The 57,671-nt window shown below is 36.6% G+C and carries 49 protein-coding genes (1 of these 49 only partly in view); 39 read left to right on the top strand and 10 right to left on the bottom strand.

The features are described 5' to 3' along the window. Positions 1-256 precede the first annotated feature (256 nt). Positions 257-1,429, bottom strand: coding sequence for an MFS transporter (locus BLQ56_RS18600; RefSeq protein ID WP_090857960.1), 1,173 nt, complete (start codon positions 1,427-1,429; stop codon positions 257-259). A gap of 153 nt (positions 1,430-1,582) precedes the next feature. On the opposite strand from BLQ56_RS18600, the gene BLQ56_RS18605 reads away from it, so the two are divergent. From BLQ56_RS18605 to BLQ56_RS18625, 5 genes are all read left to right on the top strand, one after another. Next, the gene (locus BLQ56_RS18605; RefSeq protein ID WP_090857963.1) at positions 1,583-1,975 is read left to right on the top strand and encodes an OsmC family protein; all 393 of its coding nucleotides are present in this window, start codon (positions 1,583-1,585) and stop codon (positions 1,973-1,975) included. Between the two features lie 167 nt (positions 1,976-2,142). Beyond that, the gene (locus BLQ56_RS18610) at positions 2,143-2,781 is read left to right on the top strand and encodes a YczE/YyaS/YitT family protein (protein WP_090857966.1); all 639 of its coding nucleotides are present in this window, start codon (positions 2,143-2,145) and stop codon (positions 2,779-2,781) included. 54 nt (positions 2,782-2,835) lie between these two features. Beyond that, entirely contained in the window at positions 2,836-3,693 is an 858-nt protein-coding gene (locus BLQ56_RS18615) for a YfkD famly protein (protein ID WP_238457317.1), read from the top strand. Positions 3,694-3,774: 81 nt separating this feature from the next. Continuing rightward, the gene (locus BLQ56_RS18620) at positions 3,775-3,972 is read left to right on the top strand and encodes an SE1561 family protein (protein ID WP_090857973.1); all 198 of its coding nucleotides are present in this window, start codon (positions 3,775-3,777) and stop codon (positions 3,970-3,972) included. A gap of 672 nt (positions 3,973-4,644) precedes the next feature. Continuing rightward, positions 4,645-6,177: a fumarate hydratase gene (locus BLQ56_RS18625; protein ID WP_139163123.1), complete on the top strand. Its 1,533-nt coding sequence runs from the start codon at positions 4,645-4,647 to the stop codon at positions 6,175-6,177. Positions 6,178-6,228: 51 nt separating this feature from the next. Here BLQ56_RS18625 and BLQ56_RS18630 read toward each other — a convergent pair whose 3' ends face one another. Beyond that, complete coding sequence (locus BLQ56_RS18630; protein WP_090857979.1) at positions 6,229-7,014, bottom strand: formate/nitrite transporter family protein; 786 nt, start codon at positions 7,012-7,014, stop codon at positions 6,229-6,231. 181 nt (positions 7,015-7,195) lie between these two features. Between BLQ56_RS18630 and pdaA the strand changes: the two genes are divergently transcribed. The 9 genes from pdaA to BLQ56_RS18675 all read left to right on the top strand — a co-directional run bounded on the left by pdaA (position 7,196) and on the right by BLQ56_RS18675 (position 16,737). Further along, a complete protein-coding gene (pdaA, locus tag BLQ56_RS18635) occupies positions 7,196-7,978 on the top strand; it encodes a delta-lactam-biosynthetic de-N-acetylase (RefSeq protein ID WP_090858146.1) in 783 nt (260 codons plus the stop codon). A 106-nt stretch (positions 7,979-8,084) separates the two neighbouring features. Then, complete coding sequence (rlmD, locus tag BLQ56_RS18640) at positions 8,085-9,491, top strand: 23S rRNA (uracil(1939)-C(5))-methyltransferase RlmD (RefSeq protein WP_090857982.1); 1,407 nt, start codon at positions 8,085-8,087, stop codon at positions 9,489-9,491. 563 nt (positions 9,492-10,054) lie between these two features. Beyond that, positions 10,055-10,510 (top strand): hypothetical protein, encoded by a 456-nt coding sequence (locus tag BLQ56_RS18645; RefSeq protein WP_090857985.1) that lies wholly within the window; start codon positions 10,055-10,057, stop codon positions 10,508-10,510. 387 nt (positions 10,511-10,897) lie between these two features. Continuing rightward, on the top strand, positions 10,898-11,698 hold the full coding sequence (locus BLQ56_RS18650) for an SDR family NAD(P)-dependent oxidoreductase (protein ID WP_090857988.1): 801 nt from the start codon (positions 10,898-10,900) through the stop codon (positions 11,696-11,698). Between the two features lie 251 nt (positions 11,699-11,949). Further along, the gene (locus BLQ56_RS18655) at positions 11,950-12,507 is read left to right on the top strand and encodes a VanZ family protein (RefSeq protein ID WP_090857990.1); all 558 of its coding nucleotides are present in this window, start codon (positions 11,950-11,952) and stop codon (positions 12,505-12,507) included. Positions 12,508-12,525: 18 nt separating this feature from the next. Then, complete coding sequence (locus BLQ56_RS18660) at positions 12,526-13,209, top strand: response regulator transcription factor (protein ID WP_090857993.1); 684 nt, start codon at positions 12,526-12,528, stop codon at positions 13,207-13,209. Beyond that, entirely contained in the window at positions 13,199-14,305 is a 1,107-nt protein-coding gene (locus tag BLQ56_RS18665) for a sensor histidine kinase (protein ID WP_090857996.1), read from the top strand. Before BLQ56_RS18660 ends, BLQ56_RS18665 begins: the two co-directional genes overlap by 11 nt. 230 nt (positions 14,306-14,535) lie before the next feature. Continuing rightward, the gene (locus BLQ56_RS18670) at positions 14,536-16,146 is read left to right on the top strand and encodes an ATP-binding protein (protein ID WP_090857999.1); all 1,611 of its coding nucleotides are present in this window, start codon (positions 14,536-14,538) and stop codon (positions 16,144-16,146) included. 171 nt (positions 16,147-16,317) lie between these two features. Next, positions 16,318-16,737, top strand: coding sequence for a DUF3237 family protein (locus tag BLQ56_RS18675; RefSeq protein ID WP_090858002.1), 420 nt, complete (start codon positions 16,318-16,320; stop codon positions 16,735-16,737). A 70-nt stretch (positions 16,738-16,807) separates the two neighbouring features. Here the strand turns inward: BLQ56_RS18675 and BLQ56_RS18680 are convergent, their stop codons facing one another. Beyond that, positions 16,808-18,172, bottom strand: a complete 1,365-nt coding sequence (locus tag BLQ56_RS18680; RefSeq protein WP_238457318.1) for an MATE family efflux transporter — start codon at positions 18,170-18,172, stop codon at positions 16,808-16,810. A 572-nt stretch (positions 18,173-18,744) separates the two neighbouring features. On the opposite strand from BLQ56_RS18680, the gene BLQ56_RS18685 reads away from it, so the two are divergent. The 9 genes from BLQ56_RS18685 to BLQ56_RS18725 all read left to right on the top strand — a co-directional run bounded on the left by BLQ56_RS18685 (position 18,745) and on the right by BLQ56_RS18725 (position 35,179). Then, positions 18,745-19,509 (top strand): alpha/beta hydrolase family protein, encoded by a 765-nt coding sequence (locus BLQ56_RS18685; RefSeq protein ID WP_175490380.1) that lies wholly within the window; start codon positions 18,745-18,747, stop codon positions 19,507-19,509. Positions 19,510-19,809: 300 nt separating this feature from the next. Next, positions 19,810-22,317 carry a GH39 family glycosyl hydrolase gene (locus tag BLQ56_RS18690; protein ID WP_090858008.1) on the top strand — a complete coding sequence of 836 codons (2,508 nt, stop codon included), beginning with the start codon at positions 19,810-19,812 and terminating at the stop codon, positions 22,315-22,317. A gap of 341 nt (positions 22,318-22,658) precedes the next feature. Further along, on the top strand, positions 22,659-25,427 hold the full coding sequence (locus BLQ56_RS18695) for a glycoside hydrolase family 3 protein (RefSeq protein WP_090858011.1): 2,769 nt from the start codon (positions 22,659-22,661) through the stop codon (positions 25,425-25,427). Continuing rightward, the gene (locus BLQ56_RS18700) at positions 25,428-27,773 is read left to right on the top strand and encodes a beta-glucosidase (RefSeq protein WP_090858014.1); all 2,346 of its coding nucleotides are present in this window, start codon (positions 25,428-25,430) and stop codon (positions 27,771-27,773) included. A gap of 259 nt (positions 27,774-28,032) precedes the next feature. Further along, complete coding sequence (locus BLQ56_RS18705) at positions 28,033-29,979, top strand: oxidoreductase (protein WP_090858017.1); 1,947 nt, start codon at positions 28,033-28,035, stop codon at positions 29,977-29,979. Between the two features lie 319 nt (positions 29,980-30,298). Next, the gene (locus BLQ56_RS18710; protein ID WP_090858020.1) at positions 30,299-32,083 is read left to right on the top strand and encodes a methyl-accepting chemotaxis protein; all 1,785 of its coding nucleotides are present in this window, start codon (positions 30,299-30,301) and stop codon (positions 32,081-32,083) included. Between the two features lie 53 nt (positions 32,084-32,136). Further along, entirely contained in the window at positions 32,137-33,591 is a 1,455-nt protein-coding gene (locus BLQ56_RS18715; RefSeq protein WP_090858023.1) for a family 43 glycosylhydrolase, read from the top strand. A gap of 176 nt (positions 33,592-33,767) precedes the next feature. Beyond that, on the top strand, positions 33,768-34,259 hold the full coding sequence (locus tag BLQ56_RS18720) for a hypothetical protein (RefSeq protein WP_238457319.1): 492 nt from the start codon (positions 33,768-33,770) through the stop codon (positions 34,257-34,259). 98 nt (positions 34,260-34,357) lie between these two features. After that, entirely contained in the window at positions 34,358-35,179 is an 822-nt protein-coding gene (locus BLQ56_RS18725; RefSeq protein WP_175490381.1) for a methyl-accepting chemotaxis protein, read from the top strand. Positions 35,180-35,273: 94 nt separating this feature from the next. On the opposite strand, the gene BLQ56_RS18730 is transcribed toward BLQ56_RS18725, so the two are convergent. Next, positions 35,274-35,900 (bottom strand): spore coat protein, encoded by a 627-nt coding sequence (locus tag BLQ56_RS18730; RefSeq protein ID WP_090858035.1) that lies wholly within the window; start codon positions 35,898-35,900, stop codon positions 35,274-35,276. A gap of 219 nt (positions 35,901-36,119) precedes the next feature. Between BLQ56_RS18730 and BLQ56_RS18735 the strand changes: the two genes are divergently transcribed. The 3 genes from BLQ56_RS18735 (at position 36,120) to BLQ56_RS18745 (ending at position 38,020) form a co-directional block, all read left to right on the top strand. After that, the gene (locus BLQ56_RS18735; protein WP_090858038.1) at positions 36,120-36,308 is read left to right on the top strand and encodes an aspartyl-phosphate phosphatase Spo0E family protein; all 189 of its coding nucleotides are present in this window, start codon (positions 36,120-36,122) and stop codon (positions 36,306-36,308) included. 464 nt (positions 36,309-36,772) lie between these two features. After that, positions 36,773-37,585 (top strand): recombination regulator RecX, encoded by an 813-nt coding sequence (recX, locus tag BLQ56_RS18740; RefSeq protein ID WP_090858041.1) that lies wholly within the window; start codon positions 36,773-36,775, stop codon positions 37,583-37,585. A 114-nt stretch (positions 37,586-37,699) separates the two neighbouring features. After that, on the top strand, positions 37,700-38,020 hold the full coding sequence (locus BLQ56_RS18745) for a YfhH family protein (RefSeq protein WP_090858043.1): 321 nt from the start codon (positions 37,700-37,702) through the stop codon (positions 38,018-38,020). A 28-nt stretch (positions 38,021-38,048) separates the two neighbouring features. Here the strand turns inward: BLQ56_RS18745 and BLQ56_RS18750 are convergent, their stop codons facing one another. Then, positions 38,049-38,207 carry a small, acid-soluble spore protein K gene (locus BLQ56_RS18750; RefSeq protein WP_090858046.1) on the bottom strand — a complete coding sequence of 53 codons (159 nt, stop codon included), beginning with the start codon at positions 38,205-38,207 and terminating at the stop codon, positions 38,049-38,051. A gap of 144 nt (positions 38,208-38,351) precedes the next feature. Between BLQ56_RS18750 and BLQ56_RS18755 the strand changes: the two genes are divergently transcribed. Continuing rightward, positions 38,352-38,597: a YfhJ family protein gene (locus BLQ56_RS18755; protein WP_090858051.1), complete on the top strand. Its 246-nt coding sequence runs from the start codon at positions 38,352-38,354 to the stop codon at positions 38,595-38,597. 227 nt (positions 38,598-38,824) lie between these two features. On the opposite strand, the gene BLQ56_RS18760 is transcribed toward BLQ56_RS18755, so the two are convergent. Continuing rightward, positions 38,825-39,805: a metal-dependent hydrolase gene (locus tag BLQ56_RS18760; protein WP_090858055.1), complete on the bottom strand. Its 981-nt coding sequence runs from the start codon at positions 39,803-39,805 to the stop codon at positions 38,825-38,827. Between the two features lie 76 nt (positions 39,806-39,881). On the opposite strand from BLQ56_RS18760, the gene BLQ56_RS18765 reads away from it, so the two are divergent. Next, positions 39,882-40,190: a hypothetical protein gene (locus tag BLQ56_RS18765; RefSeq protein ID WP_090858059.1), complete on the top strand. Its 309-nt coding sequence runs from the start codon at positions 39,882-39,884 to the stop codon at positions 40,188-40,190. A gap of 48 nt (positions 40,191-40,238) precedes the next feature. Further along, positions 40,239-41,336: an A/G-specific adenine glycosylase gene (gene mutY / locus BLQ56_RS18770; protein WP_175490382.1), complete on the top strand. Its 1,098-nt coding sequence runs from the start codon at positions 40,239-40,241 to the stop codon at positions 41,334-41,336. Between the two features lie 198 nt (positions 41,337-41,534). On the opposite strand, the gene BLQ56_RS18775 is transcribed toward mutY, so the two are convergent. Next, positions 41,535-41,759, bottom strand: coding sequence for a hypothetical protein (locus tag BLQ56_RS18775; protein WP_090858065.1), 225 nt, complete (start codon positions 41,757-41,759; stop codon positions 41,535-41,537). A gap of 108 nt (positions 41,760-41,867) precedes the next feature. Here BLQ56_RS18775 and fabL point away from each other — a divergent pair, with 108 nt between their 5' ends. The 5 genes from fabL (at position 41,868) to BLQ56_RS18800 (ending at position 46,218) form a co-directional block, all read left to right on the top strand. After that, positions 41,868-42,617, top strand: coding sequence for an enoyl-[acyl-carrier-protein] reductase FabL (gene fabL, locus BLQ56_RS18780; RefSeq protein WP_090858069.1), 750 nt, complete (start codon positions 41,868-41,870; stop codon positions 42,615-42,617). A 100-nt stretch (positions 42,618-42,717) separates the two neighbouring features. Beyond that, complete coding sequence (locus tag BLQ56_RS18785) at positions 42,718-42,909, top strand: gamma-type small acid-soluble spore protein (protein ID WP_090858072.1); 192 nt, start codon at positions 42,718-42,720, stop codon at positions 42,907-42,909. Between the two features lie 401 nt (positions 42,910-43,310). Then, a complete protein-coding gene (locus BLQ56_RS18790; protein ID WP_090858075.1) occupies positions 43,311-43,565 on the top strand; it encodes a YgaB family protein in 255 nt (84 codons plus the stop codon). A 220-nt stretch (positions 43,566-43,785) separates the two neighbouring features. After that, a complete protein-coding gene (gene ntdP, locus BLQ56_RS18795) occupies positions 43,786-44,316 on the top strand; it encodes a nucleoside tri-diphosphate phosphatase (RefSeq protein WP_090858078.1) in 531 nt (176 codons plus the stop codon). Between the two features lie 180 nt (positions 44,317-44,496). Further along, a complete protein-coding gene (locus tag BLQ56_RS18800; RefSeq protein ID WP_175490383.1) occupies positions 44,497-46,218 on the top strand; it encodes an ABC transporter ATP-binding protein in 1,722 nt (573 codons plus the stop codon). A gap of 72 nt (positions 46,219-46,290) precedes the next feature. Here BLQ56_RS18800 and BLQ56_RS18805 read toward each other — a convergent pair whose 3' ends face one another. The 3 genes from BLQ56_RS18805 to BLQ56_RS18815 form a co-directional block, all read right to left on the bottom strand. Further along, positions 46,291-47,364 (bottom strand): FUSC family protein, encoded by a 1,074-nt coding sequence (locus tag BLQ56_RS18805; protein WP_090858085.1) that lies wholly within the window; start codon positions 47,362-47,364, stop codon positions 46,291-46,293. 480 nt (positions 47,365-47,844) lie between these two features. Further along, a complete protein-coding gene (locus BLQ56_RS18810; RefSeq protein ID WP_090858088.1) occupies positions 47,845-52,317 on the bottom strand; it encodes a glutamate synthase-related protein in 4,473 nt (1,490 codons plus the stop codon). Between the two features lie 341 nt (positions 52,318-52,658). Beyond that, a complete protein-coding gene (locus BLQ56_RS18815) occupies positions 52,659-53,954 on the bottom strand; it encodes a glutamate-1-semialdehyde 2,1-aminomutase (protein ID WP_090858090.1) in 1,296 nt (431 codons plus the stop codon). A gap of 153 nt (positions 53,955-54,107) precedes the next feature. Here BLQ56_RS18815 and BLQ56_RS18820 point away from each other — a divergent pair, with 153 nt between their 5' ends. The 5 genes from BLQ56_RS18820 to bcp form a co-directional block, all read left to right on the top strand. Continuing rightward, a complete protein-coding gene (locus tag BLQ56_RS18820; RefSeq protein ID WP_090858093.1) occupies positions 54,108-55,121 on the top strand; it encodes an ABC transporter ATP-binding protein in 1,014 nt (337 codons plus the stop codon). A gap of 109 nt (positions 55,122-55,230) precedes the next feature. Next, positions 55,231-56,022: an ABC transporter permease gene (locus BLQ56_RS18825; protein ID WP_090858096.1), complete on the top strand. Its 792-nt coding sequence runs from the start codon at positions 55,231-55,233 to the stop codon at positions 56,020-56,022. Between the two features lie 3 nt (positions 56,023-56,025). After that, positions 56,026-56,811, top strand: coding sequence for an ABC transporter permease (locus tag BLQ56_RS18830; protein WP_090858099.1), 786 nt, complete (start codon positions 56,026-56,028; stop codon positions 56,809-56,811). A gap of 82 nt (positions 56,812-56,893) precedes the next feature. Next, positions 56,894-57,307 carry an ion channel gene (locus BLQ56_RS18835; RefSeq protein WP_386756436.1) on the top strand — a complete coding sequence of 138 codons (414 nt, stop codon included), beginning with the start codon at positions 56,894-56,896 and terminating at the stop codon, positions 57,305-57,307. 57 nt (positions 57,308-57,364) lie between these two features. Further along, a protein-coding gene (gene bcp / locus BLQ56_RS18840; RefSeq protein WP_090858101.1) for a thioredoxin-dependent thiol peroxidase crosses the window boundary here: on the top strand, positions 57,365-57,671 show its 5' portion. It continues 167 nt past the right edge of the window; 307 of the gene's 474 nt are visible here — the first part of the coding sequence; it begins with the start codon at positions 57,365-57,367; its stop codon lies beyond the right edge, outside the window.

Here is a 57,671-nt window from a genome sequence, read left to right on the forward strand (position 1 = left end):
ATTCGCGGGATTATCGTTCTATTTCGCGGGATTCGGTGCGAAGTTCGTGGGAAAAATAAGGACGCGCGCAACCGAAAAGGGGTTACGTGGGAATAAGTTTGAAATTCGAGGGATTACCGTTCTATTTCGCGGAATTCGGTGCAAAGTTCGCGGGAAAAAAGACCACCCCCCTCGAGAGCTTCAAGCCCCGTCAAATCTTGCTTCCTAATCAGGGTCAGCAGGATATGTCGGGGCTTGCAATGTTCTTAAGTCTGTCTTAATGTTCTACCTGTGAATATGCTTTTTTACCATTTGTTATCATGACAAGAAACATCATGAAAAATAGGGAACTAATAATCACAAAAAAACTAATATTTTTAAAGAATTGGATAAACAATCCACCGACAGAGGGTCCAACTAAACTTCCTAGACTAAAGAAGATACCACACATTAAATTTCCTGTAGGTAGTAAGTGTTTTGGCATTAAATCTGCCATATAAGAGATTCCAAGAGAGAATGTCGAACCTACGAACATACCAGCGATAAACAAACATAATACGAGACCGAAAAATGATTCCTCTAAAAAACTTGCAGAGGTGAAGCTTAAAAATCCGAGTAATAGAATAAAACTCAATATTCTTTTACGTCCGAATTTGTCACTTAATATCCCTAATGGCAGTTGAAAGACAATTCCGCCTATGGCAAATGATGCTAGTAGAACAGAAACACTACTTACATCAATTCCAATTCTGAGTGCATAAACTGGAAAGCTCCCATTTAAGGAGGATTCTAAGAACCCATAAGCAAGTGGAGGGAGAAAAGCAACCCATCCGTATTTCCAAGCTTGTGAAAATCTCTTTAACGTATCAAAAAATGAACTCATTTCTATATCTTGTTGCTCTGGGTGTTCATTTTTAAGTGCAAATAAGAAGAGCCACCCTATCAAGCACAGTACCGAGGATAATATAAATGGAAGTGCCTCATTTATTTGGATGAGCGGTGTCATAAGGGGACCAACTGCAAAACCTACTCCGAAAAATAAACCATATAGAGATATATTGCGTCCTCTTTTATTCTCGGGAGAAAAGTCAGTGATCCAGGTTTGCGTTCCGAAATGTAATGCATGATCACCGATTCCAATTAGTAAACGAAGAAAGAACCAAAACCAAAACGTCTTCCACAATGGAAAGAGTGCAAGTGCTACAAAAACTAATAATCCTCCAGCGATAATGATTGGTTTATATCCAAAGCGTCGAAGCGGCGCTTCCATGAATGGTGATGCGAGCAAAATACCTATGTACAATGCAGTGGCATTAAGTCCATTTAAGAATGAAGAGACTCCACTGTTTTCAAAGATAACAGCAATCAATGGTAACAGTAGTCCTTGACTGAAACCAGATATTGCTACAATACTAACTAATATCCAAAAGCGCGAATTTGTGTTTTTCATCTGTAACCCCAATATCTGTTATTTTTCTTCCAACATCCATCATACAAAATTCAGGAGTGTTAGTCACCATCTAAAGACTTATTTGTTAATAGTTGTATTTGTGAAGAAATCCTTTAAAATAGATAGTACTTTAACCTGATATGGAGGATGAGTATGGAATTTAAAATGAAAGAAGTTGGCTTCACAAGCGAATTTGAATTTGGTGAACTACATGTTGCAGGCGATGAGCAATATGGGTATAGACCTTTTCAATTGATGGTATCTGCAATTGTCGTATGTAGTGGTGGAGTATTAAGGAAAATTCTTGAAAAGAAAAGAATACATATCGAGGATATTACAATTAAATCAGAAGTAGAACGTAATGAAAGTGAAGCAAATCGGATTGAGAAAATTTCTATTCATTATGTTATAACTGGAAAAGATTTAAATGAAGGAAAGATATCACAGGCGATTGAACTTGCTAACAAAAACTGTCCGATGACGCAATCTGTTAAGGGTAGTATTGAAATTGAGGAAACGTTTGAATTAGTCCAAACTAATGGTTGAATTACAAAACGTTAGGTGAAGCAGCCTAACGTTTTTTGTTGTCTACCTGAAACTGTGAGTTGGATGTGTATTCATCTTACCTACTTAAGAGACAATAATCTATAACTAACCTTAAAAAGAAGAAAAACAACCATTGCATAAGCAGAAGTTAGGGGAATGATTTTAAAATGAGGCAATATCTTTGGAGAAGTATATTTTTTATAATTGGATTGTTTACGATTTCCTTAGGGATAAGTTTAACCATTAAAGCAGATCTAGGAGCAGGTGCATGGGATGCTTTAAATGTTGGATTATCAAACATGATTGGTTTGACAGTCGGAAGCTGGACAATTATTGTTGGTATTTTGCTAATTTTTTTAAATGCTTATTTATTAAGAGCAAAACCAGCATATTTGGCAATGCTGACTATAACACTTATAGGTTTTTTTATTGATTTTTGGCTTATCTATATGTTTGATGCTTGGGATCCATCTGGGTATGTTATTCAAGCCATTATCCTAGTAGTAGGAATTATTGCGTTGGCGCTAGGAATCTCTACATATTTGCAAGCTCGTTTTCCACTGTCACCAATTGATCAGTTAATGATCGCGATTAGGGAACGTCTAAATGTTAATTTAATGATTGCCAAAACAATTGGCGAACTAACCGCTTTACTTCTTGCGTTTATTTTCAAAGGGCCAATCGGTATTGGAACAATTGTTATTACTTTTTCCATCGGACCATTAATCCAAGTGTTTTTTCCAATTTTAGAAAAATTTTTGCGTATTCTCAGTAAAAATGGTCATTTAGAAAAAAAGAATGGATAATAAATCTTACCTTCGAAAAAACTAATAGCAAAGAATATGAAAGGAGTAAATTATATGAAATTTCTACTTCATTGCATTGCTGTTATCGTCCTTTTATTCAGTAGTTCTATCACTACATTTGCTGATAAAGTGAAAGAAGAACCAAAGGAAGAGAAGAAAGAAAATCAAGTAAATGAGAAAAAGTCTTCTGATGACAGTGAAAAATACCAAATTCCAAACTCTGTCATGGATATCTCAAAAGAGAACACTTATCCAAATCCAACACAGGATTTACCATATTTACAACCAAGTGAACTAACAAAAGAATTGATTGAAACCGCTCAAGTGAATATTGAGAACCCTGATTTAATCAAAATTCTGAATGAATCATCGATTTCAACAACACCTTTAGCGATTGGGTACCGTGCAACGATTTATCTTGGACAATGGGCATTGAATTATGAATCAACAGAAACAAATGTGAACTGGGAATATCAGAAGATAAATACAAATTACTATGATAATCGTGGAGGAAAAGCTCCATATCAAATTCACTATAATCAAGAAGCACAGAAACAAGTTAAAGGCGGTTTAACTGCAAAAATTGAAAGTGCTGATGAAGTGAAAAAAATGATGTTAATCACCGCAGCTAATAAAACAAAGCTACCACTCTCGTTTGAGACGATTATAGGTGCAGGTACGAAAAAAGACCAGGTATATAATATTCCACCGAAAAGATTAGGCTATTTATATGCCTATGCACCTGCAGTGAATGAAAAAGGGAAGGTAACCTATGGAGAGGTATACCTTGTCTTGAAGGGTAGTAAGAAAAGTATCGTTGTTAAAAACGTGACACATCAAGGGATTGGAGCATGGATACCTGTTCAGGATCATGCGTCATATGGATTTGTTGCTTCTGAGGTCCCTAAATAAGATCAAAACTTATCCTACTATCATAAAGATTTGTCATTTTAAAATAAATCAAATACGATAGTACAGAAGGGAGAGGTTATTTTGGGTAACGCTATACACGACAAAGATTCACAGATCAATTATTTGAAAAATCGTCTAAACATGTTTATAGATGTTATCGATTCTCTAGATCCCGAAAATACTGAATTAGAAGATATAGATCGTCTAATCAAGATGCTTGATGACCTAGAGTTTAAGTATGACCAGTTTAAAAATGATTGGGAAGAAGACCAAAAATAAAACCGCTCTCTGAGCGGTTTTTTATAGTTTATGGCGTTGTTAAAAGTCATGATTCCTGTCCGAAGTCAGGTCAGGTTCAGACTCGGTCGCGTTAGTAATAATAGACTCTGTCTGAAGTCAGTGCAGGTTTCGGACTCGATCGCAATAGTACTCATAGATTCTGTCTGAAGTCATTGCAGGTTCGGACTCGATCGCAGTTGTAATGGTAGATCCTGTCTGAATTCAGGGGATGTTGGGGACTCGATCGCAGTAGTACTCATAGACCCTGTCCGAAGTCAGGTCAGGTTCGGACTCGGTCGCGCTAGTAATGATAGATCCTGTCTGAAGTCAGTATAGGTTCAGACTCGGTCGCAGAAGTAATGATAGATCTTGTCCGAAGTCAGGTCAGGTTCAGACCGGGTTTCATCAAAAATTACAAATCCTGTCCGAATTCAGACCAAGTTCAGACTCGGGAGCATCTGAATTCACTCAGTGCTGAACAATGTGCTTTCCGCTCTTCATAATTATGAAAAATCTGTAATCGTTTGCATATGTCTTTCGTAATATCCTATTAGAAGTTATAATTGTTATTGAAGAAAATGGTCAGAAAAGTTGCACATTAATGCATGTGTATGGCAACGTAATTTCATTAATGATTCAATTCTATAGGGGAACAGGGGAGAGGTTATTACGATGGAAAAACTTCAAGAAAGTATGTACAAGTTAATTGTAGAAACATCAACAAGACTTCCAAGAGATGTACGAAGAGCAATTGCTAAAGCGAAAGAACTTGAAAATGCTGGTACGCGTGCAGCCATGTCATTAGATACAATTACAAATAATATTAAAATGGCAGACGATAATGTTTCACCAATCTGTCAGGATACAGGATTACCTACATTCAAAATAAAAACACCAGTTGGAGTTAACCAACTAAAAATAAAGGATGCCATTTATGCTGCCATTGCACAAGCCACTAAGGATGGAAAACTTCGTCCAAATTCAGTAGATTCATTAACTGGCGAAAATAGTGGAGATAATTTAGGATATGGTACACCTGTTATTAAGTTTGAGCAATGGGAAAAAGATTATATCGATGCACGCTTAATTCTTAAAGGTGGAGGCTGTGAAAATAAGAACATCCAGTATAGCCTACCATGTGAGCTAGATGGTCTTGGAAGAGCCGGACGTGATTTAGACGGTATCCGAAAATGTGTGATGCATTCAGTATACCAAGCACAGGGTCAAGGCTGTAGTGCCGGCTTTATAGGAGTTGGTATTGGAGGAGATCGCACATCAGGCTATGAGCTTGCAAAAGAGCAATTATTCCGTAGTGTAGAAGATGAAAACACGCACGAAGATCTAAAGCAACTGGAAGAGTACGTGATGGAAAATGCCAATAAGTTAGGTATCGGTACAATGGGTTTTGGTGGGGAAACAACATTACTAGGCTGTAAAGTTGGCGTAATGAATCGAATTCCAGCAAGCTTCTTTGTTTCGGTTGCTTATAACTGTTGGGCTTTTCGTCGCCTCGGAGTTACAATTGATCAGCAATCAGGAGAGATCAACGATTGGTTATATCAAGAAGGAGACGAAATCGATTTTACTAAGGAAGCAGAAACCAATACAGATCAAGAGGATACAAAACTTGTAGATCTTCAAGCACCAATTACAGAAGAACAAATTCGAGAATTAAAAGTAGGGGATGTTGTTCGTATTAATGGACGGATGTTTACTGGACGTGATGCCATTCATAAGTACTTAAGCGACCATGACGCGCCTGTTGATCTAGATGGGCAAATTATTTATCACTGTGGTCCGGTTATGCTGAAAGATGATGAAGGAAAATGGCATGTTAAAGCAGCAGGGCCGACAACTAGTATTCGTGAAGAACCTTATCAAGGTGATATCATGAAGAAATTCGGAATTCGAGCTGTAATTGGAAAAGGCGGAATGGGCCCTAAAACGCTTGCTGCATTAAAAGAGCATGGTGGTGTGTATCTTAATGCAATTGGTGGTGCTGCCCAGTACTATGCGGACTGTATTAAGGGTGTAGACGGTGTTGATTTAATGCAATTTGGAATACCAGAAGCAATGTGGCACTTACAGGTTGAGGGCTTTACAGCAGTTGTGACAATGGATTCTCACGGTAACAGCCTACATGAAGATGTCGATAAATCATCATTAGAGAAATTGGCTCAATTTAAGGAGCCAGTATTTAAATAAATCAAAATCAAAAGTGCTTAGCTCTTTTTTATGAGTTAAGCACTTTTGCTTTTAGTGAGTATCATCTAAAAATGGTTTGTTCACATAATGATACATGAATCCCATGAAAATCGAACCGCCAATTAAATTGCCAATGGTTACTGGGATTAAATTTCTTACCACGCCATAAAAAGAAATACTTTCAGGATGATCGAGAACTAGCGCAATGGCAAAGGTGCACATATTTGCAATACTATGCTCATAGCCAGAAATGAAGAAGCAAAACACAAATAAGACCATTGAAAATAATTTAGGTCCATCACTATCAAAATTCATTGGGATAAAGAAAGCTAAACAAACGAGCCAATTACATAGAATTGCTCTAAAGAAGAGTTCCATGATTGGAGCACTAACTTTTTTTTCAACAACACTTAATAAAAAACCATTAACAGAAGATTCATTAAAGAGACCAGTCGTATAAATTAGAAGAGCAAAAGCGATCGCACCAAGAATATTCCCAATATAACTATAAGTCCATAATTTCCAAACTGCACTCCAAGCCATCTTCTTCCTTAGTGCTGCATATGTAAAGTAGAAGGTGTTACCGGTAAATAAGTCTCCACCTCCATAAGCAATTAAAATAATTGCGGCCCCAAATGTTAGAGCTGCCATTGGATAGGTCAAAGGTGAGTGCTCAAGGAAGAAAAAACTACCTGTTTTAAAAGCAACAATAACACCAAATCCTATAAACATACTTGCAAGCATTGACCTTGCTAAATAACGTAAACGACTATTTTTGAAGATTTTATGTTTTTTTAGCGCAAGTTCTTCTACACCTTGTAATGGTTTTATCTCCATACACTATCTCCCTTTTTGAACTATTTTTATTATATCCACTGATGTTTAATTTATGTTTTTACTATATCATAGATGGAAAACTCTTCCCTGAATGAATTTGTCTGCTTTTGCAAAAAATAACCATAATATGCTGTAGTTTAGGGAGGGTCTTTTGGTGAAAAAGATCATTAGTATACTTGCAATGCTGGTAATAGCAATGTCATTTCAATCAAGCGTAAAAGCCAGCTATTCAAATCAACCAATTCACTGGGGATTTAAGAAAAGTCAGAACCATGAACCACCAAGTGCTGGAGAGGAACTAAATTTATTACTTGAGAACTATGGAACCTTTTATCTAGGTGATACCTCAAAGAAAGAGATCTATTTAACCTTTGATAATGGGTATGAAAATGGTTATACAGGACAAATTCTTGACGTTCTTAAGGAGAAAAATGTTCCTGCAACTTTTTTTGTAACAGGTCATTATTTAAAGGACCAACCAGATTTAGTCAAACGAATGGCTGAAGAGGGTCACATTGTTGGAAATCATTCATGGCATCATCCAGATTTAACAAAAGTTAGCGATAAACGACTTAGAAAAGAACTTGATTCAGTCAAAAATGAAACAGAACGATTAACCGGGCAAAAAGATGTTGCTTATCTTCGTCCACCGAGAGGGGTTTTTAGCGAAAGAACCCTTGCCTTATCGAAGGACCTTGGATATCAAACGGTTTTTTGGTCGTTGGCTTTCGTGGACTGGCATGTCGATCAGCAAAGAGGCTGGGAATATGCTTATGATAATATTATGAAACAAATTCATCCTGGAGCTATTCTTTTACTTCACACGGTATCAAAAGATAATGCAGAAGCGCTTGAAAAGGCGATTGATGAATTGCATGAACAAGGATATAGCTTTCATAGTCTAGATCATTTAATGGCAAGTAAAATGAATCTAGATGAACCTTATCTCTTTGAATTGGACTAATTCTCACACCTTTTGGGGCTAACCAAAAGGTGTTTTCGTATCTCATGAAGTATTTTTTGTTATACTAAAGAGTAGGAATAGGTCAAATTAAAAATGGAGTTGTCATATGAGTGGTCAAATAAAGAATCAAAATAATACATCAATTAAATTAGCGGAGGGACAAACCTTCCCTTTAACAATAAAAAGATTGGGCATTAACGGAGAAGGGGTTGGCTATTTCAAGAAGCAGGTTGTGTTTGTTCCAGGTGCACTACCAGGTGAAGAAGTAGTCGTTGAAGCGACAAGAATACATCCTAAATTTGCAGAGGGAAAAATAAAGAAAATCCGAAAGAAATCGGTGCACCGAGTCATGCCACCATGCCCGATTTATGAACAATGTGGGGGCTGTCAATTACAGCACTTAGATTATGGGCAGCAATTAAAAGAAAAACGTGATATTGTGGTCCAAGCATTTGAACGATATATGAAAAATGAAGTTGAAGGTTTAAAAATCAAAGAAACAATTGGAATGGAAAACCCGTGGAATTATCGGAATAAGAGTCAATTCCAAGTAGGGTTACAAAAGCAAAAAGTAATAGCGGGGTTATATGGGATTGGATCACACTCACTGATTGATATTTCTGACTGTATGGTACAGCATGAAGCGACAAACAAGGTAACTCAAGTTGTAAAAGCTGTGTTACAAAAGTTGAATATATCAATCTACAATGAACGAACTCGAAAAGGCCTTGTGCGAACGATTGTCACACGAGTGGGCGTCACAACAGGTGAAGTACAAGTGGTCCTAATCACTGCGGGTAAGGAGTTGCCACGCAAGCAAGATTTAATAACAGCTATTACAAATAAATTGCCTGAGGTAAAATCGATCGTTCAAAATATCAATGGAAACAAAACATCTTTAATCTTTGGTGATGAGACCAATCATATTCATGGAAGTGAAGTCATTCAAGAAACCCTTGGTGACCTTTCATTTGAATTATCAGCTAGAGCGTTCTTTCAATTAAATCCTTATCAAACAGTAAAGCTATATGATGAGGTGAAAAACGCTGCCCAATTAACAGGTAAAGAAAAAATTGTGGATGCATATTGTGGTGTCGGAACCATTGGATTATGGTTGGCACAAAATGCCTCAGAGTTAAGAGGGATGGATACAATTGCCGAGTCAATTGCGGATGCAAAGAAAAATGCGAAAAGACATCAAATAAAAAATGCTACATATGTAACTGGAAAAGCAGAAGAATGGCTTCCTAAATGGGTGAAGGAAGGCTGGAAACCAGATATCGTTGTCGTTGATCCACCGAGAACTGGATGCGATACAAAACTGTTAGAAACAGTTCTAAAAGTAAAGCCAAAGAAATTAATCTATGTTTCGTGTAATCCATCGACTTTGGCGAAGGATTTAAGTATGTTATCAAAACAGTACAAAGTAGAGTATGTTCAGCCAGTTGATATGTTTCCGCATACGGCGCACGTCGAGGCGGTTGCGCAACTCATTTTAAAAGAAGGCAACTAACCCTTGTGGGTGTTGCCTTTTTACGTTTACTTCGCATAATAGTTTGATGATATTCACAATTAATCTCAAATTCCTTCCATACCATGATGAGTATGTGATCCACAGTTTTTTGATGTTATCCAAGGGGGATTGGCATGGGAGAGTTTTATCTGGGAAATAGTTTGTATTGTGCGAATGCCTAATTTTTTTTTTATTTTTCTGGTCAATTTACCCAATGTTTCTAGTGCCTTTTTTTAGTTAAATAATAATATAGAAAATAATCAGAAAAAGGTGGGGGTTTGAAAATAGTCGTTGCTCCTGACTCTTTAAAGGGAGTTTGGCCGTGTTACTGGTTGGAAGATTATTCAGAATGTTCTTGGTAAAGAAATTCCAGATGTTCAAGTTGAGGTGAATCCAATGGCTGATGGGGTGAGGGGACTCCTGAGAAATTAATGTTTACTATAAAAAGTAAGCGCTTACCAATGTCTTCATCAGGTCCACTATTGGTGCATGCGAAAAGAAATAGCAAGTATTAAAAGCGTGTAATAAAAAACTAATAATATATTATTTAGGGGGATATTTAAATGAAAAGATTTAGCAAAAGTATCGGAGTGTTAATGGTTGTTTTAAGTTTAGTTTTAGCACTTGCAGCATGTGGTGGAGATAGTGCTAAGGAATCAAGTGCTAAGGAATCAAGTGAAGGTTCAAAGTCTTCAGAGAAAAAAGAAGTTGTTGTTCCAGAAGGTGAAGCTGAAATAGTTTTTACAGGTGGTACATCAGCAGCGTTTGGTCAAATGGATGCAACGCTTGACCTTTATGATGGTGGCACAGCTATTTTGACCACTGCATATGCAAAAAGAGAGACTGTGTTTGATGGTTCATGGTCTATGAGTGAGGACCAAAATACGATTAGTCTTAACATAAATGATAATGATGGCACTTCTTGGGAAGCAGTAAAAGGTGATGACGGAACCTATGCATTTGAATATAAGACCTTTGATGGTAAAGGTGAAGCAGTTATACCATTTACAACGAAGTAAACTAAGTACAGAGTCAGTAAAAGTGCATAACCTATTGTAAGGTTATGCTTTTGCGATAGGGACTTTATAAAATCTATGAAAAGCAAGAGCATTTAATTATGTTCTTGCTTTTCTTTGTGGTAAAAGTCAATACGGATAAAAATCGTTAAGTCCATGTGATTCATCTCCATTTACGAAAATGATCTTATAAATCTATTAATAATACTAAAATAAATACCAAAATACCATAATGGTATAGAGAATGATGCTACAATTACTATTAAACAAGAAATCCAAAGGAGAGCTAACCTTCTTAGGACGTATCAAAAATTTGAACTTTTAGGATGGGGAGCCGAGTTCAAATATAAATATTAATTAAAAAATAATAGGTGAAAAGGGGTAATAAATATGAAAGTTTTAGACAAGGTTGTTGTTGTAACAGGTGCTGGTGGCGGTATCGGACGAGAATTAGTTCTTAATCTCCTTTCAAAAGGAGCAAGTGTTGCAGCTGTTGATATTAACAAAGATGCCTTAGATGAGACAGTAAAACAAGCTGGGGAGAAAGCTGGAAAGTTATCAACACATATTGTGAATCTAACAGATAGAGAGGCAGTAGAGGCACTGCCAGACAAAGTAATTGCTCATCACGGTGCTGTAGACGGCATCATTAACAATGCGGGTATCATTCAACCGTTTGTAAATATCAACGATCTTGATTATGAAAAAATCAAACTAGTAATGGATATAAACTTTTATGGTACGCTTTACATGACAAAAACATTCCTACCTTATCTATTAGAAAGACCTGTAGGACATATCACAAACGTTTCCAGTATGGGAGGGTTCTTACCTGTACCTGGTCAGTCAATTTATGGAGCATCTAAAGCCGCTGTAAAATTAATGACAGAGGGGTTACATGCAGAGCTAAAAGATACAAACGTTAATGTAACAGTAGTGTTCCCTGGTGGTGTTGCGACAGATATTATGAAAAATTCTGGAGCAGAAGGATCAAGAAAATCAGATGCAAGTGAACAAGATATGTCCAAGCTATTAACACCTAAAGAAGCAGCAGAAATTATTGTAAATGGTACGGAGAATGATGAATATCGTGTATTGGCTGGTAAAGACTCGAAAGTAATGGACAAATTTTATCGTATAAGCCCTAAAAAGGCAGCTGAATTGATTGCTAACAAAATGAACAAAAAATAAAATCAATGTAATAATGAGGTAGTCTAACTGGACTGCCTCATTTTAGATTCGTACTATACTTCTACGAATGGTACACAGAGTCAAATATTATCGTCATGTAGCATTTCTGCCCTCCTTATCCTCTAGATGAGATTTCCCCTTTAGAGAAATAATTAGTAAATTATTAAACTCCTCTTTAGAAATTCTTTAGAACTCCAGACTATACTGAGGCTTGTAAAACAAACAAGGTCTTTATAGGAGGAGTTATTTTCATGGTTGAGTCAGTTATGTTTACTATTGAATCGTGGTATGTGTTAGGTCCTGTTGCAATGTTGGGTTTGATATGGTTAGTTTTGTGGTCAAGAAAAAGAGAGAGTGAATTGAAGCTAGGGCAGGTGGCAATGATCGTTTCGTTTGGAGTATACTTGCTTTGTGTCCTGCATCTTGTGTTCTTTCCGATTGATGTGAACATAGGGGAGTATGCGAATCAAACTCCGTGGTACAAAACGATTAACTTTATCCCCATTTTAACGATTGACATCCAAACATTTTTGCTTAATATCATTATGTTGATCCCGTTTGGAATGTATCTTCCTGTCCTATTTAAGGTCAAAGAGTCAGTGAAAAAGGCAGCAACTCTTGGGTTTATTTTTAGTATTTCCTTAGAGGTAGTCCAATTAGTAATTCGAATTACTCTAGGAAGTGGAAGAAGTACCGATATCAATGACTTAATAGCGAATTCCCTAGGGGCAGCGATCGGATTTATAATGATGAAAAAGTTGCTTAAATTCTCTCAATTAAAAAATACATTAAAATCATTTCAGCTTTAAGAAGAAGGAGGGGTGTAGGTGACAACTATTTTAATCGTAGATGATGATCCCCACATTGCCGAATTAATTGAGGTCTATCTGTTAAACGAAGGATTTTCAATCAATAAAGCAAAGGATGGGATAGAGGCTATAGATCTCTTTAACCGTGTCCCAGTGGATTTGATTATTTTAGATATAATGATGCCAAGAATGGACGGCTTTGAGTTTTGCAAAAAGGTTCGCAAACAGCATCAGGTCCCCATTCTGATGGTTAGTGCCAAGGTGGAAGATATGGATAAAATCGTTGGCTTGATGACGGGGGCAGATGATTATATGACCAAACCATTTAACCCTCTAGAGTTAATGGCGAGAGTCAAGGCGTTGCTTCGGCGAGCGAACTACAAACAAAGTGGTCAAGATGATGGTATATTGAAGGTTGGTTCATTTGAAATTGATAAGAATAGTCATACTGTCAGTGTGGAAGGCGAACAAATCAAATTGACTGCGCGTGAATTTGAGATTTTATATTTATTAGCAAAGCACCGTGGACGAGTGTTTTCCTCTGATGAAATATTTGAAAAGGTGTGGAATGAGCCGTGTGAGGGTGCAAATAAAACGGTGATGGTTCATATTAGTAATCTTCGTGATAAGTTGAATGCGGCAGTCCTAAGTGAGACCGTCATTCAAACGGTGTGGGGAGTGGGGTATAAAATTGAAAAATAACCTCATCAATATCGTCAAGTTTTTGCCGAAGTGGAAAATAGCGCTATATGTGATGCTCGCATTTTTTCTTGCATTTGTTACAGGAATTATTCTTCTACCAGCCATTTGGTTTCTCGAGGATCAATCACGTTTTTTCGAAAGTGTTCTATTTATCTTGTCTTACTTTCGAGAGGGAATCATTATCGTTTTTTATTTGATAACGGTGTTGATCTACTTGTTTCTATTTTATCAGTACGAGAGAAAAAGATACTTATCGTTTCATATTAAAAAGATATCATTGGATATGAAGCGGTTGATTCAAAAAGAGATATCAGCTGAGCAACTAGAGGCTCCCTTGGAGTTTAAACAGTTGAGTGAGTGTTTGTTAATGATGATAGAGAAGTCAGATGAGGCTATAACAGAGGTCCGGAGAGTTGAACAGTTAAAAAACGAGCTCATCACGAGTGTGGCACATGATCTTAGGTCACCGCTCACATCTGTAATTGGCTACTTAGATCTTATTAATGATGATCGCTACCGCGACGAAGTAGAATTACGGTATTATGTACAAATTATTCATGATAAGGCAGCACATCTCCATACCTTAATTAATGATATGTTTGAATATACGTATATGCAGAATCAGCATATCATGCTTGCAAATGAGGCGATTGACATGGAGGAGATGCTAAATCAACTCATTGTTCAATCAAGAGTTCAAATAGAAGAAGCGGGGATGGAGTGTCGATTTTCAACGGAAACTACAGATCCCAAAATTAATGGTGATGGTGCAAAGTTAGCTAGAGTATTTGAAAATTTGATTCAAAATGCCATTCGTTATGGGCAAAATGGTAAATATATTGATATACACTTAAGTGATTCAAACAACATGGTTGAAATTAACATGATCAATTATGGTCCTCCAATCCCAACAAGAGACCTTCCACATATTTTTGACCGATTTTATCGTGTGGAAAAGTCACGTTCTCTTTATACTGGGGGATCTGGGTTAGGATTAGCGATTGCAAAAAGTATTGTGGAACAGCATAGAGGTCAGATTGACGTGAAAAGTACAACGGGTAGCACCATTTTTACAGTAAAACTTGCAAAAGGATAGACTGCCTTCATAGAAATTGCCTAAAAAAGGTGGCTGTTACGAAAATAGCCTAAATGAAGAGGGAGCCTAATAGGGCTTCTTTTTGCTTATGTAGAGTAATTAAAGGTTCGGTAATCATTCAGAATTTTGATCCTTTTGGTAATTACTACGAGAATAAAATCCCTGGGATAAAAGATAAGTGATTCATGTTATAATACATATGCATTTATTACTTTTTGAGGTGTTACTAGATGAACGAAAAGGAACCAGGTTATATCACACTTTCCAAGCAAAAGTGTAAAGACATAGGGATGGATCCAAATGAGGTCGTTCGTCCCATAGTAACTTTATCCAAACAACAGGTTCAAAGCAAACAAGAAGCCTATAATGAAATTTTGTCTGTTGTTCGCTTCTTTTCAGAAAAACTACTTCATTCTTTACCAGAAACTCCTATATTAGTCGTAATCTCTGATTCTGACGGTTACTTATTAGAATTAGCAGGGGACGAACAAATGAAAGCTATTATCGATCATTATGGCATCACACTAGGAAGTTTGTTTAGACAAGAAGATACTGGAACTAATGTAGTTAGTTTGGCTTTAGAACAACGACATCCTGTACAGGTAGTTGGTGAGAATCATTACCATACGTTTCTTCACGAAATTGCGTGTTACGGTGCTCCGTTTCATTACACAGACGAGGATAATTTACTCGGAAGTATAAGTATTATGGTCCCAATTTCTTTTCATAACAGCTTGTTTATGCCCATGCTTAGTCAACTAGTGGATTCCATTGAACGAGAGTTGCTATTAAGAAAACATAATCGAAAGCTTAATATTTTCAATCAAGTGTTGCTAAGTGGAGCTAGAAACGGAATCATTATTACGAATGAAACTGGGGTTATTATAGATATTACTGACTTTGCGAAGGAAATCTTTTATCATGATTTTCCTAATTCTAGTAGTTATGAACTTCCTATTATAGGAAACGATTTCAAAAATGTCCTAACTGCTGAAGTAAGTTATGACAGTAAAGAAGTAGTTTTTCAAAACTCTAATGGTGACCCCATCATTTGTCTCTTTGATGCACAACCTATTTATGAGGGGAAGAAGGTTATTGGTGCATACGGCCAACTCCGTGACATGACTGATCGCTATATAATGGAGGAAAAGATTAAGGCAGCTGAAAAGCAAGTACTAGCAGGTCGCATTGCTGCGGGAATTGCTCATGAAATTAGAAATCCCCTTACAACTGTACGAGGGTATCTTCAATATTTTGAAAGAGAAGTAGAGAGAGACATCGGGCAAACAATTACCGAATTACTTATTCCCGAAATTGATCGTGCAAATAAAATCATTACTGATTTTCTAAGTATTGCAAAGCCTTCCGAAAAAGCGTTTGAAAGAATCCAAATTAAACATTTTTTTACAGATTACTTATGGAATTTCCTTAAAAGTGAAGCTCTGCTATACAATGTAGTATTAGATTTTGATATACCTTCACATACAGAAAATCACTATATCCTTTGTAATCGTGAAGAACTTCTTCAAGTATTTATTAATCTATTTCAAAATTCATTACAAGCAGAAGGTGATAACCCACTTTCTGTAAGAATCTGTACCGAAATCATAGATAATACAATCCAAATTAGGTTCAGTGACAATGGGAAAGGTATTCCAACAGCTATCCTAATGAATATTTTTGAACCTTTCTTTTCAACAAAGGATATAGGAACAGGTTTAGGACTTTCTGTTTCTCAAAAAATCATTGAGAACCATGGTGGTCAAATAACTGCTAAAAGTATTGAAAATACAGGTACTACGTTTGTAATTGAACTTCCCCTTCACAAGGAAATAAAGTAAAATTATCCTAACTTTTAATAAGGTATATGTTAGATTAAGGAGTTCAGTGATGAACTTCTTTATTTGTGTTCCAAAGAGAAGTTGTTTAGTTTATGAAACGTTTCATAGTCTAATCCGTAATATAGGTATTATCCTAGCATCTGCATGAGTGGAAAAAGGAGGTCTAGAAAAATGGAGTTTGAAGAGGTATTAACTGTACATGTCCAATTAGAAAAAACGACCGAACTGAAAAGTGATGATGGAGATTCAGTTATAATGATCTCTTTTAAAGGAAATGCCACTGGAAAGTACTTCGAAGGTGAAATCCTTGAGGGAGGAATCGATACTCAAATTATTGGAAAGTTGGGTGATCGACATACGTTATCAGCAAGATATATGCTAGAAGGAAAGGACTATACAGGGGAGACCTGCAAAATGTATATAGAGAATAACGGAAATGCTAATTCAAAATTAGAAGATGCTCTATTTATCACCTCCCCAAAAATAATTACGAATAGCAAAGCGTTATCTTATTGGAATGATCTGGTTTTAGTAGGGAAAGGACTGCCAACAGAGACTGGTTTAGATATAAAAATATATAAGGCGATATAAGAAATTACTAGGTTTTTAGATTAAAAAGGTAGATACAAAATTGTATCTACCAATTAAGAGTGTAAACCAATTATGATGCTTGAATAGAGTCAATATGATGGATAAGCTTCCTTTCCCACTTTCTTCCTGTCCAACGTCTGTAATGAATAACTCCTCTGACCCATTCGTCACAAGCGTGAGCGATCCAAACACCTAATACTCCAAAACCTAAGTGGATACCAAATAGATAGGCTAATGGAACTTTTAGTCCCCACATCGAAATGATTGCCATTACTAATGGAAACTTCACATCTCCGGCCGCACGGAGTGAATTAATGATTACATGGTTAAACACTCTGCCTGGCTCAAGAAGGATACAGAATAACAGGATCGCTGATCCAACTGTAATAATCTCTAAATCATTTGTGAAAATTAGAAGAACCTTTTCACGGAATAGGGATACAATTAAAATAAGTCCGACTGTTATGCCAAAAGCCCATCTTAAACTACGTAATAATTGTTTGTATGCTTTTTCAACTTTTTTGGCACCAAATAATTGAGCTACAAGAATTTCCGTCCCTTCCCCAATCGCCATGCTGAATAGCATGAAGAATAACACAATATTTGAGGCGTAAATATGTGTTGCTAAGGCCGTAGCGCCTAAAGTTGTTACCATTTTGGTCACCATCATTTGGCTAAAGTGAAACGAAAGCCATTCGAGACCAGAAGGAACACCAATCTTCAGAGTCATTATAATTTCACGCCACTTAATTTGAATATAATCTCTCCATGCAATTGGAACCTGAATACGTTTGTATAAAAGGAATACTAGGAAGATAAAACCTAAGATTCTACTAAACGCCGTAGAAATTGCAACGCCCATGACACCAAGTTCAGGTAAACCAAATAGCCCATAAATTAATAGTGCATTACCAATTACGTTAACCACGTTCATACCGATACCAACATACATTGTGTCCATCGTAAAACCATGGGAACGGATCACTGGACCGATTGTAAGCATGATTGCTTCTAAGAATAAGGTTCCCCCAACAATAAGTAGGTAAATTTGCGCAAGGTCATTTAATTCTGGTGATAAGTGATAGAATGACAGAAGCAAGTCTCGGTTTAGAACAAACAGAATACTAATAGCAATCCCAAATGCGAAATTTAGGGTGATTGCTGATGCAGCAATTTTACTAGCATAGTTGAAATTTTTTGCACCAACATATTGAGCAATTATAACTCCAACACCTAGGCCTAATAGATTAAATAAGATGATTGAAAAATCTAATAACTGCCTTGTTACTCCAACTGCTGCCACTGCATCGTCCGAGACATGGCTTAACATAAACGTATCGACATTCCCCATTAAAATATGAGTAAGCATCTCTACAAAAATCGGCCATGTAATGGCAAAAGCAGTAAGTTTTTTTAGTTTAGTCTTGTTGTTCACACTACCATTCCTCCAAAAGTAAAAACGAATCATTTATGCAGTAAGTATCTCCATAATAGGAGTAATCTAAAGTGCTTTCAGATTCATATCTACTCCCAATATTATAATTTCATTCTACGAGAATTTATTCATTAAGGAAAGTGTTAATTAGATAACATTTATAAATAGTAAAGCATGTTGATTAAATGCTCTCTAGACTTTTTTATGGCTGCTTTCGTATAGATTGTTGCTTTTAAAAGCCGCAGGCCGAATACACTCCGCGTCCGGCGGGTGACCAGTGAGCCTCCTCGTCGCTGAATCTCCTTTGGTGTATCACTCTGGCCACTGGTCCCGCAGGAGTCTACGTGTATTCAGCCTGCTTGTAACTACTATTTCTTGTTTTATGTCAAAAAAAAAACTTTGAGAAAACAGCCTTTTTCATTTAAATTTATTCAGTGAATGAGAAATGTAGACTGTTATAATAAACTAAAAGTATCAAAGGATAATTGATAGCAGATAAAGAATATTAACCTATAACTCTAAAAAAAGATGTAGTTAAACGTTACCAAATACAGTGTTGGAGGGTATTAAAAATGAGTGAGTGTATAAAGGAAGTTGTAAAGATTAAACATCATGGAAGGGAGATTTATGGTGTCTCCTACATGCCAAATAACGGAGAAAAATGCCCTTTCGTTATCTTCAGCCATGGTTTTAATGGAACAAATGAGGACTTTGCTAAGAATAGTGAATATTTAGTAGCTAACGGTGTAGGTGCATATTGTTTCGATTTTTGTGGTGGATCTGTGAATTCAAAAAGTGACCTTTCGACTGCTGAAATGTCTATATTCACTGAGAAAGAAGATTTATCAGCTGTTATTAATACTATTAAGGATTGGAATAATGTCGATCAAGATAATATTTTTCTATTTGGAGGTAGTCAAGGAGGACTGGTTACTGCATTAGCAGCGGAGGAATATATAGACGAGATCAAAGGAATCTTATTGCTATTTCCAGCATTTTGTATTCCTGATAACTGGACTGAAAGGTTCCCGACACTTGATAGTATCCCTGACACAGCTGAGATATGGGGAGTAACATTAGGGAGAGTATTTGTTGAATCTATTCATGGGTACAATGTATTTGACCATATCGGAAAGTATCATAAAAATGTATTGATTTTTCATGGTGATCAGGATGAAATCGTGCCACTTGAGGATGGGGAGAGAGCGACAAAGTTGTATCCCCATGCAAGACTGGAAGTGTTTCCGGGAGAAGGACATGGTTTTTCAGAAGAGGGTAATAAGAAAGTGATGGAAATGACTTATGAATTTGTAAAGGCAAATGCTTTAGATTCTTAGCAACTAAATATAAAACGTAATTTGTTAGGCATTAGTCCATTAAGTAAATGGTTAATGATTTTCTTAAAAGATAAAAGTATAAAATTTTATACTTAGTTTTAGTGTCCAGCTCCAGGCGCCATCGGCTCGGGGTCATAAGCCAATCCCCAAGAAGGTTAAAAAGCAACCTTCCAGCCGAATCGTCTTATGCCTGTCGCCGATAAGCGGCGCTTTGTGCTTTTCTTAGTCGCCCCAAATTGTAACCGAATTTCTTTTATGCTAGAGTAGATTTACTATTTCACAGGAAGAGGCTTAGAAAGTATGGACTACCAATACGAGCAAATTGATTATAAAACAGATATACCAGTCAATGTGTTTACTCATACGGTTGAACGATTTCCTTATCATTGGCATGAGGATATGGAGATTTTATTTGTTCTTGAAGGTAGACTTGAAATAAGGGTAGGCAAGGAAAGCTATGAATTAGAAGTCGGAGACATTTTCTTGATTAATGGTAGTGAATTGCACTTTATTAACTCTCGAACAGACTTTGGAAAAACACATATTTTGGCACTTCAAATTGATCATCGTTATTTAAAAAAACATAACATTGATACCGAGCAGAAACGATTCTTTTTATATTCAAGAGAAAGTGAAAAGGTCTCGGTTGAGGTGATGAATGAGATTAGACATGTCCTAGCAAATATGATGGACTTGGTGATTAATAAGAAGAATCTTTATCAGCTTAAAGTAAAAATGTGGTTGTTGGAACTCATCGTTATTCTTATTGAGCATTTTGAAATACCAGCAAAAGAGAACAATAGGCAAATAGATAATGACCAAAGATTACTAGAAATTCTCAAGTACATGAATAATCATTACATGAAATCGGATTTGGGATTACAGGATATTGCGGATGAATTTTCATTGAACTCTCAATATTTATCAAGATATTTTAAAATGAAAGTCGGAATACCTCTAAAAAAGAAATTAGATAGTATGCGTTTGAACAAGTCTTTGATAGCACTTCAAACCACAGATGATACGGTAACGGAAGTTGCATTAAAATATGGGTTTCCTGATAGTAAGGCTTATTACAGGGTATTCAAAGATGTTTTAGGAATGACGCCAAGTGAATATCGAGAAAGCTTTAAGATTGAAATTGAAAATAACATGTCTAAGGATTATTTAAGTTTAAATAGCAGGGAGTCACTTGCCAATCTGTTTAAGCATCTAGATCGAGAGCGTACCCATCAAGAAGTAATGAGAATTGAAACACAAACGCTTACCGTAGATCTTACTCAACCTTTGAGAAAGATAGCGCACACGTTTACAAATTTATTAACATTTGGTTATGCACCGCTTGCGTTAAGGAGTGATTTTAAAAATCAACTTCATCAGATACAAAAGGAAATTGGATTTAAGTACATTCGGTTTCATGGAATATTTGCAGATCAATTGCTTGTTTACAATGAGGGCAGTGACGGATCTTACTATTTTAATTTTAATAACGTTGATGTGTTGCTTGAGAATTTACTTGAAGAGAATATAAAACCATTTATTGAGATTGGATTTATGCCAAAGCAATTAGCATCAACAGATCAAAAAATTTTCTTATGGGATGCACATGTTTCACCGCCGAAATGTATGGAGCGGTGGAAAGAGTTAATCAATGCTTTTATTAGACACTTAATCAATCGTTATGGGATCGATGAAGTAAGAACTTGGTATTTTGAATTTTGGAATGAACCTGAAGTTGAATTTTTCTGGAGTGGTACAAGAAAAGAATTCATATCCCTCTATGCGGAAACGTATAAATCGATCAAAGTGATTGATACAGAAATAAAAGTTGGGGGATTTAGTAGCATTAATTTAACTAATTATCAACCTTGGATCGATGATTTTAATGCACTAGCAGCGATAGAAGGGGTCGCGTTAGACTTCTTTTCTTTTCATGTATACAATCTTGCAAGAAAGCCTAATGTGGAAATCGAACATGATGGAATTGTATCTAACCAACCAATTGAAAGTGTTATGCAATTTAGAAACATCATCATGATAGGTGATGAACATAACCTTTCTAAAAATATTGACTTAGGCGTCAACAAGAGCAAAGGGTTGTTTAATGTTTCTAAGGAAATTTGGATAACAGAATGGAATGCAAATAGTGATAGTAAAGATTTACTCCATGACACTTGTTACATGGCTGCCTTAATCGTAAAAAATTCAGTAGAAAACTTCGAAAAAGTAAATGGATTGGGATATTGGACTTTCACTGATTTATTCGAAGAATTTCAACAGCAAATGCCTCTGTTTCATGGAGGATTTGGTCTGATGACATATAACGGGATTAAAAAGGCTGGGTACCATGGATACTCTTTTTTAAACAAATTAGGAGATGAGTTGATTCTAAAAAGGAAAGATATGATTGTAACCAAAAGAGGAGCAGACTATCAAATCCTACTTTTTAATTACAGCCATCCTAATTGGTTATATCGCACATTTGATTATTCACAGTTGTCTGCAACAAGTCGTTATACTGTATTTGAAAAAGAAGAAGTGACTGGATTTAACATCGTCTTAAACGGGATTTCTGGAAACTATCGTATGAAAAAGCAGTATGTGAATCGGGAGAAAGGTTCTTCTTTTGACGCATGGATAGATATTGGAGCCCCGAGTGAACTAGATGATGAAACAATACGTTATCTAAAGGGAAGAGCAGAGCCGGGGATTCATATAGAGGATATAACTGTTAAACAGGAGTATACTCTGACTACAGAGCTACAACCGCATGAAATTCAGTTTATTGAACTTAAAAAGCGATACTAATTACTTAGAAATAAAAGTTAGGGAAATAAATAACTAGGATAAAAAGTCACTTGCTAGAGGAGCGAGTGACTTTTTTATATTGAATTGTCACTCATCTTCCTATCAGTTTGTCAAAAATCGTAATATACACACAATAAATCTATTATTTTAATGGGGTTATTTTCCAATTTTAATTTAAAAGAGGTCAATTATCGGAACATCATTTCTCCTATATTGGAATGATGTTTGTGTGAAAGCGGTATATATTATATTTACCTAGTCAATAGGTACGCAATTATATGGTATCGTTTTCACTTATTTTAAGAAACAAACAAATATAGGTAAGAGGAAGTGTGATTGATATGGCAAAGTCTAAATATAGACAACTAGTAAAGACTTACAAAGAAGAAGCCAAGGAGAAGTCCAAGCAATTAAGTTTGGCGAAGAAAGAAAGGAAGAATCTTTCCAAAGAGGAAAAGAAAGACTTAAAGCTAGAGGACAAGAGAAAGATAGAAGCCTGGAAGCAAGAGATTAAAGAAACCGAAGACAAGAAAGAACGAAAAGCAAAGAAAAAAGGATTCAAAAAATATAAGAAGATTAGAAGACGTCCTTACGTATTAGGAACATGGGCTGCAATTGTCCTTCTTATAGTCGGCTCCTATACTACTTTTTATGTGAGTAGAACAGCATCAATGAATGCTCAGCAAGCAGAAGCGGCTGAATTTTCTAAAGATGTTGCCGAGCAGGTGATGGCAGAAAGTATTGTACTTTTGAAAAATGAAAACGATATCCTACCGCTTCAAGAAACAAAAATTAATGTGTTTGGTGCCGGAGCTGCTAAGCCTGTGTTCGGTGGTGGTGGAGCTGGAGCAATAGACAGCTCAACTGTTGATGACCTATACCTTGCGTTTGATCAACAAAAGATTGAATACAATCCAACACTTTATAATCTTTACAGCAACTTTATCTATGGAGATGAAGCGAGCACAGAGAAATTTCAAAAGCCAGATAAGACACTTATTCAAAAGTTATTTCCGAACGTGATTGGATTTATCCCACAATCAACAAAGGAAATGCCAGCCAAGGAGCTTTCAGACAAAGTTGTAAAAGAAGCAGTTGAATATTCAGATACAGCTTTATATGTTATTTCCAGAACAGGTTCTGAGGCGATTGATTTATCAGTAGAAGATGTAAGATTGAACCAAGAAGAACGAGATACATTGGATATTCTAGATCAAAATTTTAACCACATTATTTTATTAGTAAATACGGTGAATGCATTTGAATTAGGTTTTATCGACGAGTATGAGAATATTGATGGTGTAATGTGGGTAGGTGCACCAGGACAATATGGTACCCATGCGATTTCAAAGGTTTTAACTGGTGAAGTAACACCATCTGGTAAGTTAGTAGATACCTATGCTTATAATGTCGAAAGTAACCCTGCTGTTATTAATACTGGTAATTTTGAATATGTAGACCAAAACGGGGAAGCGACAGGACGTTATTTCACGAACAACCTAGAAGGAATTTATGTTGGGTATCGATATTATGAAACGTTTTTAAACGAAGAAGAATATAGCGAAACGGTTCAGTTCCCATTTGGTTATGGCCTATCGTATACAGATTTTGATTGGAAAGTAGTTGGAACAAACTTTAATGAAAATCAGATTTCGGTAGATGTAGAGGTAACTAATACTGGTGAATTTACAGCGAAGGATGTTGTACAAGTTTACTTTACTGCTCCATTTACGCAAGGCGGTATTGAGAAATCAAGTATTGAACTTGGTGGATATGTGAAAACAAAGGAATTGGCTCCCAATGAGTCAGAGGTTGTGAAAGTAAACTTTGCAACAAATGAAATGTCTTCTTATGATCAGGAAAAAGAAGAAGCTTGGGTATTAGAAGCAGGAGAGTATCAAATTAAAGTAGCGCGACATATTCGCGACATTGTTGAACAGTTCCCTTATACTGTTGAAGAAACGATTGTGACAAAAATAGATGAAGTAACTGGTACGGAAATTGAGAATCTATTTGAAGATGCAGATGGAGATTTAATCTACTTATCTAGATCAAATCCTAAAGAAACATTCCCAACAGCACCATCTGAACAAGAGTATCTTATTCCAGAAGAAGTGGTAGAGACTGCTGAATACAAAGTGGAGCCATCCACTCAGGAAGCACCAACTACTGACGCAGACAATGGTGTCAAGTTAGAGGATTTAAAAGGGTTGGATTATAATGATCCACTTTGGGAGAAATTCCTTGATCAATTTACTGCAGATGAGATGATAAAGCTTGTAGGTGATGGTGGTTATTGGACTGAGCCTGTAAAACGACTTGGAGTACCAGAAACGACGATGTATGATGGTCCAGCAAGTATTCGTGCCTTCTTTGATAGTTGGGCATCAGTAGCATTTCCAGTAGGAGTTAATGCAGCAAGTACATGGAATGACATGTTAATTGAAGAAATGGGTGTAGCGATGGGACAAGAGGCAGTGGCATATGATGTAAATGCTGTATATGCACCATCAATGAATATGCACCGTTCACCTTTGGGTGGAAGAAACTTTGAATACTATTCTGAGGACCCTTATATCTCAGGTAAAATGTCTGCCGCTTATACGAGAGGCTTGCAAAGCACTGGAACAGTCGCGGTATTTAAACACTTTGCTGCGAATGATCAAGAAACGAATCGTGCTGCTAACGGACTATATGTATGGGCTACTGAACAAGCGTTAAGAGAAATCTATTTTGAGCCATTTGAGATAGCTGTTAAAGAAGGAAACCCTTATGGTGCAATGTCTGCGTTTAATCGAATTGGCACAACTTGGGCTGGTGGTAGCCGCGAGTTGCTTACCGACTTACTAAGGGAAGAGTGGGGATTTGAAGGCTTTGTTATTACAGATGCAGGTATTGGGCCTCAAGGACATCATTTTAATACACACCAAGCAATTTCAGCTGGTAATGATTTGATGCTGGCATTCCCGATTAACTTTAGTCAGCCTAATGGATTTGAAAAAGAACTACAAGAATATTTAATAGAAGATGAAGCTGGTACGCTTCTTGGACTTAGAAATGCTGTCCACAATATTAGTTACTATATACTGCAAACGAATAAGGTGGAATAAATGACTAACTACAAAGAATTAATAAGTAAAATGACACTAGAGGAAAAAGCGTCTTTGATGTCTGGGGACAACTTCTGGAATACGAAGCCGATTGATCGGCTTGGTATTCCTTCTATCATGCTTACGGATGGACCACATGGTTTACGTAAGCAAGGTGGAAAGGCCGATCATTTAGGTCTGAATAAAAGTATTCCGGCAACCTGCTTCCCGCCTGCTGCAACGTTAGCAAACAGCTGGGATTTAGAATTGCTCAATGAAGTAGGAACGTATTTAGGAAAAGAAGCGGCAAGTGAGCAAGTTAGTGTGCTACTTGGGCCGGGCTTAAATATTAAGAGGAATCCTCTTTGTGGACGGAACTTTGAGTATTTTTCAGAGGATCCATATTTAAGTGGAAAGCTAGCAGCCAATATGGTTAAAGGGATTCAGTCTCACGGAATCTCAGCTTGTCCAAAGCATTACGCAGTTAATAGCCAGGAACATATGCGGATGACGATTGATGAAGTTGTGGATGAACGTGCTTTACGTGAGGTTTATCTGGAGGGATTCCGATATGCTGTGGAGGAAGGTCAGCCGAAAACGGTGATGTCCTCCTACAACAAGGTAAATGGTGAATTCGCTAATGAAAATAAGCATCTTATGCAAGATATTTTGTATGGTGAATGGGATTACCAAGGGGTTGTCGTGACCGACTGGGGAGGGAACAATGATCGAGTTGAGGGGCTTAAGGCAGGAAATCAACTCGAAATGCCGTCTGCTGGTGGAATTACCGACAAAGAAATCGTCGATGCAATCAAGACTGGAAAGCTTAGTGAAGACGTTCTGGATGAAGCAGTGGAGCGCATGCTTACATTAGTTTTTGATACAAAAGAGGCTTTAAGGAATACAGAAAAGGTTGATTATGAAGAGCACCATAAAAAAGCAATTGATGCAGCAAAAAGATCAATGGTTCTGTTGAAAAACGATGAGAGTCTTCTTCCATTGAGACAAGGCCAACGGGTTGCCGTTATCGGTGATTTTGCCAAAGCTCCACGATATCAGGGTGCGGGAAGCTCTTTGATTAATCCGACAAAAGTAGATAATGCATGGGATTTGTTAGCTGAAACGGAATTAAAGATTGTTGGTTATGAACAAGGATTTAATCGTTTTGGTGGTAAAAATGAATCATTAAAAAATAGTGCGTTGAGATTAGCTAGGCAGGCAGATGTTGTTCTATTATTCCTTGGACTTGATGAAGGCAGTGAGGCTGAAGGTGTCGATCGTCAGGATATGAGGTTAAGAGGTAATCAGTTAGAGTTGGTTAATGAGCTATCAAAAGTCCATGATAATATTGTTGTTGTGTTATCGGGTGGTTCCGTGATCGAAATGCCTTTTGTGAACGATGTTAAGTCCATTTTACATGGTTATCTCGGTGGACAGGGGGGAGCTTCTGCTGTTCGTGATATTCTAATTGGTGATTATAATCCAAGTGGGAAGCTTGCAGAAACATATCCAATAAAATACGAGGATGTTTCATCAGCCCCATATTATCCAGGACTAGAGGCAACAGCAGAGCACAGAGAAAGTATATTCATTGGATATCGTTATTTTGACACGAAACATGTTCCAGTCCTTTTTCCTTTTGGACATGGTTTATCATATACCCAATTTGAATATAGCGATTTAGAGGTTACTGAACAGTCAATTTCATTTAAGGTCAAAAATGTCGGAATGCTTGCTGGAGAAGAAATTTCTCAGGTGTATATTAAGTCGACCAATTCAAGTGTGTTCCGTGCTAACAAGGAACTAAAAGGTTTTTCAAAAGTACATCTAGAACCAAGTGAATCCAAAGAAGTAAAAATAGAATTAGATGACCATGCGTTCGCATATTACAATTCATTCATCAATGGATGGTCAGTGGAAAGTGGTTTGTATGAGATTCAGGTTGGTAGCTCAATAGAGGACATTCGATTGACTGAAACGTTAGAGTTGCAAGGTGATGATGCCCCACATCAATATGATCAAGAAGTGCTCAAGCATTATTATCAGGGAGATGTTCATCAAATTACTGATACAGAATTTCATCAACTATTAGGATACACTCCACCGAATCCATTGTGGGATCGTAAGGGAAAGCTTGGATATAATGATACAATTGCTCAAGGACGATATAAAAAGGGGTTTGGAAAAGCTCTCTATTTAGTTGTTTTACTAACAAAAAAAGTCTTACATGTAATGGGCAAACCATTGCAGGCGAATAATGTAATGTTTGTCATGAATATGCCATTCCGCCAAATTCCAAGGTTTTCTCAAGGGAAAGTAAGTGAAAAGATGATTGATCGGTTGTTGAAATTGATTAATCTTTGGTAGAGTTGAGCTTATCTTTAAAAGAAATGTATTTTCGAAATGCAATGTGATTAGAATAAGCAGAACTTGATGTTTTAACTAAAAAAGAAATCTTGCCTAGCACTGCCGGACACTTGGAGAAATCTTCTCAACTGGTGTCCGGGGGTGCTCGGCTTTTTTTATCACAAAAACGACAAATAATCTAAAATTCATTTGTGTTTTAATTAGAGTTAGGGCTTTTATTGTGAAACTGTGAGCATTATGAAGTGGAGGGAATTAGAAGATGAACTATCAACATATGCTTAGTAAAGGTAAAGTAGGGACTTTAACATTAAATAATAGAATTGTAATGCCTGCTATGAGTACAAATCTCGCAGGCCCAAGTGGTGAGGTTACAGATCAACTCATACGTTATTATGAAGAAAGAGCGATGGGGGGAACTGGTTTAATCATTACTGAATTTACTTCAATCGATTATGAATTGGGAAGAGGCGCGGTTAATCAATTAAGGATTGATGATGATCGCTTTATACCTGGGATCAAACGGCTAGCGAATACAATCCATAAATATGGAGCAAAGATTTTTGTTCAACTTCATCATGCAGGCAGAGAATCAAATTCGATGCTGACTGGTGGGAAACAAATTGTTGCACCAAGCCCAGTTACTTGTGAAGTAATCGGTGAAGAACCGAGAGAATTAACAATTGAAGAGATCAAGGAAATCATTAATAAGTTTATTGCAGGGGCATATCGATGTAAAATGGCAGGCATTGATGGTGTTGAATTACATGGGGCGCATGGATACTTAATTAATCAGTTTCTAAGTCCAAATACAAATTTACGTTCTGATGAGTATGGTGGTAGTTTTAAGAATAGAATTAGGTTCCTAGAAGAAATCATTGTTGGAATTAAACAACTGTGCGGACATGATTTCCCGGTGACTGTTCGACTTAGCGTGGATGAATTTGAAAAGGGTGGAACGGATATTACATTAAGTCGAGAGATTAGCGTCTATTTGGAAAAATTAGGCATAGATGGCCTACATGCTAGTGCAGGAAACTATAATACGATGGATAAAGTAATTGAATCCCCGTTAGTCGAGGAAGGCTGGAGAGTTTACCTAGCCGAAGAGATAAAGAAAGAAGTAAACATCCCAGTCATTACAGTTGGTAATATACGTGATCCTCAATTTGTAGAATCCATTTTAGCGGAGGGAAAAGCAGACTTTGTAGCGATTGGACGGGGCCATCTTGCAGATCCTGAATGGGTTCGGAAGGTTTCTGATGGACGTGAAAAAGAGATTAGAATGTGTATTTCCTGCTTGCATTGCATGTATTCAAAAGGACATGTGGAGTGCTCAATTAATGTTAGGGCAGGAAGGGAACTTGAATTTACAGAAATGACCCAAGTTGATGAAAAGCGCCCTGTATTAATTATCGGTGGTGGACCTGGTGGACTGGAGGCAGCAAGAGTACTAACGATTAAAGGGTATCATGTCATCTTATTTGAGAAAAAGGACACTCTTGGTGGGCAGCTTAACCTTGTTACAGATCCTGTGTATAAGAAGAAAATGAAAAGATACGTAGATTACCTTTGTCATGAGATGGATCGATTAAAGGTAGATATCCGCCTTAATCATGAGGCTTCTGTTGAATTGATAAAATCCTATGAACCATATGCTGTTTTACTAGCAACAGGAGGAGTGCCACTTGTTCCAAACATAGAAGGCTATGATCTTCCGAATGTATGTAGCTATCGGGATATTAAACTTCAAAGCAATGCATTCTATGACAAGAAGATTGTTGTATTGGGAAGTGGGATGGTTTGCCACAGTACTTGTAGGAGACTTGCTGAAGAAGGAAATGAAGTGACTTTGATTGAATTACCTACTAAATCAGGCCGTAAAATAAGCCCTGAAACGAGAGTAAGGCTGCTTGAGAAGTTGAAAAAAGAAAATATTCAAATCATTACAGAGCATAAAGTAAGTACAATAACAATGAATGAGATTTTTTTGGAAAAGAAGGAATCGGAAGAGAAAGTTAAAATGGCGATTGACCATGTTGTCATTGCTATGGGGGTACAAGCGTATAACCCATTAGGGGATCGATTAAGTAAAGAGATGGATAATGTTTTTATAATTGGAGATGCAGCGGGTCATACCTCTCTAGCGGATGCTACGAAAGGCGGATTTGAAACGGCATATGTTCTTGAATCACTTGTGAACAGTTAAAAAGAATGAGATTACTAAGGTAGTGGGTTCGGTTTAAAAACCAAAAAGCAGTCCAATTAGCACAATAATTGGACTGCTTTTTTTTATGTTATAAACAACACCTTTCTTTTGGTAAAAAATTATTTTACCCCTGCAGCAAAGAAATGACCAGATTGTAACGGTTGATAGAATATGAGCCATTTCTTAAGGTGAACCTTATCATAAAAGAAAGATTTCTTTATTTAGTATCAAAAATGTAAGGGGTAACAACTTTTAGTTGATGGACAGTTAGAATGCAAGGCTACTATACTTATTGTATTAAACATAGGAGTTGACTATTTTGCGAAAATCGATAGCAAATCGGATTTTATTTATTTTAATTTTTTTAACATTTTTATTCACTTTGAACACAATCCTAAGTGGAATTACTAATTCACAGGTTCAATTATCAGCAAATTTAATTTCTGAGTCTTTTGTTAATCTTGAAGCTGAGCAGGTGAAATTAGCAAAAGAAGTGGGGCAAATTGAATTGTCTATTCAAGCATATTTATTGAATGACAATGATAGCAAGGAAGCAGTGTCAGAAACAATTCTAAGTAGTGTTGAAAAGTCTACTATTAGCATGAATGAAATCGCTAACATATCTAATGAGTTTTCTGAAAAAGCAATGAACAGTGCTCTTAGCAACGCATATAAGCCTTACATGAAGGATATGGAAGCCTATCTCCAACAAGCTTCCTTAATCGTAGAATTCATTAAACAAGGGGATACGGCGTCTGCAACTGAGGGCTATGAAGCATTTCAAACCTTATCTGACTCTATGATTAAAACAGAGAGTGGTTTTCAAACAGTTTTAAATGATAGTATCGACCATGAAGTTGAGCTTATAAATTCAAGAGTCGCCAGATCGACTATGATTATTTGGGGAATGGCAGTCATCTTTATTTTATCTGTTGCTATAGCTTTTTGGATCTCGATGAAGACGATTATTGCACCACTTAAAAAAGCAAACAAAAGTCTTGGTGATATTATTCAGAAGTTAGAAAATAATGAAGGTGATTTAACAGCACGAATAGAGAGTCATTCTGAAGATGAAGTGGGACAGATGGTAAAAGGCATCAATCGATTTTTAGAGACTTTGCAGCATACCATGATTTCTATCAAATCTGGTTCTCGAATAATTTTTAAGTCAACGGAAAACATTGGAAGTAACATTATGGGAAGTAAAGATGCTACTTCCAATATTTCAGCTAGCTTGAATGAATTGTCGGCAGGGATGCAAGAAATCAGTAGTACTATACAGAATATTGATTTCGGAGCTCAGGATGTCCTTTCCGCTGCAAATATTATTGCAGAAGATGCGAAATCAAATTCAGAGCATGTTGGAAGTATTGTTGAACGGGCGGATATAGTTCGTACACATTCACATCAGAGCAAGGAGCAAACGGAGAAGATCATACAGGATATTAAGAAGAAGATGGCTACATCTATTGAGAATAGCCGATCTGTGGAGAAAATCAATGAACTGACTACAGATATCCTACAGATTTCAACTCAAACAAACTTGCTAGCACTTAATGCTTCCATTGAAGCGGCAAGAGCAGGGGAAGCTGGAAAAGGTTTTGCAGTTGTAGCAGACGAAATCAGAAAACTCGCAGAGAACACAAAGGAAACGGCTAACGATATTCAAAACATCAGCAAAGTAGTGACGCAATCGGTAGAGCATCTTGTTAGTAATGCAAACGAGATTTTGTCTTATATAACTGAAAAAGTATTGACTGATTATGAAGAGTTTGTAGAAGTGGCACATACTTACAAACAGGATGTAGATACAATCAACCAAATGCTCGTTCGTTTTAGTACTAGATCTGGCGATTTAAAAAGAATATCAACCAATATGGCTGTTGGAATTCAAGAAATAACATTGGCGGTTGAAGAAAGTGTCAATGTAGTCATTCATTCAAGTGACAATACAACCAACTTACTGGACGCTATTACTGTTATAGCAAATGAAGCAAACCAGAATAGAGAAATTGTTAATGATCTTAATAACCAGGTGAACAAATTTAAAAAAGTGGAAGAAGATATGGAAGAAGAAAACAGATTAATGATAGAGATTTTATAAAAAGATATATATCTTCTACTAAATACAAGAAAAGAGAGGAGGGTGCTTAAGTTATGAAAAAACAAGCTTTTAATCCATATCTACCAAGTTATGAATATATTCCGGATGGAGAACCTTATGTGTTTGGTGATCGGTTATATGTATATGGTTCTCATGACAGGTTCAATGGACAGCTATTTTGTATGAACGATTATGTTTGTTGGTCCGCACCTGTTCATGACCTCAGTGACTGGAGATATGAAGGGGTAATTTATAAGAAGAAACAAGATCCGAAGAATCGATTAGGATTATTGCAAATGTTTGCTCCTGATGTAGCTAGAGGTACTGATGGTAGATATTATTTATATTATACAGCTGGGTTTAGCAGTGTCATGTCAATCGCCGTATGTGATACGCCAGCTGGGAATTATGAATTCTATGGTTATGTAAGTCGCTCAGATGGTAGTGTTTTATGGGATCAGAGTGGTGACCCGATCTTGTTTGATCCGGGAGTTCTAGTTGATGATGATGGCAGGGTTTATCTTTATTCAGGCTTTGCACCAAAGAGAGGTGTACCTTCGATTCTTACTGGGTTGAAGAAGCGTACATGTAAAGGTGGATATGTAATCGAACTTGAAAAAGACATGAAAACGGTCGTTGGTGAACCAAAGCTTATTTTTGAAAAAGTGGGCAATGCAAAAGGTACTGGGTTTGAAGGACATGAGTTTTTCGAGGCCAGTTCTATAAGAAGAATAATAGATACATATTACTTTATCTATTCTTCTATCAACGGACATGAACTTTGTTATGCAACAAGTAAGAGCCCTACCGGTGAATTTATATATGGAGGAACTCTTGTAAGTAATGGCGACCTATTTGTAAATGGCGAGAGTTTAGATGAAGCTGCTTATAATTACATCGGGAACAATCACGGTAGTATCGTTGAAGTAGAAAATCAATGGTATGTATTTCATCATAGACAAACGAATAGGCATCATTATTCAAGACAAGGTCTTGCGGAACCAATTGAGATCAAAGAAGATGGCTCGATTTCTCAGGTAGAGATGACCAGTTGTGGTTTAAACAATGGACCTTTAAGAGGTAAAGGAGAGTATGAGGCTCGTATTGCATGTCACCTCACGTCAAAAGGAGGCGCAGGCAGGTATGGTGTGTATTTTGGAAATATAACGTTTAAGGCCCATCCTTACTTCACCCAGAGTGGAAGAGATAGAGAAAACAATCCAAATCAATATATTGCTAATATGAGAGATGGAGCAACGGCAGGATATAAATACTTTATGATAGAAGATTTAAAGGAAGTGGCTATAAATGTCCGTGGGAATGCATCTGGAACTATACTAGTTTCCACCTCCTTAAATTCAGAACCAATTGCAAAAATAAAAATTGAACCTAGTAGAAATTTTACGGATTATCGTACAATGGTGAACATGGAAAATGGTAGACAAGCTCTTTATTTCACATATGAGGGATCAGGGAAATTGGATTTTATGTCCTTTGTTTTAAGGTGATCCATTCTGTCCTGATAGAGAAGAGATGAAAGAATATCGAAAAAATAAAAAAAGATAGATTCGTTTTAATAGCATTAAACAAATGGAATGATTATAAGAAACAACATCCTCATCTAGCACAGTTTATACTATTTTATCTACTCAGCAAAGGAGTAACTGTATTACAACTGTTCCTAATGCCAGTCTTTAAGAGTATTTTTGCGCAAACGTCATTAGTCACTACTAACTTTCAAGCTTTACCGATTGGATCTCACGTTGGGGAAAGAACCTACTATATCTTTGATTATGCAGCAGGTGCTCTTTCTTCAGGTGGGGGAGGAGGGCTTGCTTATTTTCTTTCAATCCAAATTACTATTGCAATAGCACAAATTATTAATTTTTTTGCGCAAAGAAATATTACGTTTAAATCAACTAGCAATGTTTGGAGAGCTGCATTTTGGTATGTAATTGCTTATATTATCATAACATTAGGTGCAGCTGCGACCCAGGTTTTTTACAAAGATCCTATTTATAACCTGTTAATAAATACTTGGGAAATGGGAGCGTTTGGGGAGACAACGGCTGATGTTATAACAATGAGTATAAACAGCACAATTTCATTTTGGGTATTCTTCCCGATATTCAAGCTCATTTTCAAGCATGAATCAGTTAAGCAGCGAACAAACTAAGTTTGCTGCTTTTTTCAATTATAATGTTTTCTTCCTATACTTTTACACTCCTTATCCGATAATATAAGTAAATGGAACTAATGGGAGGATATAAGAAAATGTCCAATGAAGCTCAAGGCTTGAAAGATATAATTAAAATGATTCCGCTCCTAAAATCAGCGGTTCCAGCAGATTTGTCAGTGGCAATTTGTGATACTGAAAAGTTCATTGCATATTTTCCAGGTGAAAATATTGATTTGAATATTAAGGTTGGTCAAAAATTGAATCCAGAGGAGCCTCTATCCTTAGCAATTGCTCAAAATAAAAGTTTAAAGGCACAGGTACCTGAACATTTCTATGGGTTTGAATTCACTGGAACAGCTGTCCCGATTCTTGGTGAAAAGAACCGAGTCATAGGAGGAATAGCGATTCAGATTCGGAGACAAAGTGAGTTAAGAGCGATTACGAAAGAGATATATAGATCTTTAACCCTCGTTAACACACAAATTTCTACCGTTACAAGTGCTTCGAATTCATTAGTTTCACTTTCACAAGACCTCCTTACCCAATCTAGTCAAGCAGAAGAAAAGGTAAAGGAAACGGATACCGTACTTGCACTCATTAAAAATATTGCCTCGATGACCAATATCCTTGGTATAAATGCTTCAATTGAGGCTGCTCGAAGTGGGGAAAGTGGCAGGGGCTTCAATGTAGTGGCTAAAGAAATTAGAAAACTATCTGGAGAGACAGAATCATCTACTCAAAAAGTGAGTGAGATTACTGGATTAATACAAAAGATGACAAATCAAATGGGAGAATCTATTTCTCAAATATCTAATGTAGGTCATGAACAGGCGGCTGCTATGCAGCAACTTGCTTCGTTTGTACAAGAAATTGAGCAATTATCAAAATCACTTGAGGAATTAGCAAACCAACTTTAAAAAAGACAGATAACTAATACAATATAAAAAAGAAGAAGGGTGCCAGAGAATCTATATGAGATTCAATCTTGCTTCCATCTTCTTATTTGTTTTGTTATTGATAAAGCTGACCGCTATTACCTACTGTAGGATTTTGGTGGTTTGCCATATAGTTCTGAATTTGATCTGTGTTTTCAGGAACAACCTGATACATGGCACCAATTTTTGAAATGTCTGCTGGGTTTGCGTTTTCAACTGGATAATAGCCCTTAGACGCCATATATTGCCACATATCATAGGCATGTGAACAACTCATCATAAATGCTGTTTGACAAAAAGAACGAATTTCAGGATTAGACATCTCCATTGCTGCCCATGCATATTCACGGCCAGCTCTTTTCAACGTTAAAAGGTAACCTGTAGCCATTTCACGATCATTCATATTTTCTACCATTGTTCTAGGTTGAATAGGAGGAGCAGGAGGAACCATTTGCAGAGTTTCATTAGTAACTTGTCTGTTTTCACTTAACAATGGAAGTTCTTTTTTAGCTCCCTCCATTTGATTTAAAAATTCCACCTTCATATTGTAGTCTCTAACATGAAGTGGGAAGTGTCGTTCGAGAATCTGTTTGAACTCTGGGTCCTGTACATGATGAAGCATATACCCCATGTTAGTTATTGAGTTTACACAGCTCAACGTTAGTTCATTTAAATCATGTAATTCATGTGCGGCTAATTTCATTTTCTTTTACCCTCCATATTGTTTATAAGAACTCTTTTATAATGTTCAAAGTTAAATCTAAATATACTACTAGAAAAATATATTGAAACTGGTGCCAGGCACCAATTTTTTTGGCATATTTTTTATAAGACATGTAATATTAATCACACAAGTAAAAGAATAAGAAGAGTAAAATGAAGATATTCCACTACGATTATTATCTTAAGAAGGAGTATCTATATGAGCCATTCTATTTCAACAAGCATGTTAATAAATGAGAGAGCATTCCTTTTAGAAATAGAATTGTTGAGGATGGATCTAGTTGAGGTAGGAGTGAGTCTTGGTTTAAATCATCCTTATACATTATATTTAAGTCAAACCTTAGATACCCTAATAATAGATTATCAAAGGTACTGTAGCATAACTTAGTACAAAGGAAGGTGCCTGGCACCAATCCTTACCGTGCCTGTGGGTCTCATCCTTCCTGAGGTCCCACAGGAGTCACACATATCCTCTATCAACTGTAAATCTTTGTATCATCTAGAGAACAATCTTAATTTTTTACCAGATTTACATACTTAAGAGGTCCTTCTTCAGCTGATTCTGTTTTAATAATCAGTTTATAATTACCCAAAATTGATATAATGGTGAAACGTCCATCTATATTTGAAACCCCTAGGCTTTAGTTAGTGCAGATCCAACAAAACCAGTGCCACCAGCAATTGCAATATACATCCAACTCCTCCTTATGTATGTTTTCCTAAAAAAATGAATCAAAATCATATATAATTGATGGATATAGGTTTATAGTATAGTTTACTTTATTTTTACTAGAACTAATACAAATTCAATTCATATTCAATAAACATTTTGTGCAAATAGAGGTGATGACCATGGCTGTTATTAAAAGGATTACCACACAAAAGAAAAATAAAGAACGCTTTAACATTTTTCTTGATCATGGAAATGGGAAGGAAGAATATGCGTTTAGTGTTGACCAAAATGTCCTTATTAAATTTCAACTACAAAAGGGTCTTGAACTGGATGATCTAGATCTCAGTGAAATTCAGTTTGATGACGAGGTGAAAAAAGGTATAAATACAGCAGTACATTACTTGTCCCATAGAATGAGATCAGAAAAAGAAGTAGTTGATTATTTGAAGAAAAAAGAAGTAGATGGTCCAATTATACAAGAGATTCTACATAAGCTTGGAGAGTACAATTACATAAACGATAGGGACTTTGCTATTGCATATGTTCGTACCCAAATGAATACGACTCAAAAAGGACCAGAAGTTATTAAAAGAGAACTAAATGAAAAAGGAATAGTAAACCACCTTATTGGTGAAAGCTTAGAGGAATTTAAAGAAGAACAGCAATTAGCGACTGCGAAGAATTTGGTGGAGAAATTACACAATAAAAGTAGTAAGGTTTCTTCAATGGAACAAAGGCAGAAGATTGAAACTGCACTACGAAGAAAAGGATTTCCGTGGAACATCATTGAAGCAGCATTAGCAGAGTCTGAGGACTCTCTTAGTGAGGAGGATGAATGGGACGCTCTAAAGCATCAAGGAGAAAAAGCAATAAAAAAGTATCAAAAATTTGAAGGATATATTTTTGAACAAAAAGTGAAACAAGCCCTCTATCGGAAAGGCTTTAATTTAGGCCAGATTGAACGATATTTAGATAGTATTAAGGAAGAGTAAATATTCCAGAATATGACTGATTTACCTGAAAGATATTTCTTGTTTTAATCTCATTTTTTTCATTTTTGAAGTAAATCTACTATACTAAATAAAATAGATATTGGAGAGGGTTCTATGCAAGAAAAGCGTTATAGTCAAATGAATGAATATGAACTTAATCATGAGATTGCTGTTTTAGCTGAAAAAGCGAGAAAAGCCGAACAGCTAGGAATCGTGAATGAACTTGCTGTTCTTGAAAGGAAAATAGTGATGGCTAAAGCTTATTTACTTAGTCCAGATTTATTTTTGCCAGGAGAAGTATATGAAATAGTCGAAGACCCAGGTAGTCAATTTAAGATTGATTATATGAATGGAATCTTTGCTTGGGGAAGCAGAATAGGAAGTCCTGAAAAAGAAGAAGCACTTCCGATTTCCTTGTTAAAAAAAAGAAGCTGACGAGAAAATCGTCAGCTCATTACGCATTTTAAAAATCGTGACGCTCCCCAGAAGCTCTCATTCGTTCTTGTGGGTGAGTGTTAATCGTACCATTTGCTCTTTTCGAGGCATATTCAGCTTTAGCTCTTGGTTCACCTTCAAATTTTTGACTGTTTTGATTTGGGAAACCTCGATCTTTATTTCTCATTCGAATAATGACCTCCTAAAGTAGCGGAAATAGTCGTGTAAGAAAAGCATTCCTCTTTTCAAACACGTAATAATAGTATGACTCATTTTTCGTTTGTTATGAAGGATTTTAGCGTGAAATATTGGAAAGAGGTGTTCTTTAATAATGGAAAAGAATGAAGGATTGATTGTTTTATTAATGGAAAAAAATCCGCAGCTCTCTTATGAAAAAGCGAGGGTTTGGGTGGAATTACTTTGGGATGATTTTGAAACAACTTATGCAAAAGCAGGACATGAATACAAAGGAGAAGAGTTAACAGAAAAGGTAGTAAGGCAAATGATTGAGAATTACGGTTCAAGGCTTCACGACTTTGTAGCGAAAAATCCAAAGTACAAAGACCTATTACATTAATCTAAATAGCTGTTTTAGTATCGAATTAAAGCTGCAGGCTGAATACACTCCGCGTCCGGCGGGTGACCAGTGAGCCTCCTCGTCGCTAGCGCTCCTGCGGGGTCTCACTTTGGCCACTGGTCCCGCAGGAGTCTACGTGTATTCAGCCTGCTAGTATATACTGTTCCACTGTTTTTATCTAAAAAAGAGGCTGCCCCAAAAGAGATTTCAGGGACAGCCTATAGACATCAACTTGGTAGAAGCTCAAGTTTTCTTCGCAGCTTTTCTTCACTAAATATCCATCCTGTATAGGAACTAATAATATTTAAATCTTGATCAAGTTGAACAATTGCAACAAACGGATAGTATCCTTTACTTCGGTAACGTAAGTCGATAAATCGTACTTCATAGTGATCGGCAAACTCATCCACTTCCCACCGATAGACAGGAGAAAAAGAAAGAAACGCTGAGATGTTTTCATCTTTTTGGGCTGCTTCAATAACCGGTGTATTAGGAATCGGACACTTTTCAAACTTATCTTGAATAATAATCTCATGATCCTTTGATCTCGCCACATAGAAATACTGATCGGTTGTCACAGCAATATGCCAGTGGTGAAAACGAAAAGTTGGCGAAATAATAATTTCCTTTGCATCAGGAATTTTTTCAAGAATATGATTTGACACTTTTCGCCGGGCATGGAAGCGGAGCAGGTAATAGACGACAAGAATCGAGTATATAAGGACAAAGGTGTAACCAGGGTGTGCACCATAACTCCATATAATGATTCCAACAATATGCATGAAAAATATAAAAGGGTCAAAGGTGTTAATCACACCTAAAGCAATCCATTTATTCGAAAATGGTCGAAGTGCTTGTGTCCCATATGCGTTGAAAATGTCGACAAATACATGCAGGATTACAGCAATAAATGTCCAAATCCATAGGTGGAGTAAATTTATTTCAGGTACAAAGAAATAAATACTTGCTGAAATAAGAATCGGCCAAAGTAAGACAGCTGGAATTGAATGAGTTATTCCACGATGGTTTCTTATATATTTTGCGTTGTTTCTTAATTTTAGAATTGTATCTAAGTCTGGAGCCTGTGAACCAACTAAGGTTGCTACGACTATACTTTGTGCAGTTATGGGGTCAGTTGCTACGATAGGGTCTAATGTAGCAATACCTCCTAAAGCTAATCCCATAACGACATGTGTTCCAGTATCCAATAAATAAACCTCCTTAAAACTGTAAGAGAGCATCTATATAAAAAAAGAGATATAAAGATGAAAAGGGTGAATGTGGATGATTAATAATGTTTCTGTTCATATTGAATACAAAGTAAAATCAACAGATACTTATCGTTATGAAATGATAATGGAAAATGTACTAGACCTTTTAACCGAATTTGGTGCCAAGAAGGTTCAGTGGTTTGTTTCCTCACGAGAAAATAATGTTTATATTGAGAAATTTGAACTACCAACTGAATCACACTACTATGCTCTTAAACGGTTAAGAGTATCAAATGAACGTATTACATTTAGTGAGCTTAATCAATGTCTTGAGGGTGGTATCCAAAACATATCTTTTTGGGCGTTAAAAAAGTGCTCTTAAATATATATTCCCACTTTCATAAAAGTTTAACATCTTGGGGGAATAAACATGGCAAAAAATGTTGGTAATTATAACCTAGGTCATTTTAACAAGGAGTCATTTCAGCAAGATTTATTGAGTTGGTTTGAAGCTGAGATGAGAAGCCTTCCTTGGAGAGAAGACAGTGACCCTTATAGGGTATGGGTATCAGAAATCATGCTTCAACAAACAAGAGTAGATACTGTTATCCCATATTTTAAGCGCTTTATGGAAAAATTTCCAACAATTGAATCGCTCGCGATGGCAAAAGAAGAAGATGTTCTTAAGGCATGGGAAGGTCTTGGCTACTATTCAAGAGTTCGAAATCTTCACTCAGCAGTTAAAGAAGTAAATGAAAGTTACGGTGGGGTCGTTCCAAATACGGTAGAAAACATCTCAAAGCTAAAAGGGGTAGGTCCTTATACAACAGGAGCAATATTAAGCATTGCCTACGGGATCCCAGAGCCTGCAGTTGATGGAAATGTGATGAGAGTTTTTTCTAGGATCTTCTCGGTTTGGGAGGACATCGCTAAACCTAAAACAAGAATATTATTTGAGGAAATAATAAGAGAGGTTATATCAAAAGAGAACCCCTCGTATTTTAACCAAGGACTTATGGAGCTTGGCGCATTAATTTGTACGCCAACAAGTCCATCATGCTTACTTTGTCCAGTTCGTGAACACTGTAAGGCCTTTGAAGAAGGTGTACAAGCTGAGCTTCCGGTAAAAAGTAAGAAGAAAGCCCCTAGATCGGTAACAATGGCAGCTGTAGTTATCCAAGATGAAGCTGGCAGATTGATCGTTCATAAAAGACAAAATAAAGGGTTGCTAGCAAATATGTGGGAGTTTCCAAATGTGGAAACACAGCTAGAATATCAATCACCTAAAGAAACGTTGCAGCAATATCTCAAAACTGATTTTAATTTGAAGGTTGAGATTGAGGCTCCCTTTACTACCATTGAACATGTTTTTTCGCATTTGGTCTGGAATATTACTGTTTACAAAGGGACGCTAACAGAAGAAATTACCGAGTTGGAAGATTTGAAAATTTTAGACTTAGCGTCACTATCAGAGTTAGCATTTCCTGTATCACATCAGAATATTTTAAAAGCGTTCTTGGCTCAATAGAGAAGAGCTTCCCTTTAATAACAAGGGAAGTTTTGTATTATTGTTAGAAGATAAAAAGCATCGTACTCAGTTTTAGTGTCTAGCTCCAGCGTCTAGCCCCTCAGGGTCATAAGTCAAATCACTTCAGAAATCAAGATTTCCTGCGTGATTCGCCTTATGCCTGTCGGGGTTGAACAAGGCGCTTACGCTTTTCTTTAGTCAATCATAAGTAACTCTTGTGCCGTGAGTGTAGTCTGCTTCATTTCGCTTCATTCCACCTCTGGCTTCAATCTCCTCTATGATAGAACGATGGATTGATTGACCTTCGACATTTAAATAAGGAACCATTTGCTGTAAAGAATGATGAAAAAAGGCTAGCTCAGAATTTTCCCATTCAGTTTTCGAAATCATTGATAGCTCTGTCATATCTCGACCAACATACATTCTTTTTTCCTCCTTAGTTCTATCTCCTATGTAGTTTCTGATACAATAAGCATGTCTATTACATGAAAATATATCAAATATAGATAAAAAAAAGGGAGTTGTACATAAATGACAAACAAAGTCGCGTTAGTAACAGGTAGTAGCAGGGGGATTGGAAAAGCGATAGCCCTGAGACTTGCAGAGAATGGCTATGATATCGTTGTAAATTACGCAAGAAGTAAAGGTGCTGCATTAGAAACAGCGGCTGAAATTGAAGCGCTAGGCAGAAGAGCGTTAGTGGTAAAAGCAAATGTAGGTAAAATTGATAAAATTAAAGAATTATTTAATGAAATTGACCAAGCATTTGGACGCTTAGATGTATTTATTAACAATGCTGCTTCAGGTGTACTTAGACCGGCTATGGAGCTAGAGGAATCTCACTGGGACTGGACAATGGACATTAATAGCAAGGCATTATTGTTCTGTGCTCAAGAAGCTGCGAAGAGAATGGAAAAAAACAACGGGGGAACCATCGTAAGTTTAAGTTCATTGGGCTCAATTCGCTATCTTGAGAACTATACAACTGTTGGAGTATCTAAAGCTGCTGTCGAAGCCTTAACAAGATATTTAGCAGTCGAGCTTGCTTCTAAGAATATTAGTGTTAATGCGGTGTCTGGAGGTGCAGTCGATACTGATGCACTTAAGCATTTTCCAAACAGGGAAGAACTGTTAGAGGACGCGAAGAAACAAACCCCAGCAGGAAGGATTGTTGAACCAGAGGACTTAGTAAATGCTGTTATGTTCTTAGTTTCTGATCATGCATCAATGATCAGGGGACAAACAATCATTGTAGATGGCGGCAGATCTTTATTGATGTAAAGGATCAAAATTCATAAATTTATTCAAAAAAAACTTTTCATTTTTTTTGGATAAGAAAATCACCTCTTGGACAAATTAATTTTCGTGGAGGTGATTAACAATGGCAAACAGAACTAACAAAACACAAGTTGGTACTAACGTACAACAAGTAAGACAACAAAACGCTAACTCTGCACAAGGTGGGCAAGGTGGAGCTGGTCAATTCGGAACAGAATTCGCTAGTGAAACAAATGTACAAGAAGTTAGACGTCAAAACCAACAAGCAGAACAAAACAAAGGTCAAAACTCATAATAAAGACCGACACTCCCTTCATTCGATTGGGAGTGTCTTTTTAATGTTTTTCTTCAAAGGCTCTTTTAAGGCTCTTTTCTAAAAGATTGTTGTTTCTAGACTTATTTTGTAGAGCCCGTTGATTGGAACGGAAGTTATGTGACTCCTGCGGGATGCGCAGGATATCCCATGAGACCATAAGATAAAAGAGGCTCATCACCTGCCCCGCGGAAAGCACATACCTGGAGTGCAAATCAACCTAACCTAGTCAAATGCAACAAAGTTTGCGAAAAGAGTCTTTTTCAAAATACTTTAACTCGACAAAACTTCTTATAAGTCAACAGATAAAGTCAAAGGATATTTATTTACTATCTAGAAATAGTCTACATAGCATATTTAATGGTATTGGAAGGAGAACGTCTATGAATCACTTTGAGGAACTTGTTGGTGAGCAATTAAAAACAATGGATAAGCTTCTATTCATACAGTCAGAAATAGAAAGATGTCAACAGCTAGAAGTTGAACTTCAATCGTTACAAAAGCAAACAGAGCTTGTATCAATTCAAGAAGAAATAGTCCAAATGAAGATGGAATTGCAGAAAATTCATCGAATGTTTGAAAAGCAGACGGAAGAGGTTGTAAAATCATACCAAAGTAAAGTGCAACCTATTGCATAAAAAACCATTAACTTCAGGCTAGTTTTATTAACATTAATGATTACTTAATAAAGGTTATTATACTTGATAAATTCTGCAATCTTTAAGAGTCATCATAAAACTGATGGCTCTTTTGTTTTAAATTATGTGTTGAACCGTTATAATAGTAGAAAATGGGTCAATCTTTGTTTACTAAAGTAATTAGCAGCAAAGCGTCCAAATAGAAAGTAGGGGAGAGAACATGGGTGTTCCCATGGAAGGAGATAGAGTCCAAATACATAGCTACAAACATAATGGTAAAATACACCGAGTGTGGGAAGAAACGACCGTTTTAAAGGGGACACAAGGATTAGTTATTGGTGGAAATGACCGGACTGTTGTTACAGAATCCGACGGTAGAACATGGATTACAAGAGAACCTGCAATCTGCTATTTTCATTCTCGTAATTGGTTTAATATTATTGCAATGATTCGTGAGGATGGAGTCTATTACTACTGTAACATAAGCTCACCTTTTATTTGGGACAATGAAGCGGTAAAGTATATTGACTATGATTTAGATATCAAAGTATTTCCGGATATGACGTTTATTTTATTAGATGAAGATGAATATGATCGTCATCGAGTTGAAATGAAATACCCTGAAGTCATTGATCATATTTTAAAAGAGAATGTGGACAAGCTTATTCGCTGGATTCGTCAACGAAAAGGTCCCTTTGCACCAGATTTTATCGATATTTGGTATGAAAGATATTTAACATATCGTCAGTAGATTTGAATAAGCTAGCTAAGGTAAATGGGGAAAATACTTATTCAATGATTAACCGTATAACAATCTTTAAACAATGACCTGTTGTTAAAGTACAACAGGTTTATTCATGATTAATTTAAGGGAAAATAAGTTGAGACAGCTAAGACAGGAGGTTTTATTCTGGATAGTATCAAGCGTTATATGATATTTGTTAAGCCATATAGGCTACAAATTATTGGAACCATTATAATTGGTATCTTTAAATTTGGAATTCCCTTATTAATCCCATTGTTATTAAAATATGTAGTGGATGATATCATTAACGGAGCAATGTCACCCGACGATAAAGTAACAAAATTAATGACGGTTATGGGTATTATGCTGTTTATTTTTATCGTATTGCGCCCACCTATTGAGTATTACCGACAGTATTATGCCCAATGGGTTGGTACCAAGATTTTATATGATATCCGTGATCAATTATACACACATATTCAGAAATTAAGTCTGAAATATTATGCAAACACAAGAGCCGGTGAAATTATATCTAGAGTTATAAATGATGTTGAACAAACAAAGACTTTTGTTATAACAGGTTTGATGAACCTTTGGCTTGATATTATTACTATCTTCATCGTACTAGGTTTTATGTTTTCAATGGATGTTCCTCTGACCATTGTTTCAATTCTACTTTTCCCGTTTTATGGATTTTCGGTGAAGTTTTTTTATGCTCGTTTACGAAAATTAACAAGAGATCGTTCACAAGCATTGGCTGAAGTGCAAGGCTTTTTACATGAAAGAGTGCAGGGGATTCCTGTGATTAGGAGTTTTGCAATTGAAGATGAAGAGCAAAAAAAGTTTAATCAAACAAATAGTAATTTCCTTTCAAAAGCCTTAGATCATACTAGTTGGAATGCAAAAACGTTTGCGGTAGTTAATACCATTACAGATGTTGCGCCACTGCTAGTTATAGGATATGCAGGCCTAAAAGTGATTCAAGGCGATTTAACTGTTGGAACAATGGTTGCCTTCATTGCATTTATTGATCGATTATATAATCCGTTACGAAGATTGGTTAATTCTTCGACAACCATGACACAGGCACTTGCTTCTATGGACCGTGTATTCGAGTTTGTCGATGAAAAATATGATATTAAAGATAAAAAAGATGCGATTGATTGTTCAAATATCGAAGGAAATGTAACTTTCGATCATATTTCATTCAAGTATAACGATGATGACCAAGAAGTGTTACGAGATATTCATCTTCATGTGACAAAGGGTGAAACCATTGCACTAGTTGGAATGAGTGGTGGTGGGAAGTCAAGTTTAGTTAGTCTGATTCCGCGCTTTTACGATGTAACGAGTGGGAGAATCCTGATCGATGGAATTGATATAAGAAATTTTAAATCTCGGAGTCTGAGAGATAAAATTGGTATGGTTCTACAGGACCCATTTTTATTTAGTGAGTCTATTAAAGCGAATATCTTAATAGGTAAGCCTGATGCGACAGAGGAAGAGGTAATTGCTGCTGCGGTTGCGGCAAATGCACATGAATTTATCATGCAACTTCCAAAAGGCTATGATACTGAGGTAGGAGAACGTGGAGTAAAGCTATCAGGTGGTCAAAAACAAAGAATTGCAATCGCACGTGTATTCTTGAAGAACCCGCCGCTTCTCGTATTAGATGAGGCCACATCAGCGCTTGATTTAGAAAGTGAGCATGTGATTCAGATTGCATTAGAAAAGCTAGCACAAAACCGAACAACCTTTATCGTAGCCCACCGACTGTCAACCATTACACATGCAAACAGAATTGTGATGATTGAGCACGGAAAGATTATTGAAGTTGGCTCACATGAAGAGTTAATGAAGAAAAAAGGTCATTATTTCGAACTGTTTCAAGTGCAACAGTTAGAATAGACAATGAAAAACTCCTACTTATGATGGTAGGAGTTTTGTCTTTGTAATTCAGAAGAAGGTGGACGACCATTTTTATTTTACCGTGAGTCTGTCATCATCTTTGTGGTAGCTGTGGTAGCTTTCAATCAATACATTAAGGTGATTGAGTTGATCATAATAATCGATGATAGAAGAGACGAGAGATAATAGTTGATACCAGTCCTTTTGGGATTCGTCATCTAACAGCTTTTGATGTGAAATAAAGGTATCAATTACTGCATTACGATCAAATTCAAAGTCCTTAATTAATTCGTGCGTAACAAGCTGTGTTTTTATTTTACCAATAACCTTTAGATTAAGCTGTTCATGAAAATGAATCATATCATCGATTTCCTTAATAAGTGTTTGTTGGAACTCGAGTGGCATCCGATGGAACTCATTCTCAAAACGGTGCAATTTTTTTAATGTATCAAGTGAATATTTAGTGGAGATAATCATTTGTCTAAATAATACTAGTTTCCTTGCTTTTGCCTTCTTGTACTTCTGTAAATAGTTTCGTTCTTCTTTATATAGTAAGTATAATTGATCTAGTTTCGTCAGTTGATCTTTTATGCCTTCAATTTCAGCTTTTAATGTATGGTGTTCAATCGCTTGCCTTGTATTAAGGCGAATCCACTTAAAAATAACCTCAGTGATCTCATCAATTTTCCCATACAATTTACTTTCATATTTAGGTGGTAGAAAAACTAAGTTAACGATAAAAGCAGATAAAACCCCAAGCATGATGGTTGAAAACCGAAGAAGAGCAAATTGAATGAAATCTTCACCCGGATTTTCCATAATAGCGATGACTGTTACAATCGCGACAGGTATTGTATTTTCAATTTTTAACTTGATATTAATTCCTATCACCAGAATGGCTGTTAATCCAATAATAAATGGATCATTCCCAAAGACTAGAACAAACACGATCGCGAATACAGCACCAATTATATTAGCTTGAAATTGTTCTAATACCGACAAGTATGATCGGTAAATTGAAGGTTGAATGGCAAAAACCGCAGCAATTCCAGCAAAGACAGGTGCGGACAGTTCAAGAACATTGGCAAGTATTAGTGCTAGAGTGATGGCTATGCCTGTTTTTAAAATACGGGCACCAATTTTCATATATGAAAAATTCCTTTCTTTTTAACTACGTATTACTTATCTATCCTGTTCAAAAATAATTGAAACAATACTGTACTATACATTGGTTTCCATTTCTTTTCAAGGGGTATTTCTCCAACATTTTGTGACAAACAAAATTACCCTGTGAAGTAAGATTATTGGTGGAGTCCAATTTGATGGGATGATCCTTGTGGGATAGGTGCCTAAAGTCGTGTTGAAAGTATCGGGAAAGGTAACTAAACGCGAGATAGGTGCCCGAAGTCGAAGCGAGGCAAATGGTAGAGTAACTAATGGTGAGATAGGTCCCCGAAGTCGAGTTGGGAGCAATGTGAAAGGTAACTAAACAAGAGATAGGTGCGCGAAAGTCGAGCGGAGCATCTTGTAGAGTAACTAAACAAGAAATAGATACCCGAAGTAAGTTGGAATCAATAAAAAAACATCCCTATTCAATATGAATAGGGATGTTTTGGTTTTAGTTGATCACTCAGTAGATACAGATGGATCTGCTTGTTCTTTCGTCGGGATGACTTGGAAGAAGTGTTGTTCTGGATTAGCAAGTAAGACTTTTAATTCGTCTGCTTCTTGCTGTTGTCCATGTTCTACTAAACCGTTAATAAATGCTGTTAATAGTTCTTGAACATCAAGCTTTCCTTTTTCAGATAGAGCTTGGATGGAAACTTTTGCTCCCTTTGCAATACGACGTTCGATTGCAGCTTTTGTAAGTCCCATTTCTGGTTGGTGACGAAGGTAAACGACTCCACCAGTCATACCAGCACAGATCCAAGGACCTGGGTCTCCAAGAACAAGGCCACGACCGTTTGTCATATATTCGAAAGCAAAACCTTTAATATTAGCATTTACACCTAGGTTACCATTTTCTTTTTCAGGGATAGGTGTTGTTAATTGGCCACCAATAATCATATCTGCACCAGATAAGCGAATTCCGGCACGAGCATCAGCGTTACCTTGGACTAGCAATAGTCCTTTTTGAGCTCCGTAACCAAATCCTTTACCTACAGAACCATTATAGTAGTTACCATCTTTACCTTTTGATTTGTAGATTTGAATGCTACCACCAAATGCAGTTTTACCAATTCCGTCTTGTGCTCCACCATCAACGTGAATATCGATACCAGAAGTGTTATATGCTCCTAGTCCATTTCCAGGAATAGATCCATCTTGATAGCGTAATTTAACGTCTGGTAGTTTTGTATACGAACCATCCAAGCGTCCTCTTACACGATGACAGGAAACACGACTTCCTAGTACACGTTGCTCAGAAGTGACAGTAGTAAAATCTCTTGATGTTTGTAGTTCATCTACATTTATATCAAGATATTCAGCACCAACAGCTACTAATAACTGCGGATCTTCAACACTTGCAGCAACTTCTTTTTGTGCAAATTGCTTCACTTCAAGAGGTTTTAGTAGATAACTTAAATCGATAGATTCAAGACCTCTAGTTTGTTCTAACAAGTCTGAACGTCCAACCAAGTCTTGAAGGTTGTCATGTCCTAATGATGCTGTTAGAGCTTTCACTTCGTTACCAAAAGCAGTAAACATATTTACTAACCCTTTTACAGCTAAATCATATTGACGTGGAACGAATCGACGAAGTCCATGTTCTTTTGCTTGTGCTTCTGACTCGATTTGCGTTGCAATACCAACGTGACAGGTGTCAAGGTGACAGCCACGACAAGTCGTACAGCCAATTGCAATCATTGATAGTGTACCGAAACCAATTCGGTTTGCACCTAATAACATCATTTTTACAACGTCTAGTGCACTCTTAATTCCACCATCTGCCCATAGTTCAACTTGATTACGAAGTCCAGCTTCTAAAAGGGCATTGTGTGCTGCTTTCACACCGATTTCTACTGGTAGACCAACATATTGAAGTGCATGAATTCTAGCAGCTCCTGTTCCACCATCAAATCCACTTATCGTAATAACGTCAGCACCAGCTTTTGCGATACCAACTGCAATTGTACCGATGTTTGGAACAACTGGAACTTTAACAGCTACTTTCGCTTGGTCGTTTGCTGTTTTTAATTCAGCAATCATTTGTGCTAAATCTTCAATCGAATAGATATCATGGTTATTTGAAGGCGAGATTAAATCTGACCCTAGTGTTGCATTACGAGCTTCTGCAACCTTTGCAGTAACCTTTGATCCAGGTAAGTGACCACCTTCACCAGGCTTCGCACCTTGACCAATTTTAATTTCTAGAAGATTAGAAGAGTTTAAAAGCTCTGCATTTACACCGAATCGCCCTGAAGCAATTTGTTGGCCACGAGTACGTGGGTATTTGCCTAGCATATCCTTAATCTCTCCGCCTTCACCATTTAAACTAATCATGTTCAATTGTTCTGCACCTTCAGCGTAAGCACGGAAAGCAATCTCGTTTTGAGATCCAAATGACATAGATGAAATGATAAATGGTAGGCTATGCTCACCAACTCCGATATTAACTTTGTCAGCAGAAACTGGCTTATCAGATTTCTTGATATCAGTTAAATGACGAATGGTAGTTGGGTTATTTTCCTCTTGCTCAGTAAGCTTTTCACGATAGCCATCATATGAACCAGATTGAGATACTTCACCAATTGCCTTCCAGATACGAGGGAAGAGGTGGAAGCTTTTTCCTGGTCGAGCTTTTTCGTCTTCAAAATCAACTGCTCTTTCAATCGCGTCTTTCTTAAGTGATTCGAAATTATAGTCTACAGTTTCAGAACCTAAGAAGTTAACAATCTTTAGGTAGTCTGCAATTTCATCATTTAATCCGATACTCGAGAATAATCTTGCATAACCGCGTAGTTCGTGAATTCCTAGGGTAGAAATAACTTTTTCAAGACCTTTTATTAAAGAGTTATAAAGATTTGTAGCAGGTGTAATCGTGTCTTCAGAAACTGTAGCAAACAATAGGTAAGGACTAATAATGTTTGCACCTAATCCGTAAGCAAGAATAATATCGTGTAATGAACGAATTGCACCTGAACGTAATAGTAAAGAGCAATCACGTCTTAAGTGAGAAGAGACTAATGCTTGATCAACAGCCGAGATAATTAAATGTGGATCAATCCAAAGTTGGCCATTTTTATGGGCAGTTGCATCATCAATCACAATTAATGTTTTACCTTGCTCAACAGCTTCTTTTGCTTCATCCGCCAATCTAGCAAGTGCATCTTTAAGAGTTTCATCTTCTGTAAAAGTTGCAGATAAATAGTGTACTAGTTTTTCTTTATTAAATGTCTCAACAACCTGGTCATAAGAAGGTTGTGCTGTTTGACTTGAGCATTCGTAACCAAGATTTCCTTCAATCAGTAAAGGAGAAGAGAGTTCCATAACAAGATCTTTTTCAACACGCTCAACAAGTGATGGACGTTTTCCGATAACTGTTCTTGTAGAGAAATGTTCTGTTTCACGATCACGGTCAATTGCAGGGTTTGTTACAACAGCTACACTTTCCTTAATGAAATCAGCAATATTTCTTCTACCATTATCAATTGCTGCGAGTGGTGAATCATGTCCAAGTGAACGAATCGGTTCAGCACCCTTTTCAGCCATTTGCTCAAGAAGTTGAATGTTCTCGCGATCCCAACCAAATGCAGCATATAGGCCATTATGAACCTTTGCTGTAGAAGACATTGTAACTGATTTTTCGATGCTTGGTGTTGCTAAACGAGTGCGATAGTTTTCAAAGTTTATACGGTTTGTGAAGCGTTGAAATACTTCTTCTTGATATGTTGAATACTCGTATACATTAATATTTTCATCATCAGACCATTTCAAACCAATTTTTTCACCAGGAGAAAGTGGTTTAGGTTCTGCAACATATTCTGAAGAAGGAATTATTCCAGGTTCAGATGAGAATAAATAAGTTGTTTCTGTTTCAATTTTCCAAAGAGGACGTAAACCTAGAGCATCCACACTAAAAACGGCTTCATCAGCAAATCTTGAGATGATCCCAGCTGGACCTTGTGCAAAATGTCCCCATGCCTCACGGATATAAGTATATAGATCCTGCAAGTGTTCAGGATATGATTTAATTTCATTTACGATAGGTGGGAATAAAACATCCATTGCTTCAAACAAGCTGTAACCATCACGAGAAATAAGTGTTTCAATTGTACGACTTAAATCTTGTGAATCACTACCACCATCTGTTAAAGGAACATTCATCATTCTTGCTTCATCACGAAGTTTTGAAATAGTGTTAATTTCTCCGTTATGACCTAACACAGCAAATGGTTGTACACGGAAGAAGTTGGATAGAGTATTTGTTGAATAACGATTGTGTCCTAATGTCATTGTAGATGCGACAAGTGGATTAGCTAAATCGTGATAGAACTTTGGTAAGATGTCTCCAGCACCAAGAACCTTGTATACTGCATGGTGGTTACTTAATGAAGCGACATGAATGTTCGAGTCTTTTTCAGCTTCTATTGTAAGATCAAATAGAATTTTAGTTAGATTAAGAGATTCGTTGTTAGGAATCAATGCAACTTGCCAGAATGTAGGTTCCTCTTGAGTAGCAATTGGACCTAGTGCACTAGATGTTGTAACTTTAATTGAGTCATAAATAACTGTTAAACCATTATCACTAAAAAGTTGTTGTAACGTTTCTTTGATTTGTTCAAAGTTAGCGTTTCTATTAATAAAGAAATGACCTACTGTGAAATCCTTACGATCAACTAATTCAGCACTTTGTCCAGATACTTGTAGCTTTTCTTTCCAAAGAGCTTTTGGAATATCGATATGAATTCCTACTCCGTCACCTTCCCCATTAATAAATCCAGCGCGGTGATTCATTTTGACAAGTGCATCGATGACAGCGTCAATATTTGCTTTCGTTGGAACTCTTTTCTTTTCAATTGCAGATACAATTCCACATGCATCATGTTCTTGACGATGAAATTCTTTAAATAGACTTGGACTCCAGTTTTTTTCCATTAAAGCGGCATAAAAAAGGAAGTTACTCTACAATGGATACTTAATGTACCCTAGTGTAAATTTCCTTTTTGTATAGCCTCCACCCCCTAAAAAGATTTTTCTCTATCTAATTTTTTCTTAATTAACAATATAAGGCAAAAAAGAACAAATTTTCAGAAATGTATGAACCTATCTTATCATATTAATAATGTAAAATCAATTCATTATTCAATGAGATGGATATGGTATTCATTTCCGATTTTAGAATAATGTCGCAAAATAACCGTAGTGTAAGCGTTTTCTATAACTTTGTAAGAACAGATGAATGTAGTTGACAGTCCATCTGTTCTTTAAATGCATAATTATGAATTTTTTAGTATATTAAATGCATAATCGACTGCTTCAAGTGTTTGAATAATATCGTCTTCTGTATGTGCTAGAGTTAAAAACCATGCTTCATATTTGGATGGTGCCAAATTAATTCCTTGCTCAAGCATTAGTTTGAAAAATTTTGCGAATGTATCTCCATCTGTATTTTCTGCTTGTTCATAATTGACCACCTTTTCAGTGGTGAAGTAAATCGTAAGAGCACCTTTAAGACGATTAATGGTTATAGGGATGTTATGAGTTTTGGCATGCTTCGTAATTCCTTCTTCTAGCATTGCTCCTAATCGATCTAATCTCTCATACAGACCCTTTTCTTGTAAAACTTCAAGACAAGCAATTCCTGAAAGAATGGACGCGGGGTTTCCGGCCATTGTACCTGCTTGATAAGCAGGGCCAAGTGGTGCTACTTGTTCCATAATTTCTTTTTTACCGCCATAAGCACCTATGGGTAGGCCTCCTCCTATAATTTTCCCCAAAGCAGTTAAGTCAGGGGTAACACCTAGCAGGTCTTGGGCCCCACCATACATGAATCGGAATGCTGTAATCACTTCATCATAAATAACTAATGCACCAGCAGCATGTGTTAGCTCATTAATTTGCTCAAGAAACCCTTCCTTTGGTTCAACAATTCCAAAATTACCAACAATCGGTTCAACGAGAACAGCTGCAATCTCTGGTCCCCATTTTTCAATAGCTTCCTTGAATGGTTCGATATCATTGAAAGGAACTGTAATCACTTCTTGTGCAATGCTTTTTGGGACTCCAGCTGAGTCTGGGGTACCGAGAGTTGCTGGGCCAGAACCGGCAGCTACAAGGACTAAGTCGGAATGACCGTGATAACAACCAGCGAATTTAATAATTTTATCACGCTTTGTATAGGCGCGTGCTACACGTATAGTGGTCATTACAGCTTCAGTCCCTGAATTTACAAAGCGTACTTTATCCATTTTTGGCATTGCTTCTTTAATCATTTTTGCAAATTTAATTTCATGTGGGGTAGGGGTTCCGTAGAGTACCCCGTTCTCTGCTGCTTCTTTAATTGCATTTGTAATATGGGGGTGTGCATGTCCAGTTATAATAGGTCCGTATGCGGCAAGATAATCAATATATTGATTTCCGTCAACATCCCAAAAGTAAGCTCCCTTTGCTCTTTCCATTACAACAGGGGAGCCTCCCCCAACAGCCTTGTAGGATCTTGATGGACTGTTAACACCACCAACAATATGTTCTAATGCTTCTTTATGTAATTGCTCGGATTTTGAAAAGTTCATTTAGGTAGTCCTCCTTGTTTTCATCGCTTTTCCTATTTTAGCATTGAAGGTAAATTATAAAAAGAATGAGTTAAATGAAAATGATATGAGTTGTAACAGTGTTGTAATTTCGATTAAACTAGTCTTTATGGTGAAAAAGTGGAGGTCTTAATAATGAAAGATGTTATAGAGGTAAAGTCGCTTAGGAAAGAATTCAAATCTTATTCAAGTAGGCAAGGGTTGAAAGGGGCTTTTCGTGATTTATTTACAAGAAACTATCAGATTCTTAGGGCTGTAGATGATATTTCTTTGACCATTAAACAAGGTGAAATGGTTGGATATATAGGGGAAAATGGTGCAGGTAAATCAACCACAATCAAAATGCTAACAGGCATTTTAACACCTACGTCAGGAGTCGTAACTGTAAATGGAATGAATCCTCATAAGGATCGAGAGAAGTTCGCACAAACAATTGGTGTTGTATTTGGCCAAAGATCACAGTTATGGTGGGATATTGCAGTTCAAGAATCGTTTCGTTTGTTAAAAAAAGTATATAAAGTATCAGATGAGGATTATAAAAATCATATGGAACATGTAATTGAATCCTTAGATATTGGTCCATTACTTGATAAACCAGTAAGAAAATTATCGCTTGGACAAAGAATGCGATGTGAATTAGCTGCTGCCCTTTTGCATAATCCTCCATTATTATTTTTAGATGAGCCGACAATTGGGCTAGATGTACTTGTAAAGTTGAAAATCCGTAAATTTTTAAAAGAAATGAATGAACGCTACCAAACAACGATTCTGCTAACAACTCATGACTTAACAGATATTGAGGCACTATGCGAAAGAGTTGTTATGTTAGATGAAGGTAAAATTATATATGATGGACAGTTAGGTCAACTAAGAAGGAATTGGGGAGAAGGTAAACAAATTCAATTCTTATTCAGTCAAGATATTAAGCGTGTTGACATTGAGAACCTAACTGCTGGCTTGGAAGTAGAATGGGTACAACCCGGAAGACCGTTTATTTGGGTTGCTAATGTAAGAAATGATGAAAACGTGATGTCTGATTTAATTGGACGTGTAGTAGCATCGCACAAAATAAAGGATATCAGTATTAATGAAGTTTCTACCGAAGAAATCATAAGAAATATTTATGAAGAAGGGATAGCTGTTAAATAAATGGAATAAATGCTAAACAAACGTTTGATTAAGGATTAGTTTAATACTAAACAAACGTTTGGTTAGATTGAAATTTCGTTGACAGGTATGACGAGGAAGGGAAATTTAAATGGATAAGTATCTTGAAATGATTAGAATTCGGTTTTTAATGATGCTCGCTTATAGGACGAACTATTACAGTGGAATTCTTATTTATAGTATTAACATTGGAGCATATTATTTTTTATGGACAGCCATTTATGGTGGCAAGGAAGAAATACAAGGAATGTCAGTTATTCAGATGACAACATATATTGCGGTTTCGTGGATGGCGCGGGCATTTTACTTTAATAATATTGATCGTGAAATCGCACAAGAGATTAAGGATGGAAAGGTTGCAATTGAACTTATAAGGCCATATAACTATTTAGGTATGAAAACAATGCAAGGACTAGGAGAAGGGGTTTTCAGGCTTCTATTTTTCTCGCTACCTGGGATGGTGATTGTTAGTTTAATCTTTCCACTCAGTTTTGCAACTAGCATTATAACCTGGTGTTATTTCGCTTTTTCCATTATTCTCAGCTTTATTGTTAATTCTCAAATCAATTTACTAACAGGAATCATGACATTTTTCCTTTTTAATAATGATGGGTTAATTCGCGCCAAGAGGGTTATTATTGATTTATTTTCAGGATTGCTGTTACCGATTAGCTTTTATCCAATCTGGGCTCAAGATGTAATGAAATTGCTACCCTTTCAAGCGATTAGTTATATTCCGAGTATGATTTTCACTGAAGGGTTTCAAGGACAAGAAATTCTTAATGCACTGTTTCTTCAGTTGGTTTGGGTTGTTATTTTAATTGTACCGATTCAAGCGTTATGGGTGCTTGCAAAAAAACAACTGATTGTGCAAGGAGGGTGAAGTATGTTCTATTTATCAATGTTTTTCCAATATGTCGGACAATATATGAAAACTCGAATGCAATACCGAGCCGATTTAGTTGTAGAAATTTTTTCGGATCTTCTTTTTCAGGGAGTAAACCTCATTTTCATTCTTGTTGTCTTTGGTCACACCCAATTTCTAAATGGTTGGGTAAGGGATGAAATCATCTTTATTTATGGATTTTTCTTAGTACCTTATGCACTCTTTTCTGCCTTTTTTAATATTTGGGATTTTAATGATCGCTATATTGTAAAAGGTGAGATGGATCGAATTCTAACTCGACCAATCCATAGCTTATTTCAAATTATCTTGGAACGTATGGAGTTAGAATCATTATTTGGGGTCATTACTGGTATTGTTGTTATGTTTTATGCGGGGACCAATCTTGGTTTAACAATTTGTTGGTATGATCCAATCATTTTTGTCGTACTGGTTTTAGGTGGGGCACTCGTGTATGCTTCAATCTTTATTATGCTTGCAAGTATTGGCTTTTGGTCAGATGCAAGAACCTCAATTATGCCAATGATGTATAATATCGGAAATTATGGAAGGTATCCGGTTGATATTTACAATAAAGTGATTCGTTTCACTTTAACCTGGATTCTTCCCTTTGCCTTTGTTGGGGTCTATCCAGCGTCATACTTTCTCGGAAAAACGGAATGGTATGTTTATGCGTTTATGACTCCTGTAATTGGGATCGTCTTTTTTATCTTTGCGGTTGTGCTGTGGAACTTTGGAGTTACAAAGTATCGCGGGGCAGGGAACTAATACAACTTCATATTATAGTTAAAGGGATAAGTTGGCCAACCTCTTCGTATATATTTATAAATGAATATATGAGGTGAGACAACTGGTCCCTTTATTTTTGCTTGCTATCACGATTGTTGGACTTATATCAAGTATCCGTTCGCTATTTATGACAAAAGTTAGTAAAAAACAATATATATCTATCGAAAACGTTGTCTTGCTGTTTTTGGTGTATGTTACGGTTTTGATTGGTTTTGGAATCATTTATATGGTTTTGGATCTAAATAATTTTCCTGTCTTGAATGAGGATGGTTTACCAGTTTCAGGCGTCTTTACAGAAAGACTTGAATCAACCATGTATTTCAGTGCAATAACTCTATTATCAGTCGGGTATGGTGATATTACCCCGATTGGTGTTGGAAGATGGATTGCAATTGTTGAGGCACTAATCGGATATACAATTCCAATGGCGTTTGTTGTTAAAACAGTTATAAACATTGAAAGAAACGAAAGTTGAATATTGGTGTTAAATTCTGTACGCTTAAATAAAAGATACAGAATGGAGAGAAAATTAATGACTATTGAAGTAGGAAATCTTGTGCCTGATTTTGAACTAGTTTCTAACACTGGTGAAACTGTACGTTTATCAAATTTAAAAGGAAAATATGTTGTGTTGTATTTTTATCCAAAAGACATGACTCCTGGATGTACAACCCAAGCATGCGATTTTCGAGATCAATATGAAAGCTTCGCAGATCTTAATGCTGTCATTTTAGGAGTCAGTCCTGATCCGGTAGAAAAGCACCAAAAATTTATCGAAAAACATGACTTACCATTTTCGCTATTAGTAGATGATAACCATCACGTAGCAGGATTATATG

Source organism: Litchfieldia salsa, from assembly GCF_900104555.1.
Lineage (GTDB): Bacteria > Bacillota > Bacilli > Bacillales > Bacillaceae_L > Litchfieldia > Litchfieldia salsa.

Excerpts from the sequence above, each read along its gene's own strand:
- BLQ56_RS18600 (WP_090857960.1), bottom strand. The coding sequence starts at position 1,429 with ATGAAAAACACAAATTCGCGCTTTTGGATATTAGTTAGTATTGTAGCA.
- BLQ56_RS18605 (WP_090857963.1), top strand. The coding sequence starts at position 1,583 with ATGGAATTTAAAATGAAAGAAGTTGGCTTCACAAGCGAATTTGAATTT.
- BLQ56_RS18610 (WP_090857966.1), top strand. The coding sequence starts at position 2,143 with ATGAGGCAATATCTTTGGAGAAGTATATTTTTTATAATTGGATTGTTT.
- BLQ56_RS18615 (WP_238457317.1), top strand. The coding sequence starts at position 2,836 with ATGAAATTTCTACTTCATTGCATTGCTGTTATCGTCCTTTTATTCAGT.
- BLQ56_RS18625 (WP_139163123.1), top strand. The coding sequence starts at position 4,645 with ATGGAAAAACTTCAAGAAAGTATGTACAAGTTAATTGTAGAAACATCA.
- BLQ56_RS18630 (WP_090857979.1), bottom strand. The coding sequence starts at position 7,014 with ATGGAGATAAAACCATTACAAGGTGTAGAAGAACTTGCGCTAAAAAAA.
- pdaA (WP_090858146.1), top strand. The coding sequence starts at position 7,196 with ATGCTGGTAATAGCAATGTCATTTCAATCAAGCGTAAAAGCCAGCTAT.
- rlmD (WP_090857982.1), top strand. The coding sequence starts at position 8,085 with ATGAGTGGTCAAATAAAGAATCAAAATAATACATCAATTAAATTAGCG.
- BLQ56_RS18645 (WP_090857985.1), top strand. The coding sequence starts at position 10,055 with ATGAAAAGATTTAGCAAAAGTATCGGAGTGTTAATGGTTGTTTTAAGT.
- BLQ56_RS18650 (WP_090857988.1), top strand. The coding sequence starts at position 10,898 with ATGAAAGTTTTAGACAAGGTTGTTGTTGTAACAGGTGCTGGTGGCGGT.
- BLQ56_RS18655 (WP_090857990.1), top strand. The coding sequence starts at position 11,950 with ATGGTTGAGTCAGTTATGTTTACTATTGAATCGTGGTATGTGTTAGGT.
- BLQ56_RS18670 (WP_090857999.1), top strand. The coding sequence starts at position 14,536 with ATGAACGAAAAGGAACCAGGTTATATCACACTTTCCAAGCAAAAGTGT.
- BLQ56_RS18675 (WP_090858002.1), top strand. The coding sequence starts at position 16,318 with ATGGAGTTTGAAGAGGTATTAACTGTACATGTCCAATTAGAAAAAACG.
- BLQ56_RS18685 (WP_175490380.1), top strand. The coding sequence starts at position 18,745 with ATGAGTGAGTGTATAAAGGAAGTTGTAAAGATTAAACATCATGGAAGG.
- BLQ56_RS18690 (WP_090858008.1), top strand. The coding sequence starts at position 19,810 with ATGGACTACCAATACGAGCAAATTGATTATAAAACAGATATACCAGTC.
- BLQ56_RS18695 (WP_090858011.1), top strand. The coding sequence starts at position 22,659 with ATGGCAAAGTCTAAATATAGACAACTAGTAAAGACTTACAAAGAAGAA.
- BLQ56_RS18700 (WP_090858014.1), top strand. The coding sequence starts at position 25,428 with ATGACTAACTACAAAGAATTAATAAGTAAAATGACACTAGAGGAAAAA.
- BLQ56_RS18705 (WP_090858017.1), top strand. The coding sequence starts at position 28,033 with ATGAACTATCAACATATGCTTAGTAAAGGTAAAGTAGGGACTTTAACA.
- BLQ56_RS18715 (WP_090858023.1), top strand. The coding sequence starts at position 32,137 with ATGAAAAAACAAGCTTTTAATCCATATCTACCAAGTTATGAATATATT.
- BLQ56_RS18720 (WP_238457319.1), top strand. The coding sequence starts at position 33,768 with ATGCCAGTCTTTAAGAGTATTTTTGCGCAAACGTCATTAGTCACTACT.
- BLQ56_RS18725 (WP_175490381.1), top strand. The coding sequence starts at position 34,358 with ATGTCCAATGAAGCTCAAGGCTTGAAAGATATAATTAAAATGATTCCG.
- BLQ56_RS18730 (WP_090858035.1), bottom strand. The coding sequence starts at position 35,900 with ATGAAATTAGCCGCACATGAATTACATGATTTAAATGAACTAACGTTG.
- BLQ56_RS18735 (WP_090858038.1), top strand. The coding sequence starts at position 36,120 with ATGAGCCATTCTATTTCAACAAGCATGTTAATAAATGAGAGAGCATTC.
- recX (WP_090858041.1), top strand. The coding sequence starts at position 36,773 with ATGGCTGTTATTAAAAGGATTACCACACAAAAGAAAAATAAAGAACGC.
- BLQ56_RS18745 (WP_090858043.1), top strand. The coding sequence starts at position 37,700 with ATGCAAGAAAAGCGTTATAGTCAAATGAATGAATATGAACTTAATCAT.
- BLQ56_RS18750 (WP_090858046.1), bottom strand. The coding sequence starts at position 38,207 with ATGAGAAATAAAGATCGAGGTTTCCCAAATCAAAACAGTCAAAAATTT.
- BLQ56_RS18755 (WP_090858051.1), top strand. The coding sequence starts at position 38,352 with ATGGAAAAGAATGAAGGATTGATTGTTTTATTAATGGAAAAAAATCCG.
- BLQ56_RS18765 (WP_090858059.1), top strand. The coding sequence starts at position 39,882 with ATGATTAATAATGTTTCTGTTCATATTGAATACAAAGTAAAATCAACA.
- mutY (WP_175490382.1), top strand. The coding sequence starts at position 40,239 with ATGGCAAAAAATGTTGGTAATTATAACCTAGGTCATTTTAACAAGGAG.
- BLQ56_RS18775 (WP_090858065.1), bottom strand. The coding sequence starts at position 41,759 with ATGTATGTTGGTCGAGATATGACAGAGCTATCAATGATTTCGAAAACT.
- fabL (WP_090858069.1), top strand. The coding sequence starts at position 41,868 with ATGACAAACAAAGTCGCGTTAGTAACAGGTAGTAGCAGGGGGATTGGA.
- BLQ56_RS18785 (WP_090858072.1), top strand. The coding sequence starts at position 42,718 with ATGGCAAACAGAACTAACAAAACACAAGTTGGTACTAACGTACAACAA.
- BLQ56_RS18790 (WP_090858075.1), top strand. The coding sequence starts at position 43,311 with ATGAATCACTTTGAGGAACTTGTTGGTGAGCAATTAAAAACAATGGAT.
- ntdP (WP_090858078.1), top strand. The coding sequence starts at position 43,786 with ATGGGTGTTCCCATGGAAGGAGATAGAGTCCAAATACATAGCTACAAA.
- BLQ56_RS18800 (WP_175490383.1), top strand. The coding sequence starts at position 44,497 with ATGATATTTGTTAAGCCATATAGGCTACAAATTATTGGAACCATTATA.
- BLQ56_RS18805 (WP_090858085.1), bottom strand. The coding sequence starts at position 47,364 with ATGAAAATTGGTGCCCGTATTTTAAAAACAGGCATAGCCATCACTCTA.
- BLQ56_RS18810 (WP_090858088.1), bottom strand. The coding sequence starts at position 52,317 with ATGGAAAAAAACTGGAGTCCAAGTCTATTTAAAGAATTTCATCGTCAA.
- BLQ56_RS18815 (WP_090858090.1), bottom strand. The coding sequence starts at position 53,954 with ATGAACTTTTCAAAATCCGAGCAATTACATAAAGAAGCATTAGAACAT.
- BLQ56_RS18820 (WP_090858093.1), top strand. The coding sequence starts at position 54,108 with ATGAAAGATGTTATAGAGGTAAAGTCGCTTAGGAAAGAATTCAAATCT.
- BLQ56_RS18825 (WP_090858096.1), top strand. The coding sequence starts at position 55,231 with ATGGATAAGTATCTTGAAATGATTAGAATTCGGTTTTTAATGATGCTC.
- BLQ56_RS18830 (WP_090858099.1), top strand. The coding sequence starts at position 56,026 with ATGTTCTATTTATCAATGTTTTTCCAATATGTCGGACAATATATGAAA.